This is a genomic window from Nodularia sp. UHCC 0506 (genome assembly GCF_034931045.1).
Lineage (GTDB): Bacteria > Cyanobacteriota > Cyanobacteriia > Cyanobacteriales > Nostocaceae > Nodularia.
Genome location: NZ_JAYGHH010000003.1, coordinates 193,774 through 244,764 on the forward strand (window position 1 = coordinate 193,774; position 50,991 = coordinate 244,764).

Below are 50,991 nucleotides of genomic sequence, written 5' to 3' on the forward strand. Positions count from 1 at the left end.
GGTAAAACTCGTGCATCTTTTTACATTGTTTGGGCTTGAACGCAGGGTTATATCGTGTCCGGTGAAAGACTTATCATAAAAGCCGTAGAGGAAAAAAGAATTTTCCAGTTTTTGCACAGATGCGGCCATGATAACTCATTAGACGGACATGATATTAAAGATATGAGCATGGGCATTGATAACTCTGAAAACTAAAGTTGTTAAATACAACTTGCTGGAAACTTTTCCAACAAACTGAGAAATAAATTTAGATAAAACTATGAAAATTGCTCTAGTTCATGATTACTTAACCCAACGCGGTGGAGCAGAGCGTGTATTTGAATTACTGTGTAAGCGTTATCCCCAAGCAGATGTTTTTACCTCTTTATACAATCCGCAAAAAACTATTGATATGGGTGAGCGTATTGTCCAAACTACTTTTCTACAAAAAATTCCTGGTGCAGCCAAGTATTTTAGATTGATGGCTCCTTTGTATTTTCCTGCTTTTCGGGCATTGGATCTACAAGATTACGATTTGATTATTAGTAGTAGTACTAGTTTTGCCAAAGCAGTACGCAAACGTCAAGGTGCAAAGCATATTTGTTTTTGTCATAATGTTACCCGTTTTTTGTGGGATACCGAAACTTATTTAAGGGAATATGGAGACTATCGATATTTTACACCGTTAATTGAACAAGTTTTTCAATTGATGAGAAATGTAGACCTGAAATATGCTCAGGAACCGGATTTATACATTGCTAACTCTAGTGTAGTTGCCCGTCGTATTCAAAAAATTTACAACAAACAAGCAATTGTGATTAACTATCCAATTGATACAAATAATTTTCTCTTTTCAGATATAAAAGATGAATACTATCTAGCCTCGGCACGGATGATCAGCTATAAGCGGCTAGATATCATCATCGAAGCATTTAATTGGCTAGGTTGGCAATTATTAATCTCAGGTGATGGGCCAGAAGAAGCACGTCTCAAAGCCAAGGCTCTAGATAATATTAAATTTTTAGGACACGTCAGTGATGCTCAACGCAAAGACTTATTTTCTAAAGCCAAGTCTGTGATAGTTGCCGCTTTAGAAGATTATGGACTAGTTCCGGTTGAGGCTAATGCTAGTGGTACGCCAGTAATTGCTTACGGAGCAGGTGGAGTATTAGATACACAGATCCACGGGAAAACAGGGGTATTTTTTAAGAGACAAACACCCGAATCAATCCAATCTGCATTATTAGAGTCCGGAGAAATCACTTGGAATTATGAAAGTATTCGTAAGCATGCAGTGAACAATTTTTCTGAACCAGTATTTTTCGGCAAAGTCGAGCAACTTATTGCACAAACTTGTAGTATGAATTAATCATTCTTGAGGTTTTTTATAAAAATTATCAAAAAGAAGGTGATCCTGATAAACTAAGCAATTAAAATAGGAGTCTGATTTTTGGAACCACGAATTAGAATTACTTAAAGCCTATGGCTCGTAATCTATGAGTATAGCTGCGCTGAAAGCGTAGCCACAGGGCAATTACGAATTGGTGTATTTAACTCTATCCCTACGGGGATATTAGCTATGCGTAGCGTCTCGCAGACAAGGATAATAAACATGAATCAAGCTAGTCTTAGTCCCGGTATAAATCAGGTTAATAATTCTAATACAGAGCCAAGTTACGGACAGCTGTTTAAAATATTTATTCGCAGATTTCCTTGGTTTTTAGCCGTATTTATTACTTCCATTACAATGGCGGCTGTAGTAACTTCTAGGACAAAACCCACCTACAGAAGCTCAATGCAACTGCTTGTAGAACCTAACTATCAAGGGAGGCGAGAAGGTGCTGGGGCGGACAGCCAATTCATCGAACCTGATATTCAGATAGATACAGCTACCCAGCTGAATCTCATGCAAAGTTCAGGACTCATTCAACAGGCAGTTAATAAACTTCAACCTGTTTACCCTGATATTACTGTCAACGAAATTAAAGAATCTTTAATCCTGAATCAACTCAGGACGCAAGAAGACAATGTAGCTACAAAAATTTTCCAAGTAGACTATACTGCCCAAGATCCAGAAAAGACACAAAATGTTTTGGAGGCGATTCGGCAAGTTTACGTAGAATACAATAAACAGCAGCAGGATTCGCGTTTACAAAAAGGCTTACAAGTTGTTAGGGAACAGTTAAGTAAAGCCAGCGAGGAAGTGAATGCCTCGGAGACTAACCTACAAAGATTTCGCAGAAACCAAAATTTAATCGATCCGGAATCACAAGCTAAAGCGCTAGAAGATTCTTTAAACACTATTGAACAAGAGCGTCGTACTACCCGTTCTGAGTATCAAGAGGCTGTAGCCCGCCAAAAATCTTTGCAAGAACAACTGAAACGTTCTCCGCAAAATGCTCTGGTTGCTTCTCGTCTGAGCCAGTCTACTCGCTACCAAGGCTTACTCAACGAAATTCAAAAAACCGAACTGGCATTAGCTCAAGAACGTTTGCGCTTTACGGATGAAACTCCCAATGTGCAGCAATTTCAAGAACAACTGGAAAGCCAGAAGAGGTTATTGCAACAAGAGGTTGGCAGAACTTTAGGCGTGCAATCTAATGGTGTATTTTCTTCCCAAGTGCCGCTTTTAGAACAAGGACAATTTGGCGAAATTGATCTGAGTTTGGCTAGTCAGTTAGTGGAGACGCAAACGACTATAGTTGCTTTAAGCGCCCGCGATCAAACTTTGGCGGAGAAAGAAAATCAGTTGCGGTTGGAAATTAAACGCTTTCCGCCTCTGTTGGCTTATTACAATCGCATTATGCCACAGTTACAATTTAGCCGTGAAAGGTTAGAAGAGCTATTGCGAGCCGAACAGAAGTTGCGCCAAGAACTTGCCAAGGGTGGGTTTAATTGGGAAGTTGTGGAAGAGCCACGATTAGGTATGCACTTAGGCCCCAATCTCCGGCAGAATCTCTTGTTGGGTGGAGTTGTTGGCTTGATGTTAGGAGGTATTGCTACCTTTATTCGGGAAGCTTCTGATGATGCTGTGCATACAACTGCTGAATTGGAAAAGCAGGTTTCTTTGCCGTTGTTGGGAACTACTCCCAAATTACCAAAGACCAAGAACAAAGAATCAATTATCAAGTTGCCTTTTGGTAAGCCAGAAGTTTTAGCCCCTTGGACAATTCAGGTGTTACAGTCCTCACCACGCTGGGAATCACTGGATTTAATCTTCAAAAATATTGAACTTTTAAATTCTGTTGCTAACTTGAAGTCCCTGATGATTACCTCGGCTTTACGCGATGAGAGTAAGTCAGCTTTGGCATTGGGTTTAGCGATGAGTGCGGCTCGTTTACACAAACGGGTGTTACTGATTGATGCCAACTTACGAGAGCCTAGTCTCCACGAACAGCTCAATCTTCCTAATGAGCAAGGGCTATCTACTCTCTTGGCTAGTGATGTCACTATCCCTGACCAAATTGGTGTTCCAAGTTTAGGTTCAGCTTACATCGATATTTTGACAGCCGGGCCGATACCTACTGACCCAGCACATCTTTTGAGTTCACCACGCATGATGCAGTTAATGGCAGCATTTGAGGATAATTATGATTTGGTACTCATAGATGCTCCTCCGGTTCTGGGTTTAGTGGATGCTATGCTCACAGCTTCATCTTGTCGTAGTGTAGTGTTGGCAGCAAGTATGAGTAAAGTGACTCGCAGCCAATTAGCTCAAGCTACCGCCATGTTGAGCAAGTTGAACTTGATTGGGGTGGTGGCAAATGGAGTTTCTAATGCTGGTAGTACTTATGTACAGTATCCCCAGCCGTCTGAGTCGTCTCAATTTGCACTCCAACAAGCAATAGAAGAAAAATAGTGCATATTTTGGGGAGGGGGGAGAGGCGCGATTTATCGCGTTCATGGGCATAGGAAACTTCTACTTGTATCTGTGTGCAAATTTACCAATTGAAAGGTTTTTTATTATGTGCGATCGCACCGTTTGGTATGGGATCGCACATATCTTTTTTTTGTTTTTTATTTTGGCAGTGCTGCTATTTTAAATATCAATTTTTAATTGCATTACTATTACTTCAACCTAAGTATATTTATAGCAGCTTTATAATAAAGTAGAAAAATCACTGAGAGTTTAAAGAGTAAATAAAGAATCCATCCCAGCATATAGCTATTTCCTCAAAGTCTTATATCCTAGACATTAAAGCCCCTTCTCCACTTGTCCAACTGAGCCAAAAAAATAGGTGGTTGTAACTAAACGTAGATATAAAGTAATAGTGCATATGAGGGACGGGTAAATTTTCCTCTGCACTTCCCATCAGTCCTAGCTATCAGAGAGAAACCCACGCCACGTTTTTAAATCAGCTTTCCTAATATGTTTACTGTTACTTATCTGCTGAGGATCTTGATTATTTGTGCATCTTTACATCAGCATAATTTACCAAAACTTGGACTTGTCTACAGTGCCAGTTTGCAAAGCATATTTGTACCCATAATTACCTACATCTTTTGGGGGCAAAACAAAATTATGTTCGGAGTATTTGGCTTTGATAACCTTTGCTATTAACTCAAAATTCACTTTTATAGTTCCAAAGACATTATGACAACTTCATTAGTTCCTGCACTTCAGAATTCCTATAGTGAGACTCAAGCACACAAAAATAATCACTTTTCATCCTGTACCCTCCAATGGCGGCGAGGTCAATTATTAGTTAAATCTGCTAGTAACACTCAAAAAATTCATCTACCTTCTTTACATGACGAAGAATTATTAGTCAGATGCTTAGAAAAAACTCTAGTAAATGTGGTGAGTATAGATCCAAATGTTGGTGAATATGATCTCAAACTTTGGGTTGAAGCCTGTGAACAAGCGGGTAAACCAATATTTCTCCGCCTACCCTCTAGCAATAAACAGTTTAAACAAGTTAGCCGTTGGCAAAAACTAATTGACTGGATTGCCGCTTTATTTTTGCTAGTAATAATGAGTCCAATTATGCTGGGATTATTTGTCATTTTACAGATTGAATCACCAGGATCAGCCTTTAGCAGTGAGTGGCAGGTTGGGGAACGAGGTAAAATCTTTCGGGCCATCAAGTTTTGTACAACCTCAAATCTCAATATTACGCCTCTAGTCCATTTGATGCGGAAATACGATTTAGACCATCTACCACAGTTGTGGAACGTGCTACGGGGTGAAATGACTTTGATGGGATCTCGTACTTGCACTTTAGAAAATGCTGTGCGAATCACCTTGGCGGGACAACAGCAAATGAATCAACTATCAAAGATCAAGGATGCATGGGAAGAGTCAAGTCTGTTGCATTTGGATAGCCAAACACTGTGATTTATTCCTGAACTAAATTCAATTGCTTAGGTGCGTGAGGACAAGTGCCATAGCGCACCTTAACAAAAGATTAGTGCTTTTTACCTTACTTAAGACCACAGGGTTATTGAGCATCTATATGAATTATCTAAGTGTTCACATTTTTATTAAGAAATACCATGTATATCCCAGCTTTTCAAATAGTAGCTAATCATTTCAAAAATACGAAATTTTGGCAAAGCAATTATTTAATATTACGAGAATTTAAAAATTTCCGCAAAGTTGCTATTCTTGCTTTAGTTTTTTCCTTTCTTGCTGCAACTTTTGAAGGTTTTAGCATTGGGTTTTTATTATCATTTTTGCAAAATCTAACTACCCCTGATGCTGAACCAATTCAAATTGGAATTTCCTGGTTTGATACCTGGATTTTAGCTACTAATGCGTCAGCAATTAATAGACTATATCGGATTTCCTTACTAATTTTATTAAGTACGTGGATACGTGCTGGTTTTAATTATTTGGCACAGGTATATACAGAAATATCTCAATTATTTCTAGCTGACCGCTTGCGGAAAAAGATTTTTGAGCAGTTGCAAGGTTTACCTTTAAGTTACTTTGCTAAAACTCGGTCTGGTGAACTAATTAACACTATTACCACTGAAATTGAAAGAATGAGACAGTGGTTTAGTGGAGCAGCATTTTTAATGACTAGAGGCATTACTGTTTTTGTCTATTTTGTGTCGATGTGTTTATTATCATGGCAGCTTACCATTATTTCTTTTTTACTATTTGCTTTAGTGGGAGTAGGATTATCAACCCTCAATGCCCGTGCCAGAGAAACCAGCTTTAGCACTTCTATTGCTAATGGAAATTTTACCTCAATCGCTATTGAATTGATTAATGCTATTCGGACAGTTCAGGCATTTTCTACTCAAGAGTTTGAGCGTCAGCGTTTCTATAAGGCTAGTGATCAATTAGTTAGCACTTCCACTAAAGTTGTATTAACTTGGGCGCTGGTTAGACCCTTAGCTGAGGCTGTAGCTAGTACGATTCTCATTGGCATGATTATTTTTGCATTTACTGTTTTTGTTGTTAATGGCAGTTTACAAGTTGCTTCTTTATTGACGTTTTTCTTTGTTCTCTTTAGAGTTGTGCCAATTGTGCAAGATATTAATGGCACTAGAGCGCATCTCAGTACCCTCCAAGGAGCAGCAGATAATATTAAAGAACTGATCAGGAGTGACAACAAAACCTATTTACAAAATGGCTATGTCAAATTTAATGGGCTACAGCATTCAATTGATATAGTTTCTGTTGACTTTGGCTATGATGCTAATACTTTAGTGCTAAATAATATTACCCTAAGTATTGAAAAGGGTAAAACTACAGCGTTAGTTGGTGGAACTGGTGCTGGTAAAAGTACATTAATTGATTTAATTCCTCGATTTTATGATCCCACGGAAGGAGATGTACTGATTGATGGCATGAATATCCGCAAATTTGACATTAACTCTTTACGCCAAAAAATCGCTGTTGTTAGTCAGGATACATTTATTTTCAATACTTCTGTGGGGAATAATATTTCCTACGGTACAGAAGGGGCGACGGAAGCTGAAATTCGCAGAGTTGCTGGACTAGCGAATGCACTGGAATTTATTGATGAAATGCCTGAAGGGTTGCATACACAATTAGGAGATCGGGGTGTGCGATTATCTGGGGGACAACGCCAGCGAATTGCGATCGCGCGGGCTTTGTTGCGTGACCCAGAAATTCTGATTTTAGACGAAGCCACCAGCGCCCTAGATTCCATGACTGAACGCTTGATTCAGGAATCTATCGAAAAGCTATCTGTAGGTAGAACAGTGATTGCGATCGCTCACCGTCTTTCAACTATCGCCCAAGCCGATAAAGTCGTGGTTTTAGAACAAGGACGCATTGTGGAACAAGGTAATTATCAAGAATTACTAGGACTTAAAGGCAAGCTATGGGAATATCATAAGACTCAATATGAAATGGGTCAAACTGGATAAATCTTGATAATTCATTCCCGGAAAATTACTGTAATTTTCCGGAATTAATGCTTCTAGTTTGCAAACTTAATTGAAGTCAATAATTGGGCTTTTTAATGAGGTTAGGTAAATGGTAAATATTGGCTATCATGCTGCTCGTATCCAAGGAAAATTTAACCGACAGCGCTATAAATCAAAAATTTCTCAAACAGTTAAAAGTAGCATTAAAACAACTCAAAATGTCCCTCTTAGCGTCTATTCTTTGTCTTGTGAGCGCGACTTAGCAGAACAAGTGGCAAGTATTCGCTCATTTATTAGTAATGTCGGTATCCCTAAAACATTTACTGTTATTTCTGATGGTAGCTACACTAATTTGAGTTGTCAGTTACTGTGCAGCATTCACCCCTGTGTTGAGGTCATACCTATCCACAAATTTATCAAAACAGATTTGCCCCAATGTGTATCTGATTATGCTCAAGTGCATCCAATGGGTAAAAAATTATCAGCATTGATGTCAATTCTTATTGATGGTGCAACTATATATACAGACTCAGATATTTTATTCTTCCCAGGGGGAATTGACTTAGTTGAATTAGCTAATTTAGATAGTCAAGTCTGTCATTATTTACCAGATTGCTCAAATTCACTGGATAGCAGAATCCTTTATGAAGATATGGAGAAAATAAACCCTGTAAATGCGGGATTTATTTTATTTAAGCATGAATTGGATTGGAGTTTTGCAATTAAACGCTTGGCTAATTTAGTGGGAACACCAAGCTATTTTACTGAACAAACAATTGTGCATCTGACAATTCATCATAATCGTGGGGTTCCATTATGCTCACAAAAATATGTCATGAATGTGAATGATCAATTTATCTATCCAGATAAATTTGCTAGTAAAAAAATTGCTGTACGTCATTATGTTAGTGATATTAGACATAAATTTTGGATGAGTAGAAAATACTGAGGTCAGAAAGCGTAAATAATTTTGCAAGTCTTACAAAATCAAGCGCTATTTAGCAATTTTTATCTAGGAAAATCCAAACTTTAGCGACAAATCAACAAGTTATATATGATTCATACATTGGTTGATAAAAAAATGATTTATCATTGCTCCCGTGCTGATATCAAAGGGGGTGGTGGTATTGAAACTTATTTAGCATCTTTAGTAAATTCTCAAATGACTGGGGTGAGCGATCGCACTATATCTTGTCTCAAAAGTATAGACCAGCAACAGCCCCAATTGCTGCACATTCACGACCCAGATATGTTGCTGGATTTACAGGAAGAATGCCCGGCAATATTTACTCTACACAATCACTGTAGCTATTGTCCTAGTGGCACAAAATATTTAGCCAAGCGGGGAAAAGTTTGCGATCGCATGATGAGTCCTCTGGGATGTGTTTGGGGACATTTAGTAGATGGCTGTGGTAGTCGCCGGCCGCAAAGAATTTTTCAGAATTGGCAAAATGCTCATCAGCCTCTAGAAACCCTGAAAAAACTGCAAATTCCTGTAATTGCTAATAGTGATTATGTGCGTCAGGAAATTATTAATAGTGGTTTAGCATCTGAACGAGTAATAACACTGCGCTGCGGTGTTAAAGCACCCAAAAACCCCACCGCACCGCTAAATTGGGCAACTCATCAAAGTCAGCGCATTTTGTTCGTTGGTCGGATAGTTCCCGATAAAGGGGTGGAATGGCTGATTAAAGCTTTAGCGCAAACTAACCAACGCATTCATTTAGACATCGCCGGTGATGGTTGGAGTAAGCCCAGCATGGAAAAATTAGCACGTCAAATGGGGTTAAGCGATCGCATTACTTGGCATGGTTGGTGTAATGGTGAAAAACTAGAATCACTTTATCAACAGTGCATTGCTGTAGTGTTTCCCAGTCTGTGGCCAGAACCTGCTGGTTTGGTAACTCTCGAAGCCTACACTCACTATCGACCAATTATTGCTAGTGCAGTCGGTGGTATTCCTGAACACGTCCGAGATGGTGAAACAGGAATTTTAGTTCCACCTAACAACATCAAACAGTTAGCAGCTGCCATTAACGAACTCGCAGCAAATTATCCCAAAAGCCGACTGATGGGTGAAACTGGTCAGGCTTGGTATCAGCAAGAATTTACTATTGATATCCACGTCCAACGACTAGCACAAATTTATGCTAAAACCATCGCCGAATTTGAAACTAGAACTCAGACAAATCAGATATTAAATTATTGTCCAATCTGAGAAAAATTGGCTGTAAATTGAGGTTTTCTTAAATATGAATACCTCAATCCAAAATTTATATAGGACTCCTATTTGAATTTTGATAGCTTGCGTGGCGTAAGCCATACAAAACGACCTATTCCTTGATTCCTTCTTCCCTGTTCCCTGTTCCCTGTTCCCTGTTCCCTACCTCTACGAGTAAATATGGCTACGCCACGCTACGCGAACATAAACCAAACCGGATTCCTATAGTACACCTAAGTATTTAATCATACAAATAATAGATAAAATCTATTTCCATCGGAATATTTAATTACAAAATCTCACAAATTAAACTAGTGTCACCAACTATGCAACATTCTCAACCTTTGGTTAGTGTAGTGATTCCGACTTATAACCGACCAGAGTATCTCCAGCAGGCGATCGCGAGTGCAGTTAACCAAACTTATAAAAATATTGAAATTATTATTTCGGATAACTGTAGTCCAGAAAGTCCCCAAAAACTTGTAGAATCTTTTGCAGATCCACGCATTCGCTTTTGGCGACAACCGCAAAATCTGGGCATGATTGCCAACCAGATGTACGCCTTCAAAATGGCACGTGGTAAATATCTTGCTAGTCTCCATGATGATGATATGTGGAATCAAGATTTTTTAGATAAACTTGTACCACATTTAGAAGCCAATTCTAATTTAATTCTGGCTTTTTGTGATCAATATATTATTGATGCAGAGAGTAAAATTAACAATACTAAAACAGAGGTAAATACACGTAGTTACAAACGAAATAAACTTGCCCCAGGAGTTCATCAACCATTCTCTAAAATTGGGTTAATAGATAAAAGTATCGCCACTGCTGCTGCTTGTCTAATTCGGAATAATTTAATTGATTGGGATAGTATTCCCGCAGAAGTTGGCGGTATGTGGGATTTATATTTAACCTACCTCTGCTGTATATCTGGTTATGGTGCTTACTATCATCCAGAAAAACTCACATTATATCGAGACCACGAACAAACTGATACTAAGCTGAGTGGTAGTAAAAATGTGCAGGCTAAAATCCGCAAAGCTAAAAGTGAATTGTTCTGCTACAAAATATTTATAGAAGACCATCGTATACAGGAATTCAAAACCTACTTTCAAAAAAAATGGTTAGAATCTCATACAACTTTAGGTATTGGCTTACTGCGGAATCAACAAACAGAATTAGCACGTTCTTACTTATGGCAAGCATTAAGACAGCAAAAATTTAATTTCCGCACCATAGTAGCATTGACTCTCAGCTTTATCCCGAAAATATTAGCTAATCCAGAAATATCAAAATAAAACTAGATTAGTCAATTAAAATTTTAGTCCTTATAACACTTTTTGGTAATGCTTTTTCTGATTTTTTCAACTTTCAAGCTAAATAAATGAAAATTTGCATTGTTACCCATACCGTACAAAAAGGCGATGGTCAGGGTAGAGTTAACTATGAAGTTGCCCAAGAAGCAATTCGTCGCGGTTATCACCTGACATTATTAGCCAGTCATGTAGCTTTAGAACTCCAAAAAAATCCCCAGGTCAACTGGATTCCTATATCTATTAAAGGATGGCCTACCGAATTTATTCGCAACTTGATATTTTCCAGCAAAAGCACAAAATGGTTGCAAAAACATCGCTCAGAAATTGACATAGTAAAAGTAAATGGGGCGATTACTAATGCACCTGGATCTGTGAATGCAGTACATTTTGTGCATAATTCTTGGATGAAATTTACCTCTAGTAAAAATCAACCAAAGTCACAGAATTTTGTATATAATTTGTATCAGTGGCTATACACAACTTTAAATGCACGTTGGGAAAAACAGGCTTTTCGTAAAGCGCAAATAGTAGTGGCCGTTTCTGATAAAGTTGCCCAAGATTTATTAGAAATAGGTGTACCGCCAGAATCAATCGAAGTAATTTTAAACGGCGTTAATTTGCAAGAGTTTTCCCCAGGAGTTAGCGATCGCCAAAAATGGCAACTACCTGAAAGCGTACCCCTAGCACTATTTGCAGGTGACATCAGACTTTCTCGTAAAAACTTAGATACAGTCTTACAAGCCTTAGTCAAAGTTCCTGAATTACATTTAGCGGTAGCGGGAAATACTGAAGGAAGTCCCTATCTTCAGTTAACAAAATCACTGGGTTTGAGTCAGCGCGTACATTTTTTGGGACAAAGGTCTGATGTGCCAGAACTGATGAAAGCTGTAGATTTCTTGGTTTTTCCCTCACGTTATGAACCCTTTGGCTTAGTAGTGATTGAAGCAATGGCTTCTGGTTTACCCGTAATTACAGCTACTTCCACCGGTGCAGCAGACTTGGTAACACCAGAATCGGGGATAGTTTTGTCAGACTCAGATGATCCGGAAGCTTTGACACAAGCAATGCAGTTACTAACAAGCGATCGCACCTTGCGCCAACAGATGGGGAAAGCGGCGCGTTTAGTCGCAGAACAACATAGTTGGACGAACATGGCACAAACTTATCTGGATCTATTTGAGGAGTTAATTAATCATGAGAAATACAGTTCTCATCCCCACTTATCGCCGTCCTCTGGATCTATCACGTTGCCTTTTGGCACTCCAAGCCCAAACTAAACCTGTTGATCAATTAATATTAGTGGTTCGGGATACGGATACAGAAACTTGGGAATTCCTCGCTGAATTTAATTCCCAAAATTTACCACTGCAAACTGTAACGGTGACACAATCGGGAGTAGTCGCGGCACTTAACGCCGGATTAGCCGCAGTAGTAGGAGACATTTTTTCTATTACTGATGATGATGCTGCACCTCATCCTGATTGGTTAGAAAAAATCAATGCTCACTTTCTTAGTGATAGTAGTATTGGTGGTGTTGGTGGTCGTGATTGGGTACACTACGGCGACAAAATCGAAGACGGTGAACAGCCGATAGTTGGTAAGCTGCAATGGTGCGGGCGAGTCATTGGAAATCATCATTTAGGAGTAGGAGAACCCCGTGAAGTTGATGTTCTCAAAGGCGTAAATATGAGTTTTCGGACTCAAGCAATCGGACAATTAAAATTTGATCACCGAATGCGTGGAACAGGAGCGCAAGTTCATTTTGAAATGGCATTTACTCTCACTTTAAAACGGGCTGGCTGGAAAATGATTTATGATCCAAGTGTGGCAGTAGATCATTATCCCGCCCAACGTTTTGATGAAGATCAACGCCACAATTTTAATGAAGTTGCTTTTATTAATTTAGTCCATAATGAGACTTTGGTTTTATTAGAACATTTGCCGCGATCGCGCCATGTTGTATTTTGGCTTTGGGCAGTCTTAGTGGGAACAAGAGAAAGTTTAGGTTTAATACAATGGCTACGACTTTTGCCGAGTCAAGGTCAAATTGCTGGACGAAAATTAATAGGGTCTTGGCGTGGACGTTGGCAAGCACGGAAACAATTCGTAATTCGTAATTCGTAATTCGTAATTCGTAATTCGTAATTCGTAATTAAGCAGGTTTTGTTTTTATACCTCTGATTTAAAGTATAGGATTGGTAGATTCATCGTGATTTCTAAACAAATACATTTCAATACTTTTTTAGAATCCAACTTTTTTCCTCAAGAGCGATCGCTACAGGGTTGGCTGGCTATTTTGTCTTTTATACTACTGAATGTAGTTTGCTATTTTGCCGGTGCAACTGCTTTATTGCGCTTAATTTATCCGGTGACAGCTTTAGCGGTAGCAGTATTTTTATACTTACGGCATCCCATTCTCTATATCGGCTTTACTTGGTGGATATGGTTCTTAACACCCTTAGCTACTCGCCTCGTTGATTATCGAATTGGCTGGGACCCCACCCGTCAGATACTTGTAACACCTTATTTAGTCGTATTTGTCACCATAGCCACTTTTTTACAACACTCTCCCCGCGCTATAAAACAGGGAGGATTGCCGTTTATTTTGGCGTTTATTGGTGTATTTTATGGTTCTTTAGTGGGTCTGATTTATAATACACCACTTCCTGTTGCACGGGGCTTTTTAGATTGGCTCAGTCCAATTATTTTTGCTTTTCACTTGTTTATAAATTGGCGAAATTATCCCAGCTATCGTCAGAATCTTCAACGTATATTCCTCTGGGGTGTATTGATTTTAGGCATTTATGGTGTTTATCAATTTGTGGTAGCACCTGAATGGGATAGATACTGGCTAATGGAATCCCAAATGTTTACGAGTGCGGGAGATCCTGAACCTTTTGGAATGCGTGTCTGGAGTACTCTACACTCACCAGGACCCTTTGCCTATGTGATGCAAACAGGCTTGCTGTTATTATTTACAAGTTCGGGAACCTTAATTTTTCCGGCATCAGCAGTTGGCTACTTATCGTTTCTACTAACCCAAGTACGTACTAGTTGGTTAGGTTGGTTGTTAGGAATAGTGTTGATTTTTGGCTCGGTAAAAGCACATATTCAAATGCGCTTAATTGCCATCATTTTAATCATGGTGATGTGCGTTGTTCCATTGACAAACATTGAGCCAATTTCTACTGTAGTTACAGAGCGTTTTGAAAGTTTTGCTAATTTGGAGAATGATACTAGCTTTCAAGATAGGTCAGGAAGCTATGACAGAAATTTAACTTTAGCTCTTTCTAATGTTTTAGGTAATGGGTTAGGAAATATCTGGACTGTCGATGAAAAAACTGGTCACTTAGAAGTTTTTGTGCTTGATAGTGGCATTCTTGATATATTCTTTACCCTGGGTTGGTTGGGTGCAATTCCTTATCTTGGTGGGTTAATCTTGATAATTGCTAGTGTTCTCCAATATACTGAAGCCAGGTTTGATAGTTTTGTCAGTGCCGCCCGTGCTATTGGTCTAACTGCTTGTGTACAATTAGTTGGTAATAGTACGATGGTAAGTCTGGCAGGGATGATTCTTTGGGGATTTTTAGCTATGGCTATGGCAGCACATAAATACTATGAGCATCAAAGAGTTAATGCGTTCGTTGAAGAAGTAATGAACCACCGATAAACCCTAAAAAATGGTTTGTATGAATATTTTTGTGATTATTTGGCTGTGAATAGGGAATAATAAGGCACAGTGGTTCGTCACCAAAAAATGATCACCGTGTCAAGAATACAATTAATAACCTTAATTTCCCTGGGAATGCTGTTAGGCGCTTGTCAGAAATCTGAAATTTCAGCCCAATCAACTCCTACGGGGGCATCTATCACACCTGTATCTACTGTACTCCCCACTGTTCCACCCTCTGCAACAACTGCACCACCGGAATTTCAACAAACCAACATTCAGAAACCTTTGCAAAAATCGCAACCAGTTGTTGGTCAGCCGATTGATTGTGATGGTATTCCCGATGATTGTGTTATCGGCGATGGTAGTTTGCCCAATACTGAAAATACCAATTCTCAGGGCTTCTATGAGCAAAGCATGAAATCCCTAGAACAACTAACTCAAGGTTGCGAAGAAAAAACCAAAATTGATAGTTATTTCACTTACTCAGTCTGTACTATTAGTGGTCGGCCTGTGAAAGCGTCAGAATTCCTCACTGAATTAGGTGATGGTCTAAATATCTGGTTTGAGAAAGGCCAAGTCAAAGCTGTACAGCGCACTCATAACGGGGAAACCTTCTTTTTTGAGAACGGGAAATTAACAGTCAAATTTGAAGATTATGGGGAAGAAATGCGCGAAACTGTCAGTAATCAAGAACGAAGTGAAGCTGAACAACTCGCAAAAACTGCCTACCAGAAAATATTTCAGGTATTTGACATCCGCTAAATCCTGCATAATTTAGTGAGGAATTGCAAATTTCTCGGAGAAATGTATCGGTGGAACATCTCAACTTGGTAAAATCTAGGGTGAGCCAGAGGAGAACACTAAAAACATGGTAGCTGCCCAAACAAATTTAAATATTCCCGCCTTAGAAGCAGAATATAGCCAAAGAACACCAAGGGAAATTATCACATTTGCCTTGGAAAATTTTAATAATCTCTCGATTTCTTTTAGTGGTGCTGAAGATGTTGTCCTAATTGATATCGCCTCAAAGATTACCAAAGACTTCCGCGTTTTTACCCTCGATACCGGACGCTTACACCCTGAAACATATCAGTTATTAGATCAAGTCAGAGAACATTATGGGATTAAATTAGAAGTCCAATTCCCAGATGCGGCGGAAGTACAAGCTTTAGTCGAAGAAAAGGGCTTGTTTAGTTTCTATAAAGATGGTCACAAAGAATGTTGCGGAGTTCGCAAAGTTAGACCATTACGCCGCAAACTCAATACTCTTGATGCTTGGATTACTGGACAGCGTAAAGACCAAAGTCCTAGTACTCGCAACCATATCCCTGTAATTGAAATTGATACTGCTTTTTCTAGCCCAGACCATCAGTTAATTAAATTTAACCCCTTAGCAAACTGGACTTCTGCACAAGTGTGGGAATACATCCGCGCCTTAGATGTTCCTTATAATAAGTTGCACGAACGGGGTTTTGTTAGCATTGGTTGTGAACCTTGTACTAGACCTGTGTTACCCAGCCAGCATGAACGCGAAGGCCGTTGGTGGTGGGAAGAATCCACAATGAAAGAGTGCGGTTTACACGCGGGGAATTTAGAAAAATAGTTAGCGCTATTTTGTTGTTTTCAAAAAAGAAAATATTACCAGAGATTTTTGGGGAATTTCCCTAATGTAACATTTTAAGCTTTTCACGCCATTAGTAGACTGACAAGGCTAAAGTAGTACATTAGATTTCTAGGTAAAATAGCGCTAAAGCGCAACTACGAACATTTTCTATTGCAACATTTTCAGCTTTTCACGCTATTAGGGTGCGTTATGCCTGGGGTTAACGCACCTTGAATTTTTAAGACACTAATTTGACCTACAGCATCAGCTTTCTGTCTTTTATCCTGCGGTACTAGGGCTGATGTACTTTACAGAATTACGGTTATGTGTATTAAATAAATTGCGTCGCTGCCGGATTTTGAGGCTGAAATTAATAGAAATAGCGAACTGCTTGCAGCAGCGCTTCGCTATCGCTGAAAAATCAGCTGAAAATTTCTGCAACCCACACATCAGATTTTGTATAATCTGTCAATGCGTAAATCCTATATTCGGGCTGATCTACAATCAGATGCTGGGGAAAAACTTGTGAAATTACTTTTTAATAAGTATATTTAGTTACGACTCACCTCTGTTGATTCTGGAAAATATGAGGTTTTCCATCAGGCAATCTAGTCTTTAGCTGCTAATTTGGATAAATTAGCCTGTAACGATTTTCTCAAAGGTAACAAGGAAGAATTAAGTATGACCCAAAACAAGCGTGCGTTGATTACTGGTATTACTGGTCAAGATGGTTCATACCTGAGTGAGTTTTTACTAGAACAAGGTTATGAAGTACATGGCATTATTCGCAGGACTTCTACCTTCAACACAGATCGCATTGATCATATGTATGAAGATCCTCACAAACAAGGAGTGCGGTTATTTCTTCACTACGGCGATTTAACTGATGGTACGACCTTACGCCGCATTTTAGAAGAAGTCCAGCCCACGGAAATTTACAACTTAGGCGCTCAATCTCATGTGAGAGTTAGTTTTGATTCACCGGAATATACAGTTGATGCGGTAGGAATGGGAACACTGCGTTTACTAGAAGCCATCCGCGACTATCAGCAACGCACAGGAATTCAGGTGCGTTTTTACCAAGCAGGTTCCTCAGAAATGTTTGGTTTAGTACAAGCAGTCCCCCAAAGCGAAACAACTCCGTTTTATCCCCGCAGTCCCTATGCTTGTGCAAAAGTTTATGCCCACTGGCAAACTGTGAATTATCGTGAGTCTTATAATTTGTTTGCTTGTAATGGCATACTATTTAACCACGAATCACCCCGGCGGGGTGAAACCTTTGTCACCCGTAAAATTACTAGAGCAGTTGCTAAAATTGTGGCTGGTAAACAGAAGAAAATTTATATGGGTAATCTCGATTCCAAACGAGATTGGGGCTATGCCAAAGATTACGTGCGGGCAATGTGGCTAATGTTGCAGCAAGAAAAACCGGAAGACTACGTAATTGCTACTGGTGAAACTTACTCTGTACGCCAATTTTTAGAAAAGGCGTTTGGTTATGTGAACCTGAAATGGGAAGATTATGTCGAGTTTGACGATCGCTATATTCGTCCGGCGGAAGTAGACTTGTTAATTGGTGATCCTACTAAAGCTAAACAAAAGTTAGGTTGGGAACCATCAGTAACCTTTGATGAATTGGTGTCTCTAATGGTAGAAGCAGATTTACAGGCGTTGGGTCATACTTCACCCAATGGCAATGGTACAGCCTCTGATGATATTGCTACTACTCGTCAAGAACTGGGCGCTCTCCACTTCTGAATTTATACTGCAAAGAATAAAATTATGACCGCCTTAGAACTAACAAATCAAAGGATTCTCGTGACTGGTGGCGCGGGTTTCCTGGGTCGTCAGGTGATTTCGCAGCTGTGTCAGGCTGGGGCTGATAGTGCCAAAATTACAGTTACGCGATCGCGTGAGCATGATTTACGTGTGATGGAAAATTGCCAACGCGCAGTTGACCAACAAGACATTATTATCCACTTAGCAGCTCACGTTGGTGGTATTGGTTTGAACCGCGAAAAACCCGCCGAGTTATTCTACGATAACTTGATCATGGGTACTCAGCTAATTCACGCTGCCCATGCAGCTGGAGTCGCAAAATTTGTTTGCGTGGGTACAATTTGCGCTTATCCCAAATTTACACCAGTGCCATTCAAAGAAGATGACCTTTGGAATGGCTACCCAGAAGAAACAAATGCTCCCTACGGAATTGCTAAAAAAGCGCTTTTAGTGCAATTGCAATCTTACCGCCAGCAGTATGGCTTTAATGGTATTTACTTGTTACCAGTAAATTTATACGGCCCTGAAGATAATTTTGACCCCACTAGTTCCCACGTGATTCCGGCTTTAATTCGCAAAGTTCATGAAGCCCAAATCAAGGGAGAAAAACAACTTCCGGTTTGGGGTGATGGTAGTCCTACCCGTGAGTTTCTCTATTCGGAGGATGCAGCACGGGGAATTGTTATGGGTACAACTTCCTACAATGGCGCTGAACCAGTGAATTTGGGAACAGGCGAGGAAATTTCTATCCGCAATTTAATTACTCTGATCTGCGAATTGATGGCGTTTGATGGTGAAATTGTTTGGCAAACAAATCAGCCTAATGGTCAACCCCGGCGCTGTTTGGATACTGAACGGGCTAAGGAAGCTTTTGATTTTACGGCTCAGGTAAGTTTTAGACAAGGGCTAAAGAATACGATTGAGTGGTATCGGCAAAACGCTGCATAGCTGATGTGGGGTGGGCGATGCCCACCTTTTTTTTAACGCAGAGGCTCGCAAAGGAAAGCGCAAAGGTGCGCGGAGGTTTGGAAAATGGGGAAGGTTGATTTACGTCGAACTTTACTACACAAACGGCAATTAATGTCTGGGGGTGAATGGAGGGAAAGGAGCGATCGCATCTGTGAGCAGTTGCAAGGGTATACTCTATTTACCCAAGCTAAAACAATACTTGCTTATTTCAGCTTTCGTCAAGAACCTGATTTGAGTCCATTGTTTACAAATACTAAATATAATTGGGGTTTTCCACGCTGTGTTGGTCAGTCTCTGCATTGGCATTTCTGGAAACCTGAAGATTCTGTTCAAGTTGGTGCTTATGGTATTACTGAACCTGTTCCTGATACCCCAAGTATAGAACCTGCTGATGTTGATTTGATTCTCGTTCCCTGTGTGGCTTGCGATTATCAGGGATATCGTCTAGGCTATGGCGGTGGATATTATGACCGTTTACTCAGTTCACCAAATTGGGCAAATAAGCCAACTATAGGTATTGTTTTTGATTTTGCGTATTTACCCCAAATACCTCTGGAATCTTGGGATAAACCATTACAAATGGTGGTCACTGAAAACTCTTGAATTTAAACCAATTGTGATTGTGAAAATCTCTAATTCACGACTAAAAATTATTTTAATCTACGGGTTATTAGGCGCGATCGCACTGTTCATGCTGTTTCCTTTATTGTGGCTCATTAGTACAGCTTTGAAGTCTCCCACAGAGAATATTTTACAATCGCCGCCGCAGTTATTACCCAGTCAACCAACATTAAATAACTTCGTTAGTGTATGGCGATCGCTACCTTTTACAAAATACCTCTATAACAGTACATTGGTTGCCGTGCTGACTGTCGGTTTAAACTTACTATTTTGTTCTTTAGCTGCTTATCCTTTAGCTAGACTTTCATTTGTGGGGCGAAATTCGATTTTTATTGCCATCGTCTCTACCATCATGATTCCCTTTCAAATTGTGATGATTCCCCTGTATATTTTGACAGTCCAATTAGGTATACGAAATACTTATTTAGGCATAATTTTTCCGAGTTTAGCTTCAGCTTTTGGGATTTTTTTACTGCGACAAGCTTTTATGGGTGTCCCTAAAGAACTAGAAGAAGCTGCCCGCATGGATGGTAGTTCAGAGCTAGGCTTATGGTGGCATATTATGTTGCCAGCAATTCGCCCAGCATTAGTTACTTTATCTATTTTCGTATTTATTGGTTCTTGGAGTGACTTTCTTTGGCCATTAATTGTCATTCAAGATGAAAGCTTATATACCCTACCTTTGGGAGTAGCAAAATTAGCGGGGACATTTTCTTTAGACTGGCGATTAGTCGCTGCTGGCTCAATAATTTCTATTGCTCCAGTGCTGCTATTATTTTTATTTTTACAGCGCTACATTGTCCCCACAGAAACAGGTAGTGGTGTCAAGGGATAAATGGAACCTTTGTGGGGTGGGCATCTGGCCCGCCCACCTTTTTAAGAATTCACTTCTACAGCGAAATTAGCCGTGTAAGGTTCCTCAATGGATTGCTGATTACTAGCTTTGATTGCATCCAAATAGCGGCGCAAAACCTGCACTTGTGAAAAATTGGGACGATAAGTCAAATTTCCCCGCTTTTCAAACAGTGGTGTAGCTGCGATCGCTTGATAGTCAGAGTTATTTTCAGAATGGCTGCAAAGCCAAGTAGAATCAGGAGTTGCAGGTATTAAACCCGGCGGTAACTCACCTTCTAAGAAAGCCAATAAGCGTTGCTGACAAATACTCGTATTAATCCCACAACCCTCAAATAGTTGGAGAATTTCGCCAAAAGATAAAGTTCTATCTGGCAAAAGTCGCAGTAATTCCCTAAACAAGAAATAGTCAGTGTACTGTTGCTTTGATTCTTCTAAAACTTGGGGATGCAAAGGTAACATAGCCAAACCTAATGCGACCCGACTACAATTGGGAGCGCCGTTTTCACCCAGATACAAATACTGAATAATTTGGGTGTTAGGCAATTTTTGCCGGAGCCAATTATTCACTACTCCTAAAGCAGCTCCCCCGCCAGTTAAAATAGCTTGATTAATTGCTTCTGTAGGTATACCACGAGCCACTAACAACTTATTAAATTCTCGGTTTAATCGGCGCACAAAGGGGATAAATACATGGTTTTCTAAATCCCGTCGCTTCAATATCCACTGCTGATCCGCTAATTCTAGAGTAAAGGAATCTTGCTGTTGCAAAATTAGCTTTAAAGCCATTGCTGCATCTAATACAGCTTGTCCTAACACTGAACTTTCTAACTTCTGCTGAAGACGAATCCGAGCAATGATATCTGGTTCACCTACTTGGGGTAAATCTAATTCTGTCAATTCTAGACTATCCCAACGCATTTGATCTAAACCCGGCAAAGTTGGTTGCCATTGTCCATAATTATGAGTGACTGTTGTACTTTCTTTTGAGTTGATATCGCGTATTTGCCGATATTTTGGCGGCAACAGTAACTGGCAGATAATATCTTGCTCAATGCCATTACTAGCGTAAGCAAAACTATGAAGCATGAAATCATTGTGCTGCAATTGCTGTAGGTTATTTGGCAAATCAACTAGTGTCATTTCTGTAGTAGTTGCCCCAATATTAATCACAAAGGTATTACCAACCAGAGCATCTTCACTAGGTTTTGCTAGTTGTAAACCTTGGAAATTGCTGATTTGAACTGTTTCACCATCAGCGCTATCAAGTATGCTGAGGACACTAGCGATCGCTTCCTCTACAAAAAATATTTGCTGTGGATGTTGGACTAATTTGCTAGTCAGTACAGCTTCACGCACATTAAACCGATATTGTTCTGACCAGCTAGATGGAAAGGTGCAGATGACACCAGCAATCTGATTAATAATGTGATGAAAATTTTCTGCATCTAAACCCACCGCACTAGCGATTAAACCTTGAGTTGTACTGTGGCTATCCGATTTTAACGTTAACAGTAACTTAGAGAGCGATCGCACAACCCAAATCAAAGGTCCCGCCGAAAATTTATTGAACTGTAAGACAGGTTCCCATTTTTGTTTTTCGTTCTTATATGAGATAGCTACCTGCAAATAAGGCTTCAACTGCACTGAGCAAGAATTATGTTCTATAGCCGCTTGTGTTTCTGAGTTTTCCGGATCTCCTGGAGGTACAGAAGTCGTCGGGAGATAAACCTCTGCTGGTAAACGAAACGACTGTTGAAAGGAAGTAACCTCCTGTGGGTTTTCTGCTGACCAGCAGATAGGATAAACAACAGCCGTAGAACGATTCAACAAAGCCGCAGAAATTCCAGTTGTACCCACATCAAGACCTAGATACCACAGGGATTCGTGGGTATTGGGGGCAACATCTGTATGATCTACAAATTGTGAAATTACAGCACCTTCTTCTCCAGCAGTTGCAACTGTCTCAGTTTTTTCAGTGAGGGGACTAAAATCTAAATCAGCTTCTGTTTGCGCCCAAGATATGGGTTGAACCTCCAATGTATCCACATCAGATGCAGTGCTAATTTCCGGCTCTATGCTATCTTCAGAACCTAAAACAACATCCAAATTTAAATCAGCCTTAAGCATTTCATCAAAGTTAGCCAAATCCTGATTCAATTGTTGTATTTGCTCTTCATCCAGAGTAATATTCGGCAGATTGGTAGACTGATTCTCCTCTGGTGACAACAAATTTTCCTGTGGCGAAGCCGGAATATAGTTATCTACATAACCCAACTCCTGTTCATGAACAACTACTGGCGATGGGTAACTAACATTAGTCTCTTCGGCTATTACTGCTGCTGTTTCCAAATCAGAAGCAATTTCTATCTGCTGTTCACTCTCTAAATCAGCAAATAAATCACTCAAGGCTGTAATCGTATCAACACTGCTTGGTTCTATGGGGGAGCTAGATAATGCAGAAGTAACAATCGGTTGATCTGAATTGGTATTTTCCTCAAAAAACAATTCTTGCCATGACTCTGGTTCTGCATCGGCTGACTCAAACAAAGGATCTGAATGGTGTTCTATTGGTTGAGTTATAGATGCAGGTGTAGTCTCTGCAATATTATCTTCTGGGATCATCTCTGGTTCGACTGGATGAGTGAGAGAAGTAGGTATAGTCTCGGCAATCTTTGACGATGATAAATCTTCTACATCCAGGCTGAGATAAGTTAAATTAGCCGTACCCAATAAACTGGCATAAAGTTGATCTACTTCATCATTCAGTAATTCCAAACTATCTTGCTGTACTTCACTGACAGTATTACTAGATGATAAAGAATCATCTACACCCAACTCTAAAAGCATGGCATCCAGATCATCTGTAGCAATCACATCTTCTTCATCGTCAAATGTAAGTGCAGACGAAACTTCAGGCGCTAAAAATTCCCACGACCGACTTGTTTGATCATTTAAATTCTCTGCTGGTATTGCTTCTGGTGTAACAGGATTTGTCTGGTTTGATAATGATGGTAGTGGAGATAGGGGTTGATTTTGGCCTAATTCTGGAAAAGATAACATAGTAACTGGGGCTTGTTGCGGCAAGTTCTGCGTTAAATTATTCAGAAAATTCGCCATTAACTGCTCGCCCTGCACACCCGTACTGTGCATTCTCGCCAATCCTTGGCATAATGACTCATGATAAGTATTAATATTACGCTGTAGGGCCTCAAAGACAAAATTTACAGTCCCATCTAGAGATAATAGACGTTGATCTAATTCCCTCGTTAAATGTGTTAACCGTTCCGTCTGTTCTGATGATTCTAAAAAAGGTTGAGTGACCGAAGGCGTTGCTTTTGTATTGCTTTGATTGTTCGTATTAGCAGAACTGGAATCATGGGCGACATTATCCGCTATTTGTGGCATTAAATTCGCTCCAACACGGCTCATCAGTAACTGCAAAAATTCGGAAATTATTTGCTCCTGGTTAGCCCACTGCTGACTTAAAGAGTAGTTATGCAGTTTCCTTTGTTCTAACTGCCTAATTTCCTGTATAAGAGCAGCCCTATCTTGGAGCATTGCCGTTAATTCTGCTTGTAACGGCTGTATTAATGCCGATAATTCGCTGTTTAATTGCTGAGATAGTAAATTACTTTGTTCTGTAGTCGGTTGATTTTGTGGTGTTGATAATTTTTGGGGAGTAGCCAGAGATTGGCTACCAGCTTGATTGACAAATTTCTCCAACAAAGGCGACCTTTGCACCTCTCCAGTCGGTCGGTTTTGCTGATTGCTATTTAAAATTTCGTTTTCTTTTTGCTGGACAAGGAAAGTACGAATTTTTTCTAAAACCTCTCTGGTTTCCGGTGCTTGACTAGATAAAAGTCTAGATAGGCGTTTACCACTGCTGTTGAGTAAGTTGTCAATGTCTGCAATCAGTTTTTGGATTTCATCTGCATGGGAAGTCACTTTAAATTACCTTAGCTAGAACTGGATTTGAGCTTGTATGAGAATTACTGGACAATGGGTTAATGCTCTGCTTTGCTCTCAGCATGGCTTTACCCATAGGGCTTTATAGCACCCAGCACTTTTCATACAAGGTGCTTTACCCTCTCAGCATACACGTGATGTTACAGCTTCTCGGACGTGTCTAGTGATAAAAACATCCAAAAATGCCAAAGTTTTTCGCCTACATGAGCAATTAATGTAGCTAACCAGTGGCTAAATGGCAAGGGAGCATTTTTTACTTAATTTCTGCTCTTGGTAAACAAATAGAAACATTACATTAGCAAAAATTAACTATCTTGAGTATCATTGATATTGGTTATTTAAATTGTCTGGTCAGAAAATTTGCCATGCAGTTGACTCCAAAAGTCCTCCCAGAAGTCATAACGTACTGCGTGCAAAAGATTTAAGCAATTCTCACCCATAGGCTATAAAGTTCCTATTTGATCTTTTAATCTGACTCAGTACATTTGTATTACTGCCTTTTTGTTTCCTTCTCCCATGCAAATCAACAACAATCTTGGATATTTTTGGTGTAATACAGCCTATTTTTTTTGGTGAAAGGGATGGTGGTTTGATAGCTTAAGCTGAATATAGCATCTGGTTTGTTTACATATAACAGCTTCAATAAATATGCCGTAATGGAAGACCAATATAGCTTACAAGCAACCAGCAATCCCTGGATAATGAATGCTCCCTTTTTTGAAGGGTTGCCAGAAGCTGCTATAGAAATAGCTCTTATCCATCTTGTTACTCGCACACACCCAGCCAATCAAGTGATTTTACTAGAGAACGACTGGGGCGGTTCTGTATATTTTGTATTAGATGGCTGGGTAAAGATTCGTACTTACAACATGGAAGGTAAAGAGGTAACACTGAATATTATTGGTAAAGGGGAATTGTTTGGTGAAATGGCGGCGTTAGATGAAGTCCCTCGCTCCACTGATGTGATTACCTTGGCTCCGACGATGATTGGCAGTCTCCCCTCTCAGGATTTTGTCAAATTACTTAAGACAGAAGCCTTGGCAGGACTTAGATTGTCACAATTGATGGCTCGACGCTTACGACAAGTAAACCGCCGCTTGCGATTGCGAGAATCTGATAGTCAGTCACGAGTCGCAGACACTTTGTTATTCTTGGCAGAAGGACAGGGAAAAAAAGGGCAAACTGGTACAGAAATTCCCAATTTACCTCACCGGGAATTGAGTAGTTTGAGTGGACTGGCGAGGGAAACAGTGACCAGAGTCTTAACAAGGCTAGAAAAAAAAGGGTTGATTACAAGATACCCGGACACAATTTGTATTCCTGATTTGTCAGCCCTGGAAAAGACGATTATCTAAAGTACACGTCATTGATTTCCATGACTGACTCTAGCGGAGGACTGGGGGCAAAGTCGTTCAAAATTTTTTCACAATGAACATTTCAGATTCTCTACCAGATGAAAATCCATCTCCTGAATTTCTCAACCAACAGTTAGAGCCAGAGCAGTTGCGGCAACCTAGACTAAAAGTTGATGCGCCCTTACGAATGGTGGAAACAGCATTTTTAGCCAGTGCAGCTAGCTTGATTTGGTTTATTAATTTTTATTTTCCTTTGGGGCCGCTATTACGGATATTTTTTCCTGTCCCAATCGCTTTAGTTTACCTGCGCTGGGGCAAAAGAGCAGCTTGGATGGCTGCTGTGACTTCGGGGTTGCTGCTATCAGTGCTGATGGGGCCAGTTCGGAGTCTATTATTTGTTATGCCTTTTGCTTTTATGGGTGTGCTTTTAGGCGCGACATGGCATCGTCGTGTTCCCTGGATTGTATCTATCACCTTGGGTACACTCTTGGGTACATTAGGAGTGTTTTTTCGGCTGTGGTTGCTGTCTGTGTTGTCAGGGGAAGACTTATGGGTTTATGTGATTAACCAAGTAACAGAAATGATAGAGTGGGCATTTCTGAGGCTGCAATTATTAGCTAGTCCTAGTATATTTTTAGTCCAAATAGGAGCAGTAGTCTTAATTGTGTTCAATAACTTGATTTATCTGTTTATGGTACACCTGGCAGCATGGCTATTGTTGGATCGTTTGGGAAATCCTATTCCCCGTCCGCCTCAATGGGTACAGGTTCTTATGGATTATGAAGGTTGAATAATTGATTCGTATTTATACGCAAATAGAACAAGGTGAAAAATGGATTGCTCAGTATAGGGATTGTGTCTCTGTGTTTGCCTGTGTTTTAGGTTTTACTGACACTGGTCTAATTCCTGGCATTTCAGCAGCTGGTAGTACTCCAGCAGCTCGAAGGTATACAGCTTGTGCTGATGCTGAGTTTTTATATTATGGAGCAGGACGAAAACCCCTTTATCCCTTACCACCATTAACTGCGGGGGCTTCACCTGTACTAATTTCTCGTGCTGTAGTTGAGGCGCTGAATATTCCAGTTTATGTGTTTAATGCTGGCTTACCTCAACCTCCGGCTGTGCCAGTCATTGATTTGGGTGGCTCTCCAGCTAAGTGTTTAAGTACAGGTGATGCTATGGAAATCACAAATGTACACCATTTGCTGAAGCAAGGGTTATTGTGGGGAGAACGCCTGGCTACTAATATTCAAGCAGGATATGTAATTTTAGGTGAGTGCGTTGTCGGAGGGACTACAACCGCTCTGGCAATTTTAACTGGTTTAGGAATAGATGCTGCGGGAAAAGTCAATAGTAGTCATCCTGTTTGTAATCATACACAAAAATGGGCAGTGGTACAAGGTGGACTGGAGAGGATGAGGGTATCTGGAGGGGGTAAATTATTAGACCCCTTGGCAGTTGTGGCTGCGGTAGGTGATCCGATGCAGGTGGTGGTGGCAGGAATGGCGATCGCAGCTAGCCGCAGTTGTGGTGTTATGCTGGCGGGTGGTACACAAATGCTGGCCGTTTATGCTTTAATGGGTGCGATCGCTGATGCTTATAGCTTATCTTGGCAACCAGGCGCAGTCGTCGTAGGTACTACCCGATGGGTAGCAGAAGATCCCACTGGTAATACCGTTGACTTAGCTTTGAGCTTAGGTAAAACAATCCCTCCCCTAATTGCGACTCAGTTAAGTTTTGCTAACTCTCGTTATTCCCAACTCCAAGCTTATGAGCAAGGCTTTGTCAAAGAAGGTGTAGGGGCTGGAGCCGCTTGCATAGCTGCTTATCTCAGTCAAAATTGGCAACAAAATCAGCTTTTAACAGCCATTGAAGCTCAACTAGATCAACTTAAAGGTTGTTCATAAATTAATATCTTTAAATAGGGCTGGCTGAATCAATGTAAAACCCAGATAAATCAAAGGTTTGAGGCTGATAAACCCAAAACTAGGTACAAGGTTTTTGAAGGATGTAGCATCAAAAGTGTGAATTTTGGATTGAATAAATCAGAAAATTGGGGGATGACAGATAGCTGTTCCCCGTTCCCTACCTCCACGACAAAACTTTTATGCCTAACGGTACGCTACGCGAACAGCAAACCCTAAATAAAGTCAAGCAAGAATTAAACCGTGACAGATTAATTGACAATGAAAACCCAAAAGTTGCCATTAACAAAAAACTGTCGCCGAGTTTTGGTGATATTGACAATGAATAATTTAATGTGTTCTAACTTTCATTAATTGTTCTTCTAAAGCCGCAATGCGATTATATGCTGCCGTTAATTGTGCTGTTAGTCGTTGTATTTGAATTTCTGGGGTTAAGTTATGCTCGCTACCTTGCCGATTTATGTCTAGAGACATACCATCTGTCAATACATCCTTGTGTTCCAGTTCTGGATTGAAATTAATATGTTTTTTTAACTGGTAACTGTTGACATCATTATTTTTTTCATTATTCTTTGCTTGTGTATTTGCTAAAGAACATTCCGAGAAAGCTTGAGCGACTTTATCATCAAGTTGCTCAATTACTTGGCAGAGGGCATCAAGTTTATCACTTAAAGTCAGAATCTGTGTTTGTAATGGCTCCATTTAATACCCTTATCCGTATATTTTCCTTATGTTATTCAATTTACAGGTGATATTAGCTATACTTCTGAATTATTTAATTTTTCAATAATTGTGTCGTGTAAAGCCCTGCGCTTATAGCGGTAGCGGGGCATTAAGCAGCCTGCTGATTATACAGCCAGGAGAGGCGGGTTTATGAAAATTCTTATTGGTAATTGAGTATATGTGTCTGTAAACCCACGACTAAATCAAGAACCCCAAGCTATGAATACTGTTCTCACTTTTATGAAAACCGCTATATAATCAATTAAATATTATTTGTATACAATCTTACTTAATTATTTTTATCAGTATTATCGATGATGCTTGTTGATAAACTTGAAATTATTAGCAGTTATTTTCCAAATAATGTTCCGCAGTCAACCAATGCTCAGGCTTTTCCGTATTATGACGATAATAGGATTAAATAAGCACTTAGCCTCTAATTGGATCTATTTATTTAATTTATGCATAACCAAAAATTTCCAATTTCACATCCAAAATCTCTCAATCGACGGTCATTTTTAATGAGTGCCGGTGGGCTGGCACTTTCGCAAATGTTGGTTGGTTGTGGCAACAGCAACCAGACGCAACTCAATATCCAGTTATTACGAGGTTCTATCCCCAGTCAGATAGTTCGCAAATTTCGCCAAAGTTTACAGCAACAGGTACAATTAAATTTTTCCCCAGTTGAGCAAATACCGGATTTGTTTAAACAATTGCAAGGTTGGCAAAATAAATCAACAACCACTGATGAACCATTTTGGAATCGCTTTATACCATTTAGAAAATCCCAGCCGAAAGTTGTATCTGATTTAGTGACATTAGGAGATTACTGGCTCAAAGCAGCTATTGAACAGAAACTAATTCAACCATTAGAAGAGACAGAAGTCAATCAATTAAAACAATGGTCTACTTTAAATGAAAGGTGGCAACAACTGGTAAAACGCGATAATCAAGGTAATTTGGATACTCAAGGCAATGTTTGGGCTGCTCCTTACCGTTGGGGTAGTACAATGATTGTTTATCATCGTCAAAAGTTACAGAGTTTGGGTTGGACACCGGAGGATTGGAGTGATTTGTGGCGAGATGGATTGCAACAGCGCATTTCTTTACTGGATCAATCTAGAGAAGTCATTGGTCTGGTTTTGAAAAAGTTGGGAAAATCCTACAATACAGAAAATCTTGATACCATAGCAGACTTAGAAAATGAACTACGGACATTAAACCAACAGGTAAAATTATACAGTTCCAATAATTACTTAGAACCGCTAATTATTGGAGATACTTGGTTAGCTGTGGGTTGGTCAAGCGATATTATCCCCATTCTGTCACGTTATCCCCAACTAGCCGCAGTGGTTCCGAAATCAGGAACAGCAATGTGGGCAGATTTATGGGTACGCCCCACAGGACGAAAAAAAGATACATTTGCATCACAGTGGATTGATTTTTGTTGGCAACCAGACATTGCTAAACAAATTTCTGTACTAACTAGAAGTAATTCACCAATTATTTCTAATATTGCCCAATCAGATATGCAAGAACCACTGAGAAACTTGTTACAGAGTAATCATGCAGTTTTTGACAAAAGTGAATTTCTGCTTGCTTTACCTCCATCAGCAATGAAGCAGTATGAGACTTTGTTTGCCAAAATTAAGCAAGAGTAGGAATTAGTTTGACTGATTTCTAGAAAGAGCGTAATAATCTTAACCTATTTTGATTATTCATCTGAATCCGACATGATGTTGGAGTTGTGACAAAATTACAGGTATAAGTTGCCAAAAGGTTTTGCTGATAATCGAAAACTCTAACATTATAACCGTCCTTTCTAGCACTGCTACCCAAGCGATTTACAAAGTCGTAGCGTTCTAGATAATCTAGTAAGTTCCAAATTTGCTGATTTACTATTAGGTCTACCCTGCCTGGTTCTTTTTCGTTAGCTGGATATGCTATCCAATTATCTAACAGTTTGTTTTCTGAATTTTCTTTTTCCCACCATAAACTAGGTGTAGTTAGTCCTTCTGGGTTAATGGTATTGGCTGTGATTACTGTACTATTCGGCTGGGTTAATAAGGCAAGTTCTAAAGGTGCATCTGAAGGCGATGGGACTGGGGATGTTTCTGCTAGGGAGGGTATGATTGGGAACAAAAAAATCGTACTGAGGTTAATTGTTAGTAGTAGATGACGACTTAGTTTGTGTATAAGCATAAAGGTATACCATTTTTTATTTGCGAATTATTCTTCAACTCGCTCATGGTTTAGGACTAAATAATTGCCGTTGATGTTTCTAAACTCGATTGGCACACAGGCGAAGTCTTTTGTAGTCAGCAGTCCAACTATGATTACAATACATTTTCTGTATTAATGACTATCCCAATCACAATCAAGTGGTTGAATATTTTGAGGAAAAGGTTGGGAGTTTTGTGAGATATCGTGGTTCATGAGGCTTGGGAAACATGAGTATGATGAACAGATTAATGATGGTGCAATGGTTATTCTCGTAGCAGCAATGAAATTTTCATCCTGTTACCTATTTGTGGAAAATCCATGACATCTCAAGAATTTTTAGAAAGTTTGGCCACAGCCACAACAGATCCCGAAAAACTGATGGTTGTTGCTGAATACCTGGAAACAACTGCAATGGACAATGCCACTACTCCCAGATGGCGCAGCATTCCTTACAGTTCTGAAATTGACATGGCGCTGAAGAATCTGGCTTTTCATTTGGCAGGACTGGCTGAGACAAAAAATTGATTTTACGTTTTCAATTGCCTTCTTTCATCCACTCTCGTGCTGCTTTCTCGGCGGCTTCAGCCGTAAAGTAAAGCTTGCGTTCACCAAACACTGCACCACCTGGACTCAGCAACCGAAACTGCCAGGAATCATCTTTTTCAGTATAAAACACTGTGAGGGTAACGTTATGAATGCCAACAACTAAGTGAATTTTGGTGCTACTCATTAGTGGTATCTCAACGTTTACCCCTTTTTTAGCATTTTTAATAATTTGCAGTATTTTACCACCACAAGCACAAATCTTGCGCGTATAGTGTTTGTGTAATGGGTTGTTTCAGATTACACACTTTCTTGCTTTTTTGGTGGTATGAGATAAATGACTCCAGATATCACCGTAAAAGCCACAGATAACCAAAAGGCTGTTAAGGTGGGAGTTTGCCAAGCTAGAGATAAAGGTGCAATTAACAGCGATATGGCTATGATCTGACTCACTGTTTTGAGTTTACCCCAAATATTCGCCCCTGTGATTGTAGTTTGATTTACCCGCCAACCTGCGATCGCCAATTCCCGTGCTAAAATCACAAACACGCCCCAAGCGGGAATTTTTCCTAATTCCACTAACACCAATAACGGCGCAAGTACCAGCAATTTATCCACCAAAGGATCGAGAAATTTACCCAAATCAGTAATTTGGTTAAGTTTTCGCGCCAAATAACCATCCAACCAGTCAGTTAAAGCTGCGACTAAAAATATTGTTAAACATATCCATCTGGCTGCGGGTGTGGGATTATATAAACCATAAAGTAAAAACGGTATTCCCAGAAGTCGAGAAAAAGTAATCGTGTTGGGTAAATTCATAATTTCAAACAATCAAATAATTGCCCTAATGTCAACTGTAAATCACCGACTAATTCGGGTACAGGTAATATATCTTGTTCGTTTTCTAAAAATATTGGTTGCTGGTTATGGGGATAAACTAAAACATTATATTCTTCTGGGTCAATTAACCAACCCAAGCTAGTACCATGATTTAAACAATGTAAAATATTTCTAGTAACTTTTATTGTACTTTGTTGCGGAGATAAAATTTCAATTGTCCAATCTGGATAGGTATTAAACACATTAGCAATATTGCCTTTTTCATCAACCGGGATTCTTCCCCATGCAAATATTGCCACATCTGGGACAATAGAGCGATCGCCAAATGTACAGCGCAATTCTGGAAAAGCTAAAGCGATTTTTTGCGGTTCTACCACATGATTAATTACATTAGCTGAGTGAAGCTGTAATCTACTATGTTTACCTTGGGGCATAGGTTTTTGAATAATTTCGCCGTTGATATATTCACTGGCTGGTTCGGTTTCTGGTAATTGTAAAAATTCTGCTAAAGTTAAATTACGAATTGGTGTTTTTACCATAATCTTTCTACCTCCCAGTATTTAACTTCCAGTTTACCCTAAACTCAGCTTACTTAAAACGCAAGTGTAAAATATGTGCAGCAATATCAAAATATTGTAATTTAGCTCGTAGTAAGGGCTTTAGCCCTTAATTCAGGATTAAAGTCATGACTACAAACCTGCAATTATTTACGACAAATTATTTATTGCATTGTATAATTTATTGTAGATGTCTCGTAAAACCATGGCATTTTATGAATAAAATTTTACAAATTGGGACTATTCTCAGAGAACGTTACAAAATTACAGATATTTTATCTAGTAATACTGGTTTTGGTATTACTTATTAGTTTATTTAGCTTAAATCTTGTATTGATAGGGTGTGAAAAACCGGAACAGGTGATTTTCTCTTGTGAAAGAGACGGTAATGGAGAGTATGTAACCAGAGTCAAAAATGGGGGGAGAACTCAAGACTTAATACAGTGGAGACGGACAGATTTTGTGAAGGCTGGGTTTCCTCCTCAACGCAGATGTAATGAAGTAACTCCCCGGTTACAAGAAGCTTATGATAATGGAAGTTTGAAAAATTTAACTTGGGGTTATTCAGAAGCTGATAATCTCAAACAATATAAATCTTTATGCACGACTACTGGAAAAGATTGTCATACTCTGATTTTAACATTGTTAGAAGCAGATGATGCTGATAAAGAGTTAAAGGAATTTTCTGCGGTGCTAAATGGTGATGCTTCTTTAGCATATCAAAATTCTTTTTGTGCGGTAAACAATTATCGTTTATCTTGTCCTATTGATATTTTTCGGGTGTTTAATCAGAATAAATAAAGTTTACAAAATCATGAAATTAAGCAGAGAAGAAATAGAAATGATGTTAGGACCGATAACAGAAGAACCAAGGGCTGTGAGAGAATGGAAGGAAGAAGCATCAAAAAAAGAAGCGGTTTCCCTGGTTATACGACAATTAAAGCGACGCTTCGGTGAGGTTCCTGATGTGTCATTAGCAAAAATTCCGCAGTTATCTATTGAACAGGTAGAAACTTTAGCTGAGGATTTATTGGACTTCGCTGTTTTGAAAGATTTAGAGGATTGGTTACAACAAAATCAATCTCATCAATAACAATTGTAGGTTGGGTTATGCTGCTTAACCCAACCTACATCCTAATTTTTTATATGAATTTATCGAACCGCCAAGTCGCCAAGGTCGCCAAGAGAAGAAGTTAAGACAGTTTATTTAGGATATTTATATCAGGTGTACTATCTATGAATTTACGCAATTTTTCGCATTTATTCTTGTTTTTTGTTTTATTATTTCCTGTTTCACCTATTGTTATCACTGGTTGCAGTTCTTCCCTATTCGCGCAGAAATCAGGGGTGCTATCAGATAAGGAATTAGAAAATATATTAAAGGAAATTACGGTTAAAGTTATTGTTGATGACCGTGAAGCTGGTTCAGGTACTATTATTAAAAACCAAAATGGCTTTTATACGGTTCTGACTAATTATCATGTGGTGGAAAATGCTAAATCTGTGCAAGTTGTGACTCCAGATAATCAAGTTTATGATGCTGAATCTGTGAAGTTAGATAGACAAGATAATCAAGATGATGATTTATATGATTTAGCTAAGTTGAGTTTTAGTAGTAAAAATATTTATCTTGTGGCGGGACTGGCGGAAGAGGATATTAAACCAGGGGAAAGGGTGTTGGCTGGAGGATATGTTAAGGGGAATTTTAAAACTACAAAAGGTGAAGTTAAATTATTTTTGAATGAGGCTTTAATTAAAGGTCATCAAATTGGTTATGACAATGATATTAAACAGGGGATGAGTGGCGGAGCGATAATTAATCAAGCGGGTAATTTGGTGGGAATTAATAGTAAAATTGCTCGTCCGGTTTTACAAAATGATTTTCGCTATGCAAATAATCAACAACCTGATGAGAAGACTTTAAATGAATGGGATAATTATAGTTGGGGTATTGCGATTAATTTAGTCGATGAAGCTGCACCTGATTTAGCTTTGTTTCCTGAGAGGGTAATAGTTAAAAATGGTGGTGTTCCGGCTGAGGTTTTAGCTATTGCTAAACAGTCTTCGGTGCAGATTAAAAAGGCTGATGGTGGTATTGGTAGCGGGGTTATTATTGCTCAGGATAATGATGTTTATTATGTGTTAACTGCCTTTCATGTGGTGGAAGATAAACAGAAGTATCAAGTTGTTGCACCTGATAAACAAGTATATGAGGTGGATAATCAGACTATTCGCACCAGACAGGGACTTGATATGGCTGTTTTACAGTTTCGTAGTTCTCAGAAATATCAAGTTGCTACTTTGGGTGATTATGAGTTAAAGGATGAAGTGGTTTTTCTCTATGGTTGGAAAAATCACGAAAAAAATCATCCTTCTTTGTTTAGTGTGGGATTTATGGGAAATGCAGATGTTAGAGATTTTTGGGCAAAACCGAGAGGTTATGAATTAGCATATACAAATGAAGGTCATTCAGGAATGAGTGGCGGGGGGATTTGGGATACAGAGGGGAGATTAGTTGGTATTCATAATTTTGCTGAAACGGATGTTTTAGGATATAGTTTGGGTTTGTCTATTGAAAGTTTTTTATTCTATCAAAAGGATGGATTATGGCAGTTACCCCAAGCTAAATTAACTGTTGCTAAAGATGAACCAAAATCATTTGATATTAACTCTTTTATTTTAGCATTAGTACCAAATTCTTCAGCACCTGACCCTTTGAATGGTAGTGGTAAAGATTGGCTGAATTATGGGATTCAATTATGGCGCATTGATCAGACGGATAATGCAATTACAGCGATGGAAAATGCCATTGGCAAAGATCCAAATTCTTGGCAAGCTTTTTATAATGTTGCTTGGATTTGGCTGGGACAGGAAAAATATGATTTTGCTTTAGCTGCTATCAATGCAGCAATTAGAGAACAACCAAGTTTTTATCGTTCCTATTTATCAAAGGGTTGGATTTTTCAAATATTAAAACAATATGAAGATGCCTTGTCGGCACTGAATCAAGGGATTACGGAAGCTAAAAAAGACAATATAGATGATTTTTTACTGTATCAAGTGCGGGGAGAAATATTTGGTGAATTGAAAAAACATGACCAGGCTATTGCTGATTATACCCAAGCTATTACCATTAATCCTCAATTTGCAGAACCTTACTATAATCGTGGGGTTGTTTATGATGATCAAGGAAAGACTGAGTTAGCTATTGCTGATTATACCCAAGCTATTACCATTAATCCTCAATTTGCAGAACCTTACTATAATCGTGGGGTCGCTTATGATGATCAAAGAAAGACTGAGTTAGCTATTGCTGATTTTACCCAAGCTATTACTGTTAATCCTCAATTTGCAAATGCTTACTATAATCGTGGGAATGCTTATGATGATCAAGGAAAGACTGAGTTAGCTATTGCTGATTATACCCAAGCTATTACTGTTAATCCTCAATATGCAAATGCTTACAATAATCGTGGAAATGCTTATAGTGAGCAAGGAAAGATAGAGTTAGCTATTGCTGATTATACTCAAGCTATTACCATTAATCCTCAACTTACAGAAGCTTACAATAATCGTGGGCTTGCTTACCATAAGCAAGGAAAAACTGAGTTAGCTATTGCTGATTTTACCCAAGCCTTGCAAATTAATCCTCTACTTGCAGATACTATCAATCCTAATTTTGCATTAACTTACACTTATCGAGGACGTAATTATCTTCAGCAAAATAAATTAGCGGAAGCAATTCATAATTTTAATCGAGCAATTACTATTAATCCTCAAGTTGCTGCACCTTATAGTCTTCGAGGAGTAGCTTATGTCTTACAAGGAAAGAAACAACAAGCCATTAAAGATTTACAAACTGCTAAACAACTCTATCAACAGCAAGGCGATACCCAAGGTTATCAAAATGTACAGGAATTATTGAAGGAGTTGAATTAATTGTAAGTTATATTTTTATTCGTGCTTTTCCCTTCTATTCTCTACCTATAGGTTAAGTAATACTAATCAAAAACAAGCAAACTAACACCACAACGAGTCGCTGCTTCTGCTAACCGAGTATCAAGAGTTGCTAATGATGTATAAATCTCTATAGCAGTTAACAGATAACAGTTCAACATCAAGTGTAATTTTAATGATACAAATTTGAATGATAGGTTTATATGAGGGTAGAATTTGAATGGGATGAAAATAAAGCACAAATAAACATCAACAAACCCGGAATATTATCAAAAATATCCTGACTGAATATTACGAAATGACTAATACTCAAGTTTTAAAAAATAGTGAATTTGAGGTTAGTGACCGTTTAGCTATTGATGAAGCCAGAGATCAATATATTTGGTTTCGTTTCGGTTGGGAAGATAAGAAGCAGATACAGCATATTATTATCTATATTTGCATTAAAAATGGTAAGGTTTGGGTAGAAGAAGATGCAACTAATTTATGTGTGGTTGATGATTTACTATCAGCCGGAATACCTCAAAGTGATATTGTTTTGGGTTTCCATCATCCTAGTAAACGAGGTTTAACAGAATTTGCTACTGCTTAAATATAACCGCTCATCTTTCATAATGGCACGGCTTCACTTAATATTTTATCTCTAATTAATTCATGTAAATTATTAGGTTCAGCAATATCCACTTTTCTTCCTAGCAATGTTGCTAAATCCTGCATTAAAGCAATGTAATCAAATAAACTACTTTGTGGTTGAAGTTCTACTAAAAAATATACATCACTATCTGGTGTTGCTTCACCTCTAGCAACTGAACCAAAAACCCGCATATTATATGCACCATATTTAGCTGCAATATTTAATATATCTTCCCCAAATGGTAGTAATAATTCTTCAATTCCCATAATAATGATTGAACTATGCTGTCTAATATTTTAGCTGATTACCTAAGAACCCCACCCCCAACCCCCGCAAGCGAGGATGGGGCTATGATGTACTTCATTCCAGTGCATACAGTTATAAAAATTTTTAGATTAGGATTTTAGGGTACTTGCATGGCATGATCTGTATTTTGAGATGATGAAAACAAGACTATGACTGAAAATACAGATTTTCGGATTGAACGGGATTCGATGGGCGATCGCCAAATTCCCAGTAGCGCTTATTACGGCATTCAAACACTACGGGCAGTAGAAAACTTCCAAATTAGCGGCATTAAGCCTTTACCTACTTACGTAGATGCTTGTCTGATTATTAAAAAAGCTACCGCCATAGTCAACGGCGAATTAGGTTGTATTCCCCAGGATATCAGTGAAGCAATTATCCAAGCTGCTAATGAAATCCTGGCGGGAAATTTACGAGATCAGTTTGTGGTTGATGTCTATCAAGCGGGTGCGGGAACTTCTCACCACATGAATGTTAATGAGGTTTTGGCAAATCGCGCCTTAGAAATTCTCGGCGATGAAAAGGGTAATTACAAACGGGTTAGCCCCAATGACCATGTAAACTACGGACAGTCTACCAATGATGTGATTCCCACAGCTATCCGCGTTGGTGGCTTATTAGCACTTACCCACACATTACAGCCAGCTTTAGAAAAGGCGATCGCATCTTTAGAAAACAAAGCTGTAGAATTTCAACATATCGTCAAATCTGGCAGAACCCACCTACAAGATGCTGTACCTGTGCGTTTAGGGGAGAACTTCCGGGCTTGGGCGCAGATATTATCAGAACATCAAAACCGCATCTATACAGCCTCTGGGGATTTAATGGTGTTGGGTTTAGGTGGTAGTGCTGCTGGTACAGGAATGAATACACATCCCCAGTATCGCGCCCGTGTGGTGGAAGTTATTGCCCAATTTCTAGAATCACCCTTAGAACCAGCACCCCATTTAATGGCTGCAATGCAGAGTATGGCTCCTTTTGTCAACGTTTCCGGGGCTTTACGCAACTTAGCACAGGATTTAGTCAAAATTTCCCATGATTTGCGGTTAATGGACTCAGGCCCCAAAACTGGTTTTAAAGAAATTCAACTACCCCCAGTCCAACCAGGTTCCTCAATTATGCCGGGTAAATATAACCCAGTCATGGCAGAGATGACATCAATGGTATGCTTTCAGGTAATGGGATATGATAGTGCGATCGCCTTAGCAGCCCAAGCCGGACAATTAGAATTGAACGTGATGATGCCGCTAATTGGCTATAATTTGATTCACAGCATTGAAATACTCGGTAACACCATCGACACCCTCACCGAACGCTGTATTGCAGGAATTACCGCCGATAAAGAACGCTGTTTAGCTTACGCCGAAGGTAGTTTAGCATTAGTCACCGCACTGAACACCCACATCGGATATTTAAACGCTGCTGCTGTAGCTAAAGAATCTTTAGAAACAGGTAAATCTCTCAGACAAATAGTATTAGAACGAGGATTAATGAGTGAAGCGGAATTAGCAACCGTCCTCAACTTAGAACAAATGAGTGTAATTGTTCCTCTTGCATAATTCGTAATTCATCATTAAATACCAATTACGAAAGTTAGACAGGTAAACCCCAGCCAAAACTTTACCAACCCAGTAATATTGGTTTGGGGTATGCTCTTCAGATTTGCTACTATATAGTAGTTGACATAGCTAATTATGCCAGGATGAAAAAAATTGATAAGAGTCAATTAAAAGCTAACTTACTAGAATTTTTGCAACTTGTACAATTAGAAGGTGAAGAAATTTTAGTTACTGATGGAACTAACCCAGTAGTGAGGATTTCTCAATATCAAAAAACTCCTACAACTGAAGAATTGTTTAAAAATATGCGTGGTAAAGTCAAGTATTTTGAAGATTTAACTACCCCCACGACTAAAGAATGGCAGGAAGTATAAAAATTTCCCCTCTCCCAAACTCTTATTCTTTGCGTCTCTGCGCCTTTGCGCTAAACTAATCCATACTTCCACACACAAAAGCCAATTTCTTCATATAATTAAACATATTATATTTATTAATCCAATATATTATCCATGCAGACACAAAAACCATCAGTCAGTCTGATTCGGGCTACCTCCTACGAAAGCGAGGCTTTACGAGCATCATTAGTCACCTTGCTGGAACCTTTGGGGGGGATGTCTGCCTTTGTCAAACCAGGAAATAGAGTATTACTCAAACCCAATCTCCTCACAGGTTCCCGCCCGACTAAAGAGTGTACAACCCGGCGAGAACTGGTTTATGAAGTCGCCCAGATGGTCATAGCAGCTGGTGGTAAGCCATTTTTAGGCGACAGTCCCGCCTTTGGTAGTGCTAAAGGAGTCGCAGAAGCCAACGGCTATCTCCCGCTTTTAGAAGAATTGCATATACCTATCATTGAGTTTCACGGTAAGCGTTACCAAACCGTCAACGAAGACTTTAATCACCTGCGACTATGCAAAGAAGCAATGGAAGCAGATGTAGTGATTAATTTACCCAAAGTCAAATCACATATGCAGTTGACATTAACAATGGGGGTAAAAAATCTGTTTGGTTGCGTTCCTGGTAAAATGAAAGCTTGGTGGCACATGGAAGCGGGGAAAGATGCTAACAGATTTGGTGAAATGTTAGTAGAAACTGCCAGAGCAATTAATCCCAATTTAACTATTTTAGATGGCATTATTGGTCATGAAGGTAATGGACCCAGTGGTGGCGAACCTCGTGATTTAGGTATTTTAGCAGCCGCAGCCGATGTATTTGCTTTAGATAGGGCAGTAGTAGAAATTCTCAATGTCCCACCCGAACAAGTTCCCACAGTTGCAGCGTCTCAAAGGTTGGGCGTTTGTCCTGAATTAGCTGAGATAGAATTTCCCCATTTACAACCTGATTTACTCAAAATTGAAGATTGGCAATTACCAGATAAGTTAATGCCAATTGATTTTGCCATGCCTCGTGTGATTAAGTCTACGTTTAAGCATCTTTATATTAAGTTTCTCAAGGAACCGATGAGTGTTTATGGTAAAGGCTAGAGTCGTAAATTTTACCGAATCACTCCAGCAATCGTAGGGTGGGTTAGGCGCATAGGGTAAGAACTTGTTTGCAACCTACCCACCTTCAACCATCAATATTTGTGGTGGGTTACTGGACTGACACGACTAAGGTGATGAAAAATAGCAAAAACACAGGCGGGGTTCTCTCTAAGAAATCGCCTGTCTGAACTTATAATAGGTGTATCTAAAAATTTCTTCACTTCCCACTGAGGGAATATTTCTAATATGCTGCAAAGATTATATATACACAACTATAGATGTCTAGAAAACTTTGAACTTACCATGAAAGAGATGTCATCTGCTCTCTTAATTGGCAAAAATGGTGCTGGTAAATCAACTATTTCCTCAGCGTTAGAGGTACTTCAATCTATTGGTAGAGGTATTAATAGAGTTGGACAACTTGTGCATTCTAAAGATTTCGCTCGTGGGCGGTCTGATGTTCCTATTCGGTTGGAAATAGAAGTATTATTAGCAGATAAATTATATAAATATATCCTAGCTTTAGAGCTACCAGAAAAATTTAAAGAACTGCGAGTTTTTGAAGAGGAATTATTAGTTGATAACAATATACTTTACTCTCGAAAAGAAGCCCAGGTTAATCTTTATTCTACCTTCCAGAATCGGGAAGCTCAATTTTTAGTCGATTGGCATTTGGTAGCCCTTCCACTGATTCAAGAGCAATCTGAAATTGATCCGCTTCACACTTTCAAGACTTGGCTGGCTCATATCATTATTTTAGCACCAATTCCCAGCTTAATGACTGGAGATTCCTATGGCGAAACTTTAGAACCAAAGTGGGATGGTTCAAATATTGGCGAGTGGTTTTCTGGGTTACTTGGTAGATATCCTGCTGCTTACAGAGAGGTTGACAAATATCTGCGAGAAATTATGCCAGACTTTCAAGATTTTCTCAATGAACTTATTGGTAAAGACTTCAAAAGCTTGGTTGTTAGATTTGAAGAAAATAATGCAAATCTTAGTGTGAACTTTGAAGACTTATCTGATGGGGAGAAATGCTTTTTTCTCTGCGCGGTGGTGTTAGCAGCTAATAAGTTCTATGGACCACTTTTTTGCTTTTGGGATGAGCCGGATAACTATCTTTCTATCTCAGAGGTTGGACATTTCATTACATCACTGCGACGCTCATTTAAGAACAGTGGACAAATTTTAGCAACTTCTCATAACCCTGAAGCTATCCGCAAGTTTTCTAATGAGAATACCTTTGTGCTTGATCGAAAAAGTCACTTAGAGCCTACTTTAATTAGACCGCTTAGTGATATATCTATTCCAGGGGATTTGATAAGTGCCTTAATTTGTGGCGATATAGAATTATGAGTATAAATAGGTATATACCGCACCTGATTGTTTTCCCGGAAGATGATGCTAATCGCCAGATTGCTAACGGATTTATTCAAGATTTAAACGTGAATTATCTTGCTATTCAAATCCTACCAATTGCAGACGGTTGGCCAAAAGTTGTGAGCAAATTTACAAATGTTTATGTCTCTGAAATGCAAAAATATCCACAGAGCATGATGCTTTTACTTGTTGATTTTGATGAGCGTGAAGATAGGTTCAGTTATGTAGAAAGCCATATTCCGGAGCATCTAAAAAGTAGAGTTTTCATTTTGGGAGTAAAATCTAATCCAGAGAGTCTTAAGAAAGACATTCAAAAAAAATTTGAGGCTATTGGAGAAGCACTTGCTAAAGATTGCTCTGAAAACAAGAATGAATTATGGGGACATCCCCTTCTCATACATAATAAAACTGAGTTAGAACGAATGATTGTATCTGTTAAACCCTTTTTGTTTTAAAAATAAACATAATAATATGTTAGACCAATATTGGTTGATAGGGGAGAAATTTATAAGTTGCGGTAATGGAATTACTGGTATGGGCGGGCATCTTTGCCCTCCACACAAGAGTTTATTGTAATTTACAGCGATTTTCAGGTAAATGAACCACACTTTAACATCTCACGCATACCGCAAGCGGAACCCGCAGGGTAGGCGCAAAGACGCAAAGAACAGAAGAAAGGAATTCAGCTTAGTCTCACTAAGCAATGGGATGACAGGCTCAATGTGGTATCTACCTTTATATAGATTGACAAAAAGGAAGTAGTATTACTCAGGTTGAGCTTTGATGAGGCGGAAAGATTTTTTTGATGGGGATCGCTACGTAAATTACTTACACATAGCTGTGATAACTGGACTTTTTCTGATTACTTAATGTTGCTTATAGTCAGATTTACACAATGATCATGATTTTGTAATACCAAGAATTTCATTCAAGGTATATTGTAAAAAAAATATTTATATTTTATGTAAAATTTCGGTGATTATAACTGTCGCTCAACTAGCCTGTTAAGGCTATTTCAAGATGTTACAATAGTATCATGGTTTCTGAATACACTTTAATTATTAATCTATGCTCGGATGAAAAAGTGATTTATCATGCTCATGCTTAACCTGTTTTTAACCTGTAAGTCACAAATTACAGATTAAAAATGTAACTTATTAGCCACCAACTCCAGATACCAATGTTTTTCTCTGATTTTGTATCAAAAATAGCAGTTATAAACTGGCTATTATGACACTTGCCAGGCTGGTTGAACTTTTTGGCTGCTACATAGTTGACAGAGAAAAAATGGTTAGAATAGCATCAACACTCTCTTTTAGAGAGTAAACCTCCAAAAAAAGTGACGAATTTCAAATTTGTATGGACGCAAATAGCCAGTCTGCCAAACCTCCCGATACATATTCCCATCGTTTGGCAGACATTGTGGGAACGGCGATCGCTCTAGTGACTCTAATACTACCTGTGTTTGTCATTGCCCACTATTCGACTGATGTTTCAAACAACCCGCAACCCCGAACCTATACACTACCAAGAAGTGGAAACTAAACAACAGTTGCAAGTAGCATTTCACAGCAAGTTCGCTCGCAGAAGGAGAAAACACCTTGTGATTTGATATTTTGGATGTGTAGTTAACCCGGCATTATCTGAATCTGTATTGTCTTCTAACTGATGTCAGATATGTGTAGTTTAAGTTTTTTGGTGCCTCAGCAGGCATAGATGTCTGAATAGTCGGAAGCGTTGCGGGGAGTTCTCACAGCGCTTTTTATTGTTTGCAGCACTCAGCATTTCACATATACTTGCGTTACTGAACAATTATTCATACCAATATTTTGGGAAGAAGTCCATCTTGGCTTTAAAATTTTACAGAGGGAGCTATAACTCAGTGCTACCCGAATTTACTGTTATCAGAGGATTTTTTTGTGGACTTATCCCGTATTCCTGCCCAACCAAAACCCGGTATACTCAATGTTTTAATTGAAATCCCCGGCGGGAGTAAAAATAAATACGAATTTGACAAGGACTTAGAAGCCTTCGCCCTGGACAGAGTGCTTTATTCTTCGGTACGATATCCTTATGATTACGGCTTTGTACCTAATACTTTAGCTGATGATGGCGATCCTCTGGATGGGATGGTGATTATGGATGAACCAACCTTTCCTGGCTGTGTGATTCCAGCCCGATTCATTGGGATGCTAGAAATGATTGACGGTGGCGATCGCGATGAAAAAATTCTTTGTGTACCTGACAAAGATCCCCGCTATGCTCACGTCAAATCACTCAAAGATGTAGCACCACACCGTTTAGAGGAAATTGCCGAATTTTTCCGCAGCTATAAAAATTTGGAGAAAAAAGTAACTCAAATTCTTGGCTGGCAAGATGTTGACAAAGTTTCAGCCTTAGTAGATAAATTCATCTTGGCTGCTAAAGCATAATAGAAAAGTTATGAGTTATAAGTTGTGAGTTATGAGTTTTGATCTTGAACTCCTAACTTCTAACTCTAACTGTCCTGGCAAAGACACAAACGGCTGCTGCTGGTTGCGATTTGCAAAATCCAAAATGTAAAAAAAAATGCAGCGTACTCTTCTTTTAGCAAAAATTCACAATTGTACCCTCACCGGGGCAAACATTAACTACGTGGGTAGTATCAGCATTGATCAAGTTTTATTAGACAAGGCTGGAATTTTACCCTATGAGCAAGTTCAAGTAGTGAATAATGCTAATGGCCAGCGTTTTATTACTTATACAATACCAGCCCCAGAAAATTCTGGCATAATTGAACTAAATGGGGCAGCAGCACGTTTAGGCATTACAGGCGATCGCTTGATTATAATGGCTTACGGGCAGTTCACGCCAGAAGAGTTAAAAAATTACTCGCCTACTGTAGTCATTGTGGACGAAAAAAACCGACTTTTGGAAGTACGGCACTATGATGATTTACTCAGTAAGGTCTAACTTTCAAGAAAAATGTCAAATTTTGAACTGTCGGGTTCTCAAAGCTACGTATCAGAAGAGCCAATTATGCCTCCATGTAATCCTACGGAGAAAATTTTGGTAAAGTTCTGGGGTGTCAGAGGTTTAATTCCCACTCCATGCAGTCGCACCCACCGCTATGGTGGTAACACTGCTTGTATAGAAATATATGTAGGAGGCCAACACCTGATTTTTGATGGTGGTACAGGTTTACGCATACTTGGGCGAACTTGGCAAAAACTACATGAACCCCTAGAAGCTCATTTATTTTTTACTAACTCCCAATCAAATCATATTCAAGGCTTTCCCTTTTTTGCTCCGGCATTTGTCACAAAAAATAGCTTTCATATTTATGGTACAGCGGCCTCTAATGGAGCTTCTATTAAACAATGTTTGTGTGACCAAATGCTCCAGCCTCTGTTTCCTTATCCTATACAGGCAATGCAATCTAAATTGCAATTCTATAATTTGATTCCAGGGCAAGAGATCAAGATCGGTGATGCCACAGTTAATACAGCATTAGTCAATCAAAATCAGAAATCACTGGGCTATCGTATCACTAATGAAGAATATAGCATTGCTTACGTCACAGATTTACACAAAAATCTTGATCAAGCCGAACGTGACCGCATTTTACAGATTATTCAAAATGCTGATTTACTCATTGCCAACGCTACTTATAACCCGCCAACATCTGACAAACATGAGGTAAATGACGTACACTGGAAAACTGCGGTAGACTTGGCAACCAGCGCATCTGTAAAACAGTTGGTTATCTCTCAACATCATCCAGACGACAATGATGATTTTCTTGACAAAGTGCAACTAGAAATTCAGTCTGTATTTCCCAAAGCATTACTAGCCTGTGAAGGTTTAGTATTGTCGATTGGTTAACTAGTGATATTTGGTCAAATTTTGCACGACTTTGCGTTTAAAAACTCTAATTTTCCGCAAAGTATTAATTATTTTTAACACTCTCAATCAAAAATAAGTAGGTAGGAAAAACCAAACTATATTACGAAAAGTAAACACAGCAAACCCTACTTAACTTTTCAGTAAACTCTTGGCTTCATTCTCTTCATCCATAATTCTGTAGAAAGTCAGTGCAGTGTTACCGTAAACCTTTTGGCGACATATCTCCCAAGTGGGTATGATTGGCGGTTTCCAATTTTGGGGATTGTGTTCTACGGCTATTTCACCATTAAGAGCTAATAAATTATAGTGCGCGATCGCTTCTAAGACTGGCTGATATAATCCACTAGCATAAGGTGGATCAAAATAAATTCTGTCAAACTGCTTTCCTGATAAGTTTTTTAATTGCTGAATGACATCACCTCGCAAGAGTTGCCATTTTTGCTCACCATCTGCTACCTGCTGCCAGTTTTGTTGAATAATGACACTAGCTCGGCTGGATTTTTCCATTCCTACGACTAAACTGGCTCCTCTACACAAAGCCTCTGCACCCATTGAACCAGTACCAGTACACACATCTAGCCAACGACAATCCACAATTGTTCCCTGCCAAATATTAAACACGGCTTCTCTTACCCGCGCACTAGTGGGTCTGGTAGTTTGCCCTGGTAAGGTTTTAATTTGGCGATTCCCGTAAATTCTTATTGTCATTAGTGATTAGTCATTGCTCTACAGTCAGGGAAAAAACCACAACAAAGGACAAACAACAAACGACAAAATCTCAAATAAAAAGTTGGATTATGCAGCAATTTTTTCACGGACTTGTGCAACAAAATTAGAGAGAATTTGCAACCCGATGTTAGAAGATTTTTCCGGGTGAAACTGTACGGCTGTCAAGTTTTCCCGCGCGATCGCAGCTGTGATAGTTTGAGAACCGTGGGTAACAGTTGCGGCTCGAACTTCGGGATCAGTTGGGTCAACATAGTAAGAATGCACAAAATATACCCAAGGATCGGCTGGCAAATGCTCCCATAAAATGTTTTTTCGTTGTGTGAACTCTAGTTGATTCCATCCCATGTGAGGAATAGTAATGCCTGCTTCTGGTCGGAATCGGCGTACTTTTCCAGGGACAATTCCCAGTCCTGGTTGAGTTCCTTCGGCACTGGATTCAAATAAAATTTGCAATCCCAAACAGATGCCTAAGAAGGGTTTACCCGATGCGATTGTATCTTTAATGGGTTGTTCTAAACCACGCGATCGCAGGTGTTGGACTGCGGGATCAAATGCTCCCACTCCTGGCAAGACTACGGCATCTGCCATCTCTAAATCCTTAGCAGAATGAGTAATCTGAGGAGTTGCTCCAGCTTTTTCTAAACCTTTGCAGACTGAGTGCAAATTTCCCATATCGTAATCTACGACTGCAATGATTGGCATTGACCGGCTCCTTGTAAGTTTATTATGGAGGGTGTTTCTATTCTAAATAATATTTCCTATGGCGAAAAGAATACTATTAACTTCTTTTGAAGTTTGGTTGAGCGATCAACTCTCAAATTCTTCTGATGATTTATTACTGGAAGTGATTAAAGATGACTTGCTCCCTCATGATTTAAAATTTTTGCGGCGTTTACCTGTGGATATCCATCTGGCTAGTTTACAGGTAATTCAAACAATATCTGAACTGCAACCTGATTATATTATTTGTTGTGGCATGGCTACTAACAGGACAAAACTAAGTCTGGAAGCGGTTGCTAGCTGTGGGGAAAGTGTTTTGCCGACAACTGTTAATTTGGAAAAATTAGTAGCAGGTACGACAGCAATTGAGATTAGCCACGACTGCGGTAAATTTGTTTGTAACGGGTTGTACTATGCAGTTTTAAATTACTTGTGCCAAAATCAACTGGCAACACCATGTATTTTTGTTCATGTTCCGGTGTTAAATTCTGAAAATTTGCCCGTCGTCTTGGCTGATTTCTTATTAATTATTAACAATTTGGCACTTTCATAAAGCCGTCTGCGTCTCTTAGGTGAAGCCATGTTCTCAGTATTATGTTGTCATTTTTACTAAATTTAACTCTCGCCCAAGCCGCACCAGCTACGCCACCCCCGGAAGAAGTGGTCAAACCCCAAGAAGTTCGCCCTTTACCGGGACAACTGGATAATGTACCTGTATTTAATAGTAATAGTCCAGAATTAGTATTAAAAGAAGGAATCTTACTTTCTACTTTTCCTCCAGATGACAAAAAGGTGTCAGAGGCGCATTTAAATTATCCGTTTAGCGGGCGATTTGATGTTTTTGCCCATCACGTTGCGAGGGCTGAACCACCAGAGGATTTAAGGTCATTACATCTGGGAATCATGCTGCATAACCCTGGAACTGAACCAGTAACGGTGAATATATTGCAAGCAGCAAGTTATTTAAGCCAACCAGATGCGCCATTTATTCAGTTACCAGCCACGAGTCGGAATATTTTAGGTAATATTTTTGCAGGGCCTGGCGATCGCGCCGTGTCTGATGTTTTAAGAGGAAGGCGACAAGAAAGTTTCCCCGCCCAAATTGTCATTCCCCCAGGGCAAAATCAGATGTTATTAAATTTGCCCATACCTGTTCAAGAACTGACACCACCTTTAAATGGTCGCTCTACATTAATGCGGTTGCAGAGTAATGGTACTGTTTATGCAGCTAGTATGGCTTTATTTGCCCGTCAGAATGCCGACGGAAGTGAACGCGCCCCAACTTTAGCAGAATGGGAAAATTTACTCAAAACAGGTGAATTGTCAACTCCACGGGATAGAGTTCCTACACCTTTAGAAGCAACCAACCAAGGAAGAATTTATGGCCGTGTTGCGGGAGTTGCTCAAGGTTCACAGTGGAAATCCTTAGTTGTGGATAATCCTGAAGCGAGATATTTAACTATTCCCCAAACTGGTCAAGCCTTTTCATATCCTTTAAGTAGCTTGCATGGTGGTACTTTAGGCACAAATCAAATTCAAACTGCGCCCATGCTGGTACGTTATCCTGATACCGCTTATATGGCTCATGGTAACTATGGGATTCAATATAGTTTGCAGTTGCCACTACATAATAATACCGAAAATGCTCAAAGGGTGAGTGTATCTGTGCAAACGCCAATTAAAGAAGATAATTTGGTAAAACAAGGATTACGCTTTTTTACGAACACAGCACCGCAAGTATTTTTCCGGGGTTCAGTGCGGGTACGTTACAGAGATGATCAAGGTCATGCCAAAACTCAGTTTACTCATTTAGTGCAAAGGCGAGGTCAACAGGGAGAACCCTTGATTTTATTGAATATGCCACCAGGCGATCGCAGACTAGTAGAAGTAGACTTGATCTATCCCCCAGATGCGACACCACCGCAGGTATTAACTGTATCAACTCAAGAGTAAGTATTCTGATTTATCCCTGAATATGGTAATATCCAAAGGCTTTTTATTTTAACTAATGCAGGTTAAGGATGGAAGGAAATTTTCTGACGGCTGTTTTTCTGCCCTTGGCTCTATTTATCATCATGCTAGGCATGGGTTTATCCTTGACCCTAGACGACTATAAGCGAGTTTTAATATATCCCAAAGCGGTGGTCATTGGCTTAGTGTTGCAGTTAGTCATGTTACCAATTGTGGGCTTTGGAATTGCGTCGGTGTTTCCCCTCAAACCAGAATTAGCAGTAGGTGTGATGATTTTAGTAGCCTGTCCTGGTGGCGCAACTTCTAATATGATCACATTTTTAGCAGAGGGAGATGTTGCTCTGTCTGTTACCCTCACAGCTTTCAGTAGTTTAATTACAGTTTTTACAATTCCTCTGGTTGTCAATTTTGCAATGCAGACATTTTTGGGAGCAGGAACAACACTACAGTTACCTGTTCTAAATACAGTTTTGCAGATTGCGGTAATGACACTTCTACCTTTAGCAATAGGGATGGTAGTTAATCGATATGCTCCCGGAATAGCAACAAAGGCAAATAAACCTGTAAGGTGGTTATCTTTATTTTTCCTGTCTGTGGTGCTTACTGGAATAATACTCCAAGACAGAGATAATTTGATTCCTTATGTGATTGCTGTGGGCTGGGTAACTCTGATTTTAAATGTGGCGACAATGGCTTTAGGTTTTGCGATCGCTACTTTAGCAAAATTAGGAGAAAAACGGGCTACGGCCATTACAGTAGAAGTGGGCATTCAAAATGGGACTTTAGCGATCGCGATCGCATCTTCCCCTACATTGCTCAATAATCCCGCCTTGGCTATTCCGGCCGCTATTTATAGCTTGCTGATGTTTGTGACTGGTCTTGGATTTGCTTGGTGGGCTAATCCTCGCCGCAGCTTAGGAAAATAATATGTCTTGGATGGAATTAAGTCTAAATACAACCCATGAAGCTGTTGATTGGGTTTTTACACTATTGGCAGAAACTATTAATATTAATGATGTTTATATTACAGAATATGCGGAATCCAATTCGGCTAATTCTGATTGGAAAATGACGATGCGGTTATATTTACCCTACGATGTTAGCGCCCGGACAGGGGTAGAAAAAATTGCCAGTTTGCTTTCCCCTTTGCATCGAACTGGAATGACAACAGCAATTCAGACGAATATTGTTGAAAATAAAATCACAGATGCACCGCAACCATTTTTATATCCCATTGGCACAAGATTTATTATAGTCAATTCTGATACACCTGTCGAATCTGAAATAACAGACAAAATCACCTTAAAATTGCCAAAAACTCTCGCCTTTGGTAGTGGTTTACATCCAGCCACCATTGTTAGTCTCCGACTGCTAGAACGCTACATAGTCCCGAATATGCAGGTGCTAGACTTTGGTTCAGGTTCAGGGATTTTAAGTGTGGCGATCGCGAAACTAGGGGCGAATGTCTTAGCTTTAGATAATGACAGTGTTGCTGTAGCAGCGACTCAGGAAACTGTATTTCTGAACAATGTAGAGCAGCAAGTACAGGTGATCCAAGGTAGCCTGGGATGTGGCAGTGATTTGGGGCATTGGATGGGTGGAAACACTGTTAATAATGTGTCGAAAATTGAAGCCAAAAATACGTTTGATTTAATTGTTGCTAATATTTTTGCACGGGTACATATTGCCCTTGCGGATGATTTTAGGGAAGCGTTGCGTCATCATCAAGCACAACCAGGACTATTAATTACAGCTGGATTTACCACAGATCATGAGGAAACTGTCACTACAGCCTTAGCTGAGGCAGGATTTGAGGTAATTGATTGTGAACGATTAAACGAATGGGTTGCCCTTGCCCATCGGTGTAATTT

47 protein-coding genes and 1 pseudogene are annotated in these 50,991 nt (G+C 39.4%); 39 read left to right on the top strand and 9 right to left on the bottom strand.

The features are described from left to right. Positions 1-259: 259 nt before the first annotated feature. The 16 genes from VB654_RS04040 (at position 260) to VB654_RS04115 (ending at position 20,346) form a co-directional block, all read left to right on the top strand. The gene (locus VB654_RS04040) at positions 260-1,348 is read left to right on the top strand and encodes a glycosyltransferase (RefSeq protein ID WP_323212175.1); all 1,089 of its coding nucleotides are present in this window, start codon (positions 260-262) and stop codon (positions 1,346-1,348) included. Between the two features lie 243 nt (positions 1,349-1,591). Further along, complete coding sequence (locus tag VB654_RS04045) at positions 1,592-3,838, top strand: polysaccharide biosynthesis tyrosine autokinase (RefSeq protein ID WP_323212176.1); 2,247 nt, start codon at positions 1,592-1,594, stop codon at positions 3,836-3,838. Positions 3,839-4,573: 735 nt separating this feature from the next. Beyond that, the gene (gene hepC / locus VB654_RS04050; protein ID WP_323212177.1) at positions 4,574-5,317 is read left to right on the top strand and encodes a heterocyst development glycosyltransferase HepC; all 744 of its coding nucleotides are present in this window, start codon (positions 4,574-4,576) and stop codon (positions 5,315-5,317) included. A gap of 158 nt (positions 5,318-5,475) precedes the next feature. After that, complete coding sequence (gene hepA / locus VB654_RS04055; RefSeq protein WP_323212178.1) at positions 5,476-7,326, top strand: heterocyst formation ABC transporter subunit HepA; 1,851 nt, start codon at positions 5,476-5,478, stop codon at positions 7,324-7,326. Positions 7,327-7,435: 109 nt separating this feature from the next. After that, the gene (locus VB654_RS04060; RefSeq protein ID WP_323212180.1) at positions 7,436-8,275 is read left to right on the top strand and encodes a hypothetical protein; all 840 of its coding nucleotides are present in this window, start codon (positions 7,436-7,438) and stop codon (positions 8,273-8,275) included. A gap of 105 nt (positions 8,276-8,380) precedes the next feature. Then, positions 8,381-9,544, top strand: a complete 1,164-nt coding sequence (locus tag VB654_RS04065; protein WP_323212181.1) for a glycosyltransferase family 4 protein — start codon at positions 8,381-8,383, stop codon at positions 9,542-9,544. 329 nt (positions 9,545-9,873) lie between these two features. After that, positions 9,874-10,848: a glycosyltransferase family 2 protein gene (locus tag VB654_RS04070; RefSeq protein ID WP_323212282.1), complete on the top strand. Its 975-nt coding sequence runs from the start codon at positions 9,874-9,876 to the stop codon at positions 10,846-10,848. 86 nt (positions 10,849-10,934) lie between these two features. Then, positions 10,935-12,143: a glycosyltransferase family 4 protein gene (locus tag VB654_RS04075; RefSeq protein ID WP_323212182.1), complete on the top strand. Its 1,209-nt coding sequence runs from the start codon at positions 10,935-10,937 to the stop codon at positions 12,141-12,143. Next, entirely contained in the window at positions 12,061-12,990 is a 930-nt protein-coding gene (locus VB654_RS04080; protein ID WP_323212184.1) for a glycosyltransferase, read from the top strand. The genes VB654_RS04075 and VB654_RS04080 overlap by 83 nt, the downstream gene beginning before the upstream one ends. Before the next feature lie 85 nt (positions 12,991-13,075). Beyond that, positions 13,076-14,536 carry an O-antigen ligase domain-containing protein gene (locus VB654_RS04085; protein ID WP_323212185.1) on the top strand — a complete coding sequence of 487 codons (1,461 nt, stop codon included), beginning with the start codon at positions 13,076-13,078 and terminating at the stop codon, positions 14,534-14,536. 96 nt (positions 14,537-14,632) lie between these two features. Beyond that, on the top strand, positions 14,633-15,301 hold the full coding sequence (locus VB654_RS04090; RefSeq protein ID WP_323212186.1) for a hypothetical protein: 669 nt from the start codon (positions 14,633-14,635) through the stop codon (positions 15,299-15,301). Positions 15,302-15,407: 106 nt separating this feature from the next. Continuing rightward, entirely contained in the window at positions 15,408-16,142 is a 735-nt protein-coding gene (locus VB654_RS04095) for a phosphoadenylyl-sulfate reductase (RefSeq protein ID WP_323212187.1), read from the top strand. 681 nt (positions 16,143-16,823) lie between these two features. Then, positions 16,824-17,900, top strand: coding sequence for a GDP-mannose 4,6-dehydratase (gmd, locus tag VB654_RS04100; RefSeq protein WP_323212189.1), 1,077 nt, complete (start codon positions 16,824-16,826; stop codon positions 17,898-17,900). Positions 17,901-17,924: 24 nt separating this feature from the next. Next, the gene (locus tag VB654_RS04105; RefSeq protein ID WP_323212190.1) at positions 17,925-18,869 is read left to right on the top strand and encodes a GDP-L-fucose synthase; all 945 of its coding nucleotides are present in this window, start codon (positions 17,925-17,927) and stop codon (positions 18,867-18,869) included. A gap of 84 nt (positions 18,870-18,953) precedes the next feature. Next, the gene (locus tag VB654_RS04110; protein ID WP_323212191.1) at positions 18,954-19,493 is read left to right on the top strand and encodes a 5-formyltetrahydrofolate cyclo-ligase; all 540 of its coding nucleotides are present in this window, start codon (positions 18,954-18,956) and stop codon (positions 19,491-19,493) included. A 19-nt stretch (positions 19,494-19,512) separates the two neighbouring features. Next, positions 19,513-20,346, top strand: coding sequence for a carbohydrate ABC transporter permease (locus tag VB654_RS04115; protein WP_323212193.1), 834 nt, complete (start codon positions 19,513-19,515; stop codon positions 20,344-20,346). A 41-nt stretch (positions 20,347-20,387) separates the two neighbouring features. Here VB654_RS04115 and VB654_RS04120 read toward each other — a convergent pair whose 3' ends face one another. Next, positions 20,388-24,311: a hypothetical protein gene (locus tag VB654_RS04120; RefSeq protein ID WP_323212194.1), complete on the bottom strand. Its 3,924-nt coding sequence runs from the start codon at positions 24,309-24,311 to the stop codon at positions 20,388-20,390. A 677-nt stretch (positions 24,312-24,988) separates the two neighbouring features. On the opposite strand from VB654_RS04120, the gene VB654_RS04125 reads away from it, so the two are divergent. The 4 genes from VB654_RS04125 (at position 24,989) to VB654_RS04140 (ending at position 27,941) form a co-directional block, all read left to right on the top strand. Next, positions 24,989-25,687 (top strand): Crp/Fnr family transcriptional regulator, encoded by a 699-nt coding sequence (locus VB654_RS04125; RefSeq protein ID WP_323212195.1) that lies wholly within the window; start codon positions 24,989-24,991, stop codon positions 25,685-25,687. 73 nt (positions 25,688-25,760) lie between these two features. After that, positions 25,761-26,477: a DUF2232 domain-containing protein gene (locus VB654_RS04130; RefSeq protein ID WP_323212197.1), complete on the top strand. Its 717-nt coding sequence runs from the start codon at positions 25,761-25,763 to the stop codon at positions 26,475-26,477. Positions 26,478-26,481: 4 nt separating this feature from the next. Further along, complete coding sequence (gene cobT / locus VB654_RS04135) at positions 26,482-27,594, top strand: nicotinate mononucleotide-dependent phosphoribosyltransferase CobT (RefSeq protein WP_323212198.1); 1,113 nt, start codon at positions 26,482-26,484, stop codon at positions 27,592-27,594. A gap of 200 nt (positions 27,595-27,794) precedes the next feature. Next, positions 27,795-27,941 carry a hypothetical protein gene (locus tag VB654_RS04140; protein ID WP_323212199.1) on the top strand — a complete coding sequence of 49 codons (147 nt, stop codon included), beginning with the start codon at positions 27,795-27,797 and terminating at the stop codon, positions 27,939-27,941. Position 27,942: 1 nt separating this feature from the next. On the opposite strand, the gene VB654_RS04145 is transcribed toward VB654_RS04140, so the two are convergent. Next, complete coding sequence (locus VB654_RS04145) at positions 27,943-28,314, bottom strand: hypothetical protein (RefSeq protein WP_323212200.1); 372 nt, start codon at positions 28,312-28,314, stop codon at positions 27,943-27,945. Positions 28,315-28,796: 482 nt separating this feature from the next. On the opposite strand from VB654_RS04145, the gene VB654_RS04150 reads away from it, so the two are divergent. Further along, entirely contained in the window at positions 28,797-29,996 is a 1,200-nt protein-coding gene (locus VB654_RS04150; RefSeq protein WP_323212201.1) for an extracellular solute-binding protein, read from the top strand. Between the two features lie 19 nt (positions 29,997-30,015). Here VB654_RS04150 and VB654_RS04155 read toward each other — a convergent pair whose 3' ends face one another. Further along, positions 30,016-30,537 carry a hypothetical protein gene (locus VB654_RS04155; RefSeq protein WP_323212202.1) on the bottom strand — a complete coding sequence of 174 codons (522 nt, stop codon included), beginning with the start codon at positions 30,535-30,537 and terminating at the stop codon, positions 30,016-30,018. Positions 30,538-30,876: 339 nt separating this feature from the next. On the opposite strand from VB654_RS04155, the gene VB654_RS04160 reads away from it, so the two are divergent. Next, a complete protein-coding gene (locus VB654_RS04160) occupies positions 30,877-31,083 on the top strand; it encodes a hypothetical protein (RefSeq protein ID WP_323212203.1) in 207 nt (68 codons plus the stop codon). A gap of 10 nt (positions 31,084-31,093) precedes the next feature. Here VB654_RS04160 and VB654_RS04165 read toward each other — a convergent pair whose 3' ends face one another. From VB654_RS04165 to VB654_RS04175, 3 genes are all read right to left on the bottom strand, one after another. Continuing rightward, positions 31,094-31,288, bottom strand: a complete 195-nt coding sequence (locus VB654_RS04165) for a hypothetical protein (RefSeq protein ID WP_323212205.1) — start codon at positions 31,286-31,288, stop codon at positions 31,094-31,096. Between the two features lie 113 nt (positions 31,289-31,401). Then, a complete protein-coding gene (pgsA, locus tag VB654_RS04170; RefSeq protein WP_323212206.1) occupies positions 31,402-31,920 on the bottom strand; it encodes a CDP-diacylglycerol--glycerol-3-phosphate 3-phosphatidyltransferase in 519 nt (172 codons plus the stop codon). Continuing rightward, entirely contained in the window at positions 31,917-32,480 is a 564-nt protein-coding gene (locus VB654_RS04175) for a Uma2 family endonuclease (RefSeq protein WP_323212207.1), read from the bottom strand. Before VB654_RS04175 ends, pgsA begins: the two co-directional genes overlap by 4 nt. A 312-nt stretch (positions 32,481-32,792) precedes the next feature. Between VB654_RS04175 and VB654_RS04180 the strand changes: the two genes are divergently transcribed. The 4 genes and pseudogenes from VB654_RS04180 to VB654_RS04195 all read left to right on the top strand — a co-directional run. Further along, positions 32,793-33,299, top strand: a complete 507-nt coding sequence (locus tag VB654_RS04180) for a COP23 domain-containing protein (protein WP_323212208.1) — start codon at positions 32,793-32,795, stop codon at positions 33,297-33,299. Positions 33,300-33,312: 13 nt separating this feature from the next. After that, entirely contained in the window at positions 33,313-33,591 is a 279-nt protein-coding gene (locus tag VB654_RS04185) for a DUF4351 domain-containing protein (RefSeq protein WP_323212209.1), read from the top strand. A gap of 254 nt (positions 33,592-33,845) precedes the next feature. Continuing rightward, a complete protein-coding gene (locus tag VB654_RS04190) occupies positions 33,846-36,437 on the top strand; it encodes a tetratricopeptide repeat protein (RefSeq protein WP_323212211.1) in 2,592 nt (863 codons plus the stop codon). A 271-nt stretch (positions 36,438-36,708) separates the two neighbouring features. After that, a pseudogene (locus VB654_RS04195) lies at positions 36,709-37,047 on the top strand (element excision factor XisI family protein); the annotation flags it as partial. 17 nt (positions 37,048-37,064) lie between these two features. On the opposite strand, the gene VB654_RS04200 reads toward VB654_RS04195, so the two are convergent. Further along, positions 37,065-37,355, bottom strand: a complete 291-nt coding sequence (locus tag VB654_RS04200; protein WP_323212213.1) for a nucleotidyltransferase family protein — start codon at positions 37,353-37,355, stop codon at positions 37,065-37,067. Positions 37,356-37,544: 189 nt separating this feature from the next. Here VB654_RS04200 and VB654_RS04205 point away from each other — a divergent pair, with 189 nt between their 5' ends. The 9 genes from VB654_RS04205 (at position 37,545) to VB654_RS04245 (ending at position 45,679) form a co-directional block, all read left to right on the top strand. After that, positions 37,545-38,954, top strand: a complete 1,410-nt coding sequence (locus tag VB654_RS04205; protein ID WP_323212214.1) for an aspartate ammonia-lyase — start codon at positions 37,545-37,547, stop codon at positions 38,952-38,954. A 143-nt stretch (positions 38,955-39,097) separates the two neighbouring features. Further along, complete coding sequence (locus tag VB654_RS04210) at positions 39,098-39,328, top strand: prevent-host-death protein (protein WP_323212216.1); 231 nt, start codon at positions 39,098-39,100, stop codon at positions 39,326-39,328. Positions 39,329-39,463: 135 nt separating this feature from the next. Beyond that, on the top strand, positions 39,464-40,435 hold the full coding sequence (locus VB654_RS04215) for a DUF362 domain-containing protein (protein WP_323212217.1): 972 nt from the start codon (positions 39,464-39,466) through the stop codon (positions 40,433-40,435). Positions 40,436-40,681: 246 nt separating this feature from the next. Next, positions 40,682-41,791, top strand: a complete 1,110-nt coding sequence (locus VB654_RS04220; protein WP_323212219.1) for an AAA family ATPase — start codon at positions 40,682-40,684, stop codon at positions 41,789-41,791. Beyond that, on the top strand, positions 41,788-42,270 hold the full coding sequence (locus tag VB654_RS04225; protein ID WP_323212221.1) for a hypothetical protein: 483 nt from the start codon (positions 41,788-41,790) through the stop codon (positions 42,268-42,270). The genes VB654_RS04220 and VB654_RS04225 overlap by 4 nt, the downstream gene beginning before the upstream one ends. 904 nt (positions 42,271-43,174) lie before the next feature. Further along, positions 43,175-43,360 carry a hypothetical protein gene (locus VB654_RS04230; protein WP_323212223.1) on the top strand — a complete coding sequence of 62 codons (186 nt, stop codon included), beginning with the start codon at positions 43,175-43,177 and terminating at the stop codon, positions 43,358-43,360. A gap of 374 nt (positions 43,361-43,734) precedes the next feature. Next, positions 43,735-44,247 carry an inorganic diphosphatase gene (locus VB654_RS04235; RefSeq protein WP_323212224.1) on the top strand — a complete coding sequence of 171 codons (513 nt, stop codon included), beginning with the start codon at positions 43,735-43,737 and terminating at the stop codon, positions 44,245-44,247. Positions 44,248-44,383: 136 nt separating this feature from the next. Next, positions 44,384-44,767, top strand: a complete 384-nt coding sequence (panD, locus tag VB654_RS04240; protein WP_323212226.1) for an aspartate 1-decarboxylase — start codon at positions 44,384-44,386, stop codon at positions 44,765-44,767. A 12-nt stretch (positions 44,768-44,779) separates the two neighbouring features. After that, complete coding sequence (locus tag VB654_RS04245; RefSeq protein WP_323212227.1) at positions 44,780-45,679, top strand: MBL fold metallo-hydrolase; 900 nt, start codon at positions 44,780-44,782, stop codon at positions 45,677-45,679. Positions 45,680-45,829: 150 nt separating this feature from the next. Here the strand turns inward: VB654_RS04245 and rsmD are convergent, their stop codons facing one another. Both rsmD and hisH read right to left on the bottom strand, forming a co-directional pair. After that, a complete protein-coding gene (rsmD, locus tag VB654_RS04250; RefSeq protein WP_323212228.1) occupies positions 45,830-46,408 on the bottom strand; it encodes a 16S rRNA (guanine(966)-N(2))-methyltransferase RsmD in 579 nt (192 codons plus the stop codon). 87 nt (positions 46,409-46,495) lie between these two features. Then, positions 46,496-47,131 (bottom strand): imidazole glycerol phosphate synthase subunit HisH, encoded by a 636-nt coding sequence (gene hisH / locus VB654_RS04255; RefSeq protein ID WP_323212229.1) that lies wholly within the window; start codon positions 47,129-47,131, stop codon positions 46,496-46,498. A 58-nt stretch (positions 47,132-47,189) separates the two neighbouring features. On the opposite strand from hisH, the gene VB654_RS04260 reads away from it, so the two are divergent. From VB654_RS04260 to VB654_RS04275, 4 genes are all read left to right on the top strand, one after another. Next, complete coding sequence (locus VB654_RS04260) at positions 47,190-47,702, top strand: peptidase C15 (protein WP_323212231.1); 513 nt, start codon at positions 47,190-47,192, stop codon at positions 47,700-47,702. 41 nt (positions 47,703-47,743) lie between these two features. After that, positions 47,744-49,102 (top strand): DUF3370 domain-containing protein, encoded by a 1,359-nt coding sequence (locus VB654_RS04265; protein WP_323212232.1) that lies wholly within the window; start codon positions 47,744-47,746, stop codon positions 49,100-49,102. Positions 49,103-49,170: 68 nt separating this feature from the next. After that, positions 49,171-50,046 (top strand): bile acid:sodium symporter family protein, encoded by an 876-nt coding sequence (locus tag VB654_RS04270; protein WP_323212234.1) that lies wholly within the window; start codon positions 49,171-49,173, stop codon positions 50,044-50,046. 1 nt (position 50,047) lies between these two features. After that, positions 50,048-50,991 (top strand): 50S ribosomal protein L11 methyltransferase (locus VB654_RS04275; RefSeq protein ID WP_323212236.1); only part of this gene is annotated, 944 nt, incomplete at its 3' end.

Bases quoted from the DNA above. Each gene is read 5' to 3' on its own strand.
- VB654_RS04040 (WP_323212175.1), top strand. From the start codon at position 260: ATGAAAATTGCTCTAGTTCATGATTACTTAACCCAACGCGGTGGAGCA.
- VB654_RS04045 (WP_323212176.1), top strand. From the start codon at position 1,592: ATGAATCAAGCTAGTCTTAGTCCCGGTATAAATCAGGTTAATAATTCT.
- hepC (WP_323212177.1), top strand. From the start codon at position 4,574: ATGACAACTTCATTAGTTCCTGCACTTCAGAATTCCTATAGTGAGACT.
- hepA (WP_323212178.1), top strand. From the start codon at position 5,476: ATGTATATCCCAGCTTTTCAAATAGTAGCTAATCATTTCAAAAATACG.
- VB654_RS04060 (WP_323212180.1), top strand. From the start codon at position 7,436: ATGGTAAATATTGGCTATCATGCTGCTCGTATCCAAGGAAAATTTAAC.
- VB654_RS04065 (WP_323212181.1), top strand. From the start codon at position 8,381: ATGATTCATACATTGGTTGATAAAAAAATGATTTATCATTGCTCCCGT.
- VB654_RS04070 (WP_323212282.1), top strand. From the start codon at position 9,874: ATGCAACATTCTCAACCTTTGGTTAGTGTAGTGATTCCGACTTATAAC.
- VB654_RS04075 (WP_323212182.1), top strand. From the start codon at position 10,935: ATGAAAATTTGCATTGTTACCCATACCGTACAAAAAGGCGATGGTCAG.
- VB654_RS04080 (WP_323212184.1), top strand. From the start codon at position 12,061: ATGAGAAATACAGTTCTCATCCCCACTTATCGCCGTCCTCTGGATCTA.
- VB654_RS04095 (WP_323212187.1), top strand. From the start codon at position 15,408: ATGGTAGCTGCCCAAACAAATTTAAATATTCCCGCCTTAGAAGCAGAA.
- gmd (WP_323212189.1), top strand. From the start codon at position 16,824: ATGACCCAAAACAAGCGTGCGTTGATTACTGGTATTACTGGTCAAGAT.
- VB654_RS04105 (WP_323212190.1), top strand. From the start codon at position 17,925: ATGACCGCCTTAGAACTAACAAATCAAAGGATTCTCGTGACTGGTGGC.
- VB654_RS04110 (WP_323212191.1), top strand. From the start codon at position 18,954: ATGGGGAAGGTTGATTTACGTCGAACTTTACTACACAAACGGCAATTA.
- VB654_RS04125 (WP_323212195.1), top strand. From the start codon at position 24,989: ATGGAAGACCAATATAGCTTACAAGCAACCAGCAATCCCTGGATAATG.
- VB654_RS04130 (WP_323212197.1), top strand. From the start codon at position 25,761: ATGAACATTTCAGATTCTCTACCAGATGAAAATCCATCTCCTGAATTT.
- VB654_RS04140 (WP_323212199.1), top strand. From the start codon at position 27,795: ATGCCTAACGGTACGCTACGCGAACAGCAAACCCTAAATAAAGTCAAG.
- VB654_RS04145 (WP_323212200.1), bottom strand. From the start codon at position 28,314: ATGGAGCCATTACAAACACAGATTCTGACTTTAAGTGATAAACTTGAT.
- VB654_RS04150 (WP_323212201.1), top strand. From the start codon at position 28,797: ATGCATAACCAAAAATTTCCAATTTCACATCCAAAATCTCTCAATCGA.
- VB654_RS04155 (WP_323212202.1), bottom strand. From the start codon at position 30,537: ATGCTTATACACAAACTAAGTCGTCATCTACTACTAACAATTAACCTC.
- VB654_RS04160 (WP_323212203.1), top strand. From the start codon at position 30,877: ATGACATCTCAAGAATTTTTAGAAAGTTTGGCCACAGCCACAACAGAT.
- VB654_RS04165 (WP_323212205.1), bottom strand. From the start codon at position 31,288: ATGAGTAGCACCAAAATTCACTTAGTTGTTGGCATTCATAACGTTACC.
- pgsA (WP_323212206.1), bottom strand. From the start codon at position 31,920: ATGAATTTACCCAACACGATTACTTTTTCTCGACTTCTGGGAATACCG.
- VB654_RS04175 (WP_323212207.1), bottom strand. From the start codon at position 32,480: ATGGTAAAAACACCAATTCGTAATTTAACTTTAGCAGAATTTTTACAA.
- VB654_RS04185 (WP_323212209.1), top strand. From the start codon at position 33,313: ATGAAATTAAGCAGAGAAGAAATAGAAATGATGTTAGGACCGATAACA.
- VB654_RS04200 (WP_323212213.1), bottom strand. From the start codon at position 37,355: ATGGGAATTGAAGAATTATTACTACCATTTGGGGAAGATATATTAAAT.
- VB654_RS04205 (WP_323212214.1), top strand. From the start codon at position 37,545: ATGACTGAAAATACAGATTTTCGGATTGAACGGGATTCGATGGGCGAT.
- VB654_RS04210 (WP_323212216.1), top strand. From the start codon at position 39,098: ATGAAAAAAATTGATAAGAGTCAATTAAAAGCTAACTTACTAGAATTT.
- VB654_RS04215 (WP_323212217.1), top strand. From the start codon at position 39,464: ATGCAGACACAAAAACCATCAGTCAGTCTGATTCGGGCTACCTCCTAC.
- VB654_RS04220 (WP_323212219.1), top strand. From the start codon at position 40,682: ATGCTGCAAAGATTATATATACACAACTATAGATGTCTAGAAAACTTT.
- VB654_RS04225 (WP_323212221.1), top strand. From the start codon at position 41,788: ATGAGTATAAATAGGTATATACCGCACCTGATTGTTTTCCCGGAAGAT.
- VB654_RS04230 (WP_323212223.1), top strand. From the start codon at position 43,175: ATGGACGCAAATAGCCAGTCTGCCAAACCTCCCGATACATATTCCCAT.
- panD (WP_323212226.1), top strand. From the start codon at position 44,384: ATGCAGCGTACTCTTCTTTTAGCAAAAATTCACAATTGTACCCTCACC.
- VB654_RS04245 (WP_323212227.1), top strand. From the start codon at position 44,780: ATGTCAAATTTTGAACTGTCGGGTTCTCAAAGCTACGTATCAGAAGAG.
- rsmD (WP_323212228.1), bottom strand. From the start codon at position 46,408: ATGACAATAAGAATTTACGGGAATCGCCAAATTAAAACCTTACCAGGG.
- hisH (WP_323212229.1), bottom strand. From the start codon at position 47,131: ATGCCAATCATTGCAGTCGTAGATTACGATATGGGAAATTTGCACTCA.
- VB654_RS04260 (WP_323212231.1), top strand. From the start codon at position 47,190: ATGGCGAAAAGAATACTATTAACTTCTTTTGAAGTTTGGTTGAGCGAT.
- VB654_RS04265 (WP_323212232.1), top strand. From the start codon at position 47,744: ATGTTGTCATTTTTACTAAATTTAACTCTCGCCCAAGCCGCACCAGCT.
- VB654_RS04270 (WP_323212234.1), top strand. From the start codon at position 49,171: ATGGAAGGAAATTTTCTGACGGCTGTTTTTCTGCCCTTGGCTCTATTT.